Raw genomic sequence first — 48279 nt, forward strand, 5'->3', positions numbered from 1 at the left:
CAAAACCCGCACCCACTACGACGAAGCGACCGCCTGGTCACACCACGCCCACGCCCCTGCCGCTTGACCTCAAACGACATGGGGTGTCTGAACACCGACTTCGACGCCGTGACGGCCGGCCTCGCTCTGCCCTGGAGCTCCGGCGGCACCGAAGGTGCCGTGAACCGCATCAAGAAGATCAAGAGGCAGCTCTACGGACGGACGGGATTCGAACTGCTCCGCAAGATGATCCTGCTCCGGTAGCTCTCCAAGCCTCCGAATCCCGCGCCAAGACCGAGGACTGACCGCACCCAGAGAGCTTGGCCAGGGCGTGTCGGCACCGACGGAGATAATGTGGCTGTGGACCTGAGAGCGGAGCTGTTGCCCCCGCCCGTGAGCCAGCAGCGGCTGGACGAGCTGTGCGCGGAGGCTGAGCAGATCGCTGAGCTGCTGGTCGCCCGCTCAGAGGTGGCGGGCGAGGCTATCGAGGCGTTCAACGCGATGACCGGTCACGCCTACGTGGCTCTCGACTTCGCTGAGTTCGACGGAAGCAGGAGCCTGGAGGAGTTCGCGAGGGAGGCGGCCCGGCCGGCTCGCCCTGTGGTTGCGGACATCACCCGGGATGAGCTCGTTGAGATCGTTCGCAGACTCCTGACTGCCTCTGCGGAGAGCGGCTACTACCTGCGGCTCCTGGAGGCGAACGTGTCGCATCCCCGGGTGAGTGACCTGGTCTTCCATCCCTCGGACATCCTCCAGGACCCGTCTGCGGAGCAGATTGTCGACGAGGCTCTGAGGTACCGGCCGATCGTGCTCTGAGCGAATCGAACGACACCGTCACCCTCCGCGACCGCTCCTCAAGGTCTGTGCCGGAACCGAGTGTCGACAGCGATTGTTCGGCACTTCGGGAGGCACCGAATCCGCGCCGTGTTCGATGGCCGATGCTCGAGGCAGGAGGCAGCGCGGGGTCTGTATCGCTCGGTGGCTGCAGCCCCCCGTCAGCAAGGGCGCCGGCCGATTCGGGATCTGCCCCAGGGGCGGGCGTGGGCGGTCTCAGTTTTTGCGGTAGGGGGTGATGGCGTCTTCACCGAAGGACGCGGCGAGTGCCTGTGTGATCAGGTCGGGCAGTTTGGTGTGTCCGTCGTCTTGGGTCCAGCGTGTCAGCGCCGTGTGCATCGCGGCCATGCATGCGCTGGTCGCCGCCTGGGCGCGGAATACGGCCTCGGGATCGGTTGCGTCGTCCCCGAGGGCGTCGACGATGGCCTGTTGCAGCGCGTACTGGCTGTCCAGGTGCCGGGCCCGCAGCGCAGGCGTGGAGACCATGAGGTGGAGGCAGTCCAGCAGGAACCGTTGGTTTGCCCCTGGTTCGTCCTCGTTGCCGCTGGTCAAGGCTGTGGCCGCGTCGATGAGCGCGCCGCCGACGCGGCGCACCAGGGGTTGCGTCGCGGGCGACGCGGCGACCTGTTCGGCGATGAGTTGGGCGGGCTGGTCGATGAGGACGAGGTCCTCCTTGGTGGGGAAGTGCCGGTAGACGGTCATGGCCGAGACGCCGGCGGCCTCGGCGACGTCGGCCACCGTCACCGCGTCGTAGCCGTGGTCGGTGAACAGCCGCACCGCGTGCGCCTGGACCAGGCGCCGTGTCTGGGATCGCCGTCGTTCCCGCAGGGTTGGTTGCCGCTCACTCATGTGTTAGACACTACCATCACGTTAGTGACTAACATTTAGATGGGGTGAAGGCATGGGTGATCTGACGGGCAGAACGGCTTTGGTGACGGGCGCGTCGCGGGGCATCGGGCAGGCGATCGCCGCTCGGCTCGCGGCCGAAGGGGCCACGGTCATCGTGCACTTCGGCACGGATGAGAGCGGGGCGGCTGCGACGGTCGATGCGATGGAACGCGCCGGTGGGACCGCCTTCTTTGTCCGGGCCGAACTGGGCGTGGACGGTGACGTCGAGACACTTTTCGCCGGCGTGGAGGCCGGCTTGGCCGGCCGGCCGCTGGACATCCTGGTCAACAACGCGGCGGCCGCACCGGCCGGCCCGCTCGGCGTGACGACCCGGGCAGAGTTCGACCACTTGTTCGCGGTGAACGTGCGAGCGCCGTACTTCATCATCGAGCGGGCGCTGCCTCTGCTGAGCGAGGGCGCCCGGATCGTCTCGGTGTCGTCGGTGGCGACCCGGATGGCCAACTCGGCCCAGACATCCTTCGCCATGACGAAGGGCGCGATCGAGACGATGACCAAAACCATCGCCGTCCAGCTCGGCTCCCGAAGGATCACGGTGAACGCGGTCGCTCCTGGGGCCACCAGGACGGCGACCAACGGAGCCGTCTTCGACACGCCGGGCCTCACCGAACAGATATCCGGTATGACGGCACTCGGCCGGCTGGGCGGGCCCGACGACGTAGCCGATGTGGTCGCCTTCCTCGCCTCCGACGCCGCCCGCTGGGTCACTGGTCAGATCATCGACGCGAGTGGTGGCCTGTTCCTCGGCCCACGCGTCTGACCAATGAGGGTGAGGGCGTTTCTTTCGGATCGGTGATGAGAGCGGGGGCGCCTGGCGAGCCAGTGCCCAGGTGCTCTGGAGGATGGCTGGTGGCCGCACGTGCTCGACAGGGCCCTACGATGCCTGGCGTGGATACCTCGGGGGACGGGTTGCGCTGCGGGCTCTGCGGGCAGGTGGTGAATGCCCGGCATGAGCAGCACCACGAGGAATCGGCGGGCAGGCGTGTGGAGTACGTGGTGATCGAAGTGCGCGGCGCGTGTGCCCACTATCAAGCTGCCGATGCCCCCTCTCGAACCCGCAAGACCGGTGCCGCCGGACTGGCGGAGGCGCTGGGGATCGGCCTCGCAGATCTCCCCGGCCGCCATTACACCTGCTGGGAGACGCCTGCGGAGTACGGTGTCATCCGCAGTGGCTTCGAGTTGGCCTGACACGCAACGGCACCGGACCATTGCCGGCGGATCATCTGATTCGTTGGTTGATGTGCGTCGTTGACCGACGCGCAGTGGGCGCGAATCAAGCCGTTACTTCCCGATCGGGCGCCGAAGAGAGGTGGCCGATGGCGGGATCACCGTGAGGTGATCGATGCGATCGCCCGGAAGTTCCCGACAGGATCGCAGTGGATCCACCTCCCCGAGAGGTACGGCAACGGGCGAGGGGCCTACAACCGGCTGCGGATGTGGGCCATCGACGGCACCTGGGAGCGGGTGTTCACCGCGCTGGTCGCGCAGGCCGACGCCGACGAAGACCTCAACTGGGCTGTCTCTGTGGACTCCGCCATCGTGCGCGCACACCGGCATGCGGCCGGGGCCCGCAAATAAGAGGGGCCCCAGCAGGCGAACCGGCAGACGACGCCATCGGATGGTCCCGCGGCGGACTGACCACGAAGATCCACCTTGCCTGCGATGCCCACTGCCGGCCACTGGCCTTCATTCTCACCGCCGGTCAGGCTGGCGACGCACCCGCCTTCGCACACGTCATGGCCCGGCTTCGCGTTCCTCGACGGCCAGGACGGCCCCGCACCAGGCCGGACGTGGCGCTCTGGTGTCTGCGGGCTTTCACCCGTCCGGGGTGCGGGATCCTGCGGCCGCGTCGGACGCTTCTGGCACCGCCTTCCTTCTTGGCGGTGACGGTCTGTTCGGACCGGCAGTGCGACTGTGAGTAAAGGGGGAGTAGCCCGGTAACGGGTACTGCCTGGCTTCCAAATTCTCGCTACCCCTGTCAAGAGAATCAGCCGGTTGCCCCTCTCCAGTCATGTACGGCCAACTGCTTCGACCGCGAGGCGCTGGAGGCCGCAGACTAGAAGGAGGTATCGGTGGAGGTCGCCAGCGTCGTTCTGCTGTTGATCGTGATCCTCGCTCCCGGCTGCAAGAAGCTACTGAACACCGTGGCCTACCGAATCAGGGCCGCGGGCGAGGCGGAAGTCATCCGCGCCAAGCGCGGCGAACCCAAGGCATCCAAGGCCTTGAACACGAGGCGGAGGCGTCATGGATGACCAGCAGGCGCTCCGCTCCAGGACGTTGCAGTCCTTGTACGAGGAATCCCGGGGGCAAATGATCGGGTTCGCCCGCAACCAGCTGAACGCCTGGTGCATCCCGGTGTCCCGCGTGGACCCGGAGGACCTAGTACAGACCGCATTCGCCAACGTGCTGGCGACCAAGGGCCTGATCGAGCAGCCCCGGCCGTATATGTACCAGGTACTGCGTCGCGAAATCGTCCACGCCGCGAACCGCTTCCGTGACGCAGCCAAGCACGAGGCCAGCGTGCTGGAGATGCGATCGGTCGAGGAAGCCCCGGCCGCGGACTTCAGCGACATGGTGGCGCACCGCATGATGATTTATGAGGCACTTCACGAACTGCCTCAGCAGCAGCGTGTCGCGGTGTGGGCGACAAAGGCCCTGCGGCAGTCTCAGGCGGAGACTGCCGAGGACATGGGCAGGAGTCCTGGCACTGTCGCCACCCACGTCGCGCGCGCCGTGACCGTCCTGAAGGTAAGTCTCGCGGCGGCTTCGGTCGCACTGGTCGCCTTTGTCCTGAGTGGCACGGGTGCTGTGATGCGGGCCATCGCCGCCCACGGTGGCCGAAGGCCGGAGGACCCTCCGATTCCTGGTGCTGAAAGCGTCGACACTCTGTTGATCTTGGGGCTCGTGGTCGTTGCCCTGGCCAGCGCACTGCTTGCCATAGCCCTCGGGAAGCACCGGATCATTCGGGTAGGTGATGCTCGACGGCCGCGTTGGAGGGCCTTGCCCGATGTTCTCGATCCGCAGGTCAGAGAGTTCGTCAGCCAGCTGCGGCGGCTCGTGGACCGCAGCGGTCTGAGTATCGCCGCGGTGGCCGACCGCACGGGTTACAGCAAGACGTCCTGGGAGCGTTATCTCAACGGTCGGCTGTTCGCGCCCAAGGGTGCGACCGTCGCCCTGGCCCAGGTCACCGGCACCCATCCCGTTCATCTGACGACGATGTGGGAGCTTGCCGAGCGTGGCTGGAGCCGCTCGGAGGTGCGCCACGACATGACGAAGACCATCCAGATCTCCCAGAAGCGCGTCGCACCCAGCAAGATCCCCGGCGGATCCGCCGACGGCCTCATCGGTTCGCGGGTTGACGGCCCCGGCGACGATTGGCGGGCCGACCGCCGGGACGAGCCGCACTCGGGCCTGATCCGGGCCGCCCCTTACCGCCCTTCCGGCGGACGGATGCTTGGGCTTGCCTCGCTCCTCCTCCCCGGAGAGAAGCGGGACGAGTGGCTGGAGGAGCAGCAGGTATACCTGGTCGACATGCTGACGCGCCGGCAGCGCTGGGCGTGGGTGACCACGCAGCTCATCGCCATGCCGAAGTTCGCGTACACAGTACGTACCGCAAGCAAGAAGGGGGTGGTGTGATGACCCCACCGCCCCCGCGCCCGACACCGAACCGTTTGTCCGCACGGACTGTCATGCCTGCCGCGCCCAACGCCCCCTGAGCCACCGGTGCCCACTTTGTGACTGCCTGCTGGTCCCTCGGGCGTTCGGGGCGGGTGGTCAGGGGCCTCCGCCCACCGATCAAGCGGGCCTTCTTCCTGTCGGCGTTTCGCGGCGTTCGGTGACCCGGCCGCCCGGGCCTACTACGACAAGAAGATCGCCTAGGGCAAGCACCACACCCAGGCCCTGCTCTGCCTCGCCAGACGCCGAGCTGACGTCCTCTTCGCCATGCTCCGCGACAGCACCTTCTGCGAACTGCGGCTGTCAGCCCCAGTCACCTGACCTGCGGGTCTGCAAGGAGAACGACTCGATCAGCCTCGACGTCGAAGCCGAGCACCGGCTGACCGTACTCACCCTCCGGGTCCATGAGCACCGGCTTGCCCAACCGCCGCCCGATCTCCCGAAGGAAGCCGCAGAGCACATCAAGTCGGTCCTGGCCCTGCAACTCCCGCAGGTCGACGTCGAAGTCGACTTCGTCGGCGGCGTGGAAACTGAAGATCGCCAACACATCGGCGGTCGGCCAGACCCGCAGGTCCGGGCACTCGTCATCCGCCGCACGGGACAGCACGACCTCCGCCCGGGGCACCGGAAGCACCGTCTCCTCCTCGGAGTACTGGCACTTCCAGCCCTTCTCCGCGACAAGGTCGAGGACCGCCTGCCAGTCCTCCACCGAGGCATTCGGGACACGCGCGTCCGGCAACGACCCCATCAAGTCCAGGTCGAAGAAGCACTTCACGTCATCCCACAGCAGGTCGCTCACCCCGCCATGCTGCCCGGGCCGCCGACCCAACGCACCCCCGCTTCCTTCGTCGGCTGTCGGCGTACACGTCGAAGTACCCAAGGGCTGTCCCGCAAATGCTCTACGAGCTGCCTCGGGCGTGGTTGGACGTTGTTGTGAGGGACGCTCGTCTATCCGGTGAGAACGAGGTTGTGCAGGCGGGCGATGCCGAGCATGGCCTGGTGGACTCCGTCGCCTTTGAGGCGGCAGTCGCGGAGGATCTTCCAGGTCTTCATGCGTGCGAAGACGTGCTCGACGCGGGCGCGGACCTGCTTGTGGGACTTGTTGTGTGCTTCCTTCCAGTCCGGAAGGTCTTCGCCTTTGCGTCGGCGGTGGGGCATGACGAGCCCGGTGCCGGGATAGCCGCCGTCGGCTATCGTGAGTGTTCTGCCGACGGCGGCTTTGGCGCCGGATTCCTCCCACGCCTTGCAGTCGTTGCGGTTGCCGGGCAGGGGCTGGCCCACCACGACGACTAGGCGGGTGTCGGCATCGATGACGACCTGGTGGTTGGTCGAGTACCGGTAGTTCTTGGACTGCTCCGCCACCGTGTGGTCCCGGGTCGGGACCAGGGTGCCGTCCACGATGAGCACGGTGTCCTTGGAGAACCGCTTGCGGGGTTGGAGCGCGAGCATCGGTCCGAGGTGGTCGATGATGCGGTCCGCTGCCGATTTGGACACCCCGAAGAGCGGGGCGAGCTGGCGCATCGTCAAGTTGGTGCGCCAGTACGCTGTGACCAGCAGAGCCCGGTGCTCCAGGGGGAGGCTCCACGGCCGGCCCCTGCGGACCGCATCCGCACCCTCGCGCCGCAGTACGGTCACCAGCTTGCCGAACAGGCGAGGACTCAGCCCGGTGAACGGGGCTATCCAGAACGGCTCCGACGCCGTGATCACACCAGCCACGTCAAGATCATCTCACCCGTGACCAGTAGATAACAGGAAGCCTCTGTTGAGGCTACTGCGGACGCGTTCCAGCAGGCTGTCAGAGATTCCCGGGATCGTCTGGCAGGACCGGGGCGCCGGTCAGTAGGCGCAGAGGACCAAGATGCCGGCCTCGCCCTTGCCAAGGCTGGAGAACAACTCTTGGAGGGAAGCCGGGCCCTCGTGGTCGATGAGGAGCACCGCCTGCTTGGTGCCGTTTCGTTCGGAGGGGACGAAGTCGGTCACGATCTCGCGGCGCAGCAGGGTTACCCGGTCGCTATCCGCAGCATCTGGGGAGAGACCGGCTAGGTGCTCGCGCCAGGCGTCCTGGCGATCGGCCAGATCGTCGGCGAGTACCTGCCGGGAGGCTGTGACGCTAACCGCGAGCCGGTCGCCCTTGCGCGTATAGCGGGCCGACATGTCGTGCGGCAGCAGGTAAAACACGCCCTCCTCACCCTCGTGCCCCCTGTTCCCCAGCATGTTAACCATGCGCTCACCGGGGTCCTGGGACGTGAAGTCGACGCTGAGGAGCACCCCGACGTCGTCCGGCCCGAATGGAGGAACCGCAGTGATCCACATGCATGCCGAGTCGTCCATGCCGGGCATCCAAGCACACGGCACGGACAGACCCAGCACGGGTCGGGCCCGAGTTCGGGCCACATCAGTGGCCGGTCGCAACTGATGTGGCCAGGTCGGACATGGGCTCACACGGCCCACGGTCAATCTGGTCGGTTCGCACGACACAGATTATTTGTGGGACAGCCCTTAGCTGGGGGAAGTTATCGGCGCAATACGGTAGGGCTTTCCTCTCGTCCCCCCACTGTTGGGTCACCTTGAGATGGCATCCCGCCTACGCCCTGGCGGCCGCTGTCTCCGCCCTCTTCGCCCTGGTCGTGGTCACCTCGGCCCAGGCCGACGCAGCGGCCTCCTCCTCGTTCGTCAAGACGATGTACTTCTCGAACCAGGCGACGCTCTACTGCCCTGACGGCTGGGTGGCCACGGGCGGCGGCGTGGGAGCGGACAATCCCGCCACCACGCACGTGGGCCGCACCGAGCCGGTGCAGAACTCCGCCCGCACGCCCATCGGCTGGAAGGGCGACCTGAAGACATCGAGCGGTGCCGGAGGCTCCGGCACGCTCCACGTCATCTGCGCAGTCTGACCCACCGCGAACCCGTTTTGCACCAGCGGCGCCACGACCATCGTGGCGCCGCTGCCTGCGATGAGTGGCCGGCGGACGCTGCCGGACGCCGCACGCCGGCCCCGAACCTGGTCCTGTGCCCCAAGGACTCGTGCCGGCACAGATGTGCCAGCACTCCGTCCCCTTTGAGTACTGGCGCGAGTGCGTTCGTCACCCGGCGGCCGCATTCCACGTCCAAAGGGTGTGGCTCATGCCCGGTGGATCGCGTGCCCCAGATACGTCACCACCGGGTTGCCGTCCGGGTCGAGGATCATGTCGACCAGTTCCGGCAGTTGCTCGTCGGTGAGCGTGCCGCGCCGGCGCCCGCGGGTCGCGCGCATCAGGCTGCGTGCGTTGCGGGGCTTGAACGCCGAGACGTCCTTTGTGGACAGCCCTGCCCGGTCGAGGGCCTGGGCGAGCTGTGCCGGGCGGCGCAGCCGGTGTGCGGCGTAGCGGCCGTGGGGCATGATCCGTGTGCCCGGGAAGGCTTGGAAGGCGCCGAGGTAGATGAGGCGGGACAAGGGGGTGCGGTTCACCGTGTCGTAGACGAAGGCCCCGTCGGGACGCAGTACGCGCGCCGCCTGTGCGAGGACCGCGTCCAGCCGTTCGGTGATCTCGAGGGTGTCGGCGCAGTACACCAGGTCGAAGGAGCCGTTCGGCCAGTCGAGTTCCTCCGGGGGCGTCGTCAGGTAGGTGATGCCCAGGCCGTCGTCCGCGTCCAGCGCGAGCGCCGTCGCGGCAGGGGACGCGTCGGCGGCGACGACCTCGAAACCGAGCCGGGCCAGGCCGCGGGCCAGAAGGCCGCGCCCGCTGCCGACGACGAGCGCCCGGCTGCCGGCCGCCGCGAGGCTCGGTTCCGACAGCACCTGGCGCAGGTACTCCAGCCGTACGGACTGAAAGGTCAGAGCCCGGATGTGGCGGCCGTCGACGGCCGCGGGCCCGGCCGAGTCGAGTTCAATGTGTGGGGTGGTGGGCATGGCAGGCTCCCTCGACGCTCCGGGTCAAGTTCCCTGAGGGAACCTAACATCGGCGAGTTCCCTGAGGAAACCCGCCGGTCATACGATGGGAGCGTGACACGTACCCCCCTCGCCGGCGTCGCGTGCTCGATCGCCCGCGCGACCGACCTGTTCGGCGACGCCTGGACGGCCCTGATCATGCGCGACGTCCTCGTCGGCATCCGCCGCTTCGACGAGCTGGCGCAGGACCTCGGCCTGTCCCGCAAAACCCTCGCCGCGCGGCTGGCCCGCCTGGTCGAGGAGGGCGTACTGACGCGCGAGCGGTACCAGACCAGCCCGCCGCGCGAGGAATACGTGGCCACGGAGAAGGGCCGGGAGTTCTACCCCGTCCTGCTGGCGCTGATGGCCTGGGGCGACAAATGGCACGCAGGGCCCGCCGGGCCGCCCGCCAAAATCCGCCACGACGCCTGCGGACACCTGGCCACGCCGGTGGTGGCCTGCGACGCTTGCCGGGAGCCACTCACGGTAGCCGGCACGACGCAACTGCCTGGCCCCGGCGGGCGGGTGGGGCCGGGCACGCAGTTGCTGGGACCGCTGATCGCTGCGCGGGGAGAGGGGGTTCCAGAGCCGGTCGCGGCTCCGGACGCCGTCCGATCAGCTCCTTCATGATCTCGTTGTCGGCGGCTGCTGGAGGCGGATGATGCGCTGGCGCCGGAGACCCGCCACCGGGTTCTGACGAATCTGGGCGCTCGCCCGCCAAAACCCTCCACGACCCGGCGCTGGCCTCGCCTGTTGGACGACGTACGGATGGTTCAGGGCTGGTACTCGCGGTGCGGGGTGGCCAGGTTCCACAGCAGGTCCCGCACCCGGACACATTCAGCGACCACGCCAACAGTTTCGACGAGCTCGGAGCCGAGCACACGGCCGTCGCTGTCGAAGTGCCCCACGGCCAGCAGGTGGCCATCGAACAGCCACCAGTCATGGCCGGCGACCGGGAAGACCAACTCGTCGGGCAGGAAGTGGCGGGGCAGCCACCGGATCTGCTCGCCGGCGTCCTCGTTGTGGGCGGTGGCGGCGTGTTCCCACTGGATGTAGGGCGAGTGCGGTTGGGTGACCACCCGCACGCTACGGACCCTCTTGCCCTGCCCGGTGACGTGCTGGATGAGCTGTGTCCACGGCTGCATGTACGCGTAGTCGACCGGTTCTTGCCGCAGCCAGCTCTCGTAGGGCCCGTCCTCATCCGCAACGGAGTAGTCGTCCCTCAGCTCCAGATGGAAGGCGTCCCTCGTGAAGGTCCCAAAGAGCCGGTTGCGCTGGGCGCTGGAGATCAACTCCACGCGGTTCCTCCACCAGGGCGGTGATCGCGGCCTTGGGGACTTCGACCACGGTCTCCTCGCTCAACCTGCCTGACGAGGTCGCCCAGGCATGGAAGCAACGCGTCCGGGTCCTGCCCGACGGGCGACCGCGCCGCACCGCCCACGCTGTGTTCCTGGCCGTCCGCTCCTTCTACCTGGACCTCTCGCAGTGGTCGATGGAGGACCCTGCCCGCTGGGCACCCTGCCCGATCAGCGAGGCCGACATCCGCGGCTACATCAAGGAGACCCGGCACCGGCAGGCGCGGATGCAGCAGCGCACCCGCACCCTGGTCCCCGTCCTGCCGCAGCTCGTCCGCGCTGCCGAGGCCCGGCTGCAACGTGCCACGCTGCTGCTGCAGGCAGCCCGCTCCGCGAAGCCTGGTGAGGAGTTCACCGTTGAGGGCTCGCAGTATCGACGCACCGGCAGGGACGGCAGCCATTGGCGTCCCACCGCGCTGTTCCTAGCCCCCGTCGGTGAACCGGGGCCGCGGTTCGATGCCGAATGCGAGGAGAACAACGCGTTCTGGACCTGGGCGAGCATCGAGGTTCTGCGACGCACCGGGGCCAGGATCGAGGAACTGCTGGAGCTCACCGGCCTGAGTCTGCGTCAGTACCAGGCGCCGACTGGGGAGACGGTGCCGCTGCTGCAGATCAGCCCGTCCAAGACCGACCGTGAGCGCGTCATCCCCGCCGACCCGGACCTGGTCGCGGTGCTCGCCCGGATCATTGCCGTATCAAGGGCACCGGCGAGCGAGTGCCGCTGCTGACCCGGTACGACGGCTACGAGCGGGTCTTCGGCCCACCGATGCCGCACCTGTTCCAATGTCCTTCCCAGCACCGGCTGCAGGTCATCTCCCCCAACCGGATCCGCGAGTTCCTCACCGAGCATGCGCTGCAGGCCGGCATCGTCGACGTCGACAGGACACCGCTGAGGTTCACGCCGCACGACTTCCGCAGAATCTTCTCGACAGAGACGGTCAACGGCGGCCTGCCGATCCACATTGCCGCGAAGCTCCTTGGCCATCTCGATCTGAACACCACTCAGGCTTACGTCGCTGTCTATCCCGAGGAAGTGATCCGCCACTACAGGCAGTTCGTCGACCAGCGCCGAACGCACCGTCCCAGCGAGGAGTACCGCGAGCCCAGCGACACCGAGTGGCAGGACTTCCGTGACCACTTCAGCCTGCGCAAGGTCGCACTCGGCACCTGCGACCGGCCCTATGGGACCCCTTGCCAGCATGAAAACGCCTGTGTCAGGTGCCCCATGCTCCGGCTGGACCTGGCCCAGGAGCCCCGGCTGCTGGAGATCGAGACCAACACCCGCCAGCGCCTGGGAGAGGCCCAGCGGATGCAATGGCTCGGCGAGGTCGCCGGCCTGGAGGAGAGCCTGCGGCACATCGCCGACAAGAAGCAGCAGGCCGAACGTCTGCGAGCCCAAGTCGGCCGAGGTGAGGACGGGGTCGCTGCCCTTGGTTAGGTCCTCACGCCTCCGCGATGATCTCAGCCTTGAGCCGGTCATATTCGGCGACCGCGTCCGGCAGGTGATCGAAGAAGCCCTCCCAGAAACCGGGTCGCTGCCACTCCTGGGGCGCCAGGGTCAGCCTGCCGTCGTTCAGTGCGGTGACCCAACAGGTCGGCATCCGATCGGACACGATCTCGAACATGGCCGCGTCCCACAGCCCAGGGGAGTCGATCTCGTCCCGCCTCGCACTGCGGTCAGGAAGGCGGAACAGGACGCTGGGCCGGGCGCCGGACACTTCGAGGACCGGGTACTCCTCGCCGATCCGCACACCTGGATGCCCGCTCACTACCGTCGAGGTCCCGGGCTGGATGATTTTGACGCATCGGACGATCACCGCTGCAGCCTATGCAGTTCCCCACCCCGCCGACTCCCGGCCTGCGGACGACGCCGAGTTCAGCACGACGGGGACCGGTGCCACCCGGTGAAGTGCGGGGCAGCCAGCAACACCACACGGTCAGCCTCGACATCGAAGCCGAGCACCGGGTGCCCGGGGTCAGTCTCCGGCGCGAGCACTACAGATTTGTCCAAGGAACGTCCGATCGCCCGCAGGAAGCCGCACAACACGTTCAGTTGCACCTGGCCCTGGAGCTCCCGAAGGTCAACGTCGAAGTCGATCGAGTCGGCCGCACAGGGGCGAAAGATTGCCATTACTCCCGGTACTGGCCAGATCCTCAACATCACACTGGTCTCACCGCCCCGAGCCAACATCACCTCGGCCCGCGGAAGCCGCACCACGGCACCGTCTTCGGAGTACTCGCACGCCCAACCCCGCGAGCGCACCAAGTCGAGCACCGCCTGCCAGTTATCGACGGAGGTGCCATCGATACTCACGTCCGGCAGCGAACCCATCAAATCGGGGTCGAAGAAGTTCTTGACGTCATCCCACAGCAGGTCAGGCACCAAGTCATGGTGCCCTCTCACCGGGTGGGCCGCAGCTCGATTTCGTCGGAGCCGTCGAAGCTCACGGCGGTCACTGTCGGCGTACCCGCCAACATGCTCAACCAATACACGGGAACGTGCCTACCAAAGGGGTGCGCGGGAGCTGAAGAGCACGTTCGGCCGCCCAGTCTCAAGGGATGATGATGACCTTGCCGCGGGTCCGGTCGGCCTCACTGAGGCGGTGGACGTCTGCGAGGTCGGTCAGCGGGCGTGACTCGCTGACGTCGATGGCGACCGCACCCGCCTCGACGAGTTCCACCAGCGCGGCCAGATGCGCTACATCGTTTCGGGCGACGATGTGCATCGCAGTGACCCCGGCATCGGCAGGCGACTTGACCGGGGTCGCGATCGAGACAATACGCCCGCCCGGCCGGACCAGAGGCGCCAGAGCCGCGGCGTCCGGCGGGCTCAACGGGACCAGATTGAGCAGAGTGTCCACCGGGCCGTCGAGCGACGCGCCCACCGGCCCTGCGGTGTAGTCGATCACCCGGTCCGCGCCCTGCCTCCGGACCACCTCGGCGCTTCGAGCACCGGCCGTGGCGATCACCTCGGCTCCGGCATACTTCGCAAGCTGCGTCACGAAGCCGCCGATGCCACCGCCCGCGCCGTTGACCAGCACCCGCTGACCAGCGGCCACTTTCCCATGCTCGAAGACCGCCTGCCATGCCGTCAGGCCGGCCAAGGGAAGAGCCGCAGCGTTCGCGAGAGGGACAGCGTCCGGCACCGCGACCAGCACGGCGACGGGCGCCCGTACGTATTCCGCGGCACCTCCGCTGTCGAGCCACCCAATGACCCGGTCGCCGACGGCGAACCCCTGCGCCCCCGCGCCGATCTCGGCCACGGTGCCGGCGACGTCCCAGCCGAGCGTGTACGGCAGGTCCACAGGAAGGAACGCCTGCAGCATCCCGGCGCGCAACGCGGCCTCGGTGGGATTGAACGAGGTCCCGGCGACACGGACGAGTACTTCTCCGAAGGCGGGTCGAGGGCGCGGAACGGTGTCGTAGCGGATCACGGACGCATCGCCGAATTCATGGATACGCGCGGTCTTCATCATCGTCATGCCGCGAATCTACGACCGCACGCAGAGACGATCCATGCGCCAGAGCGCCCGGTTCATGCGTGAACGTCTCGCACGCGTACGCTCACCGTATGGATGTACTCAGCGACGTGGTCGCGGTGACGCGCACTGGCCGCCCCCGCTCGGCGCACGTGCGGTGGCATGCCCCGTGGAGACAGGAGTTCGCCTCCGTCCCAGGGTCGGCGGGCTTCCAGGTGGTCCTGCAGGGTTCCTGCTGGCTGCTGCCGCCGGAGACGGAGCCCGTCCAACTGGGCGCGGGCGACGTGGTGTTCCTTCCCCACGGCCGCGGCCACACCCTGGCGGACAGCCCCAAAACCCCGGTGACGGCCCCTGTCTGCGGCCCCGCCGACCACCAACTGTCCGGCACCTACGTCTCCGACAGTGTCGACCGGAGCGGAGAGGACGGCCCGGTCACCGTAGTGCTCTGCGGGGCCTACCAACTCGACCTGTCCCGCACTCACCCGCTGTTGCTGACCCTCCCGGATCTGATCCACCTCCCGGCACAACGAGACCGCCATCCGGAACTGAACTCGGCCGTCGAGCTACTGGCCGCAGAGGTGGAGAACGCACGTCTGGGCACTGACGCAGCCGTCCCCGCGCTGCTGGACGTGCTGTTGCTCTACATCCTGCGCATCTGGTTCAACGGACAGTCCTCCCTGGGCAACACCACCGGATGGGCTGCCGCACTCAACGACCGCCCGGTCACCGCCGCCCTCCACGCCATCCACCGAGACCCGGCTTCGCCGTGGACCGTGGCGAAACTCGCGGCAGAAGCCGGGCTCTCCCGGGCTCCGTTCGCCAGGCGCTTCGCCCTGCTGATCGGTCAACCGCCCCTCAGCTACCTGACCTGGTGGCGGATGACCACGGCGGCGCACCTGCTGCGGACATCGGACGCACCCTTGAGATCCATCGCCACCCAAGTGGGCTACACATCCGAGTTCGCCTTCGCCAACGCGTTCAAACGAACGCACGGAACGGCACCCGGAACGTACCGACGGAAGAACTGAATCCGGTACGGCAACCCGGGCACGTTCAGTTGTACGTGACTGGGGACATGCAGGTGTACGCCGACAGTCACACCCCATCAGAGAATCCGAAGCACACCGCGAATACCGAAGTGCAGAGAAGGGTCTTCGCTTCCTGCGGCCAGGAAGCCTTCTTCGAAGGGCATGTGCACGCGCTTCGCACGCTGGGCGGTGTCCCTCGAAGCAAGATCCGTTACGACAACCTGAAGTCGGCCGTGGCCCAGGTGCTGGGGCTGAACCGGGCCCGGGTGGAGACCGACCGGTGGATCGCCTTCCGCTCGCACTTCAACATCGAAAGCTTCTACTGCCGCCCTGGCCTCGAAGGCGCCCATGAGAAGGGCGGGGCCGAAGGGATGATCGGCTACTTCCGCCGCAACCACTTCACACCAGTCCCGGAAGTCGACTCCCTCGCTGAGTTGAACGAGATGGTCGACCAGTGGGACCTGCACGACGGGCACCGCAGGATCGGTTCACGGCCGCGGACCGTCGACGAGTACTTCGCCGTCGAGCAGCCGATGTTGATGCCGCTGCCGGAAGAGCCGTTCGAGACGGGCCGGCTGTTCACGCCACGGGTCGACCGCTACAGCCAGATCGCCGTCCGCACCAACCGCTACTCGGTCCCGACCCGCTTGATCGGCAAGCGGGTGCGAGTCGTCCTGCACGCCTCTCACCTGGTGGTTTATGACAGGAACGTTGAGGTGGCGCGCCACGAGAGGCTGATCGCGAAGGGTAGCTGCCGCCTGGACCTGGACCACTACCTCGAAGCCCTCATCCGCAAGCCCGGCGCCTTCCCTGGTGCCACGGCTCTGGAACAGGCCCGGTCCGCGGGCAAGTTCACCCCGGTCCACGACGCCTGGTGGGCCCAGGCCCGCAAGGTTCACGGCGAGCGGGACGGCACCCGGGCGTTGATCGAGGTCCTGCTGCTGAACCGGCACCTCGCCCACGAGCACGTGGTCGCGGGCCTGGCCACCGCACTGCGAGCCGGTGCCCTGACCGCCGACGCGGTCGCCCTGGAGGCCCGCAAGGCCGCCCAGGTAGAGGACGAGCCAACCCTTGGTGCCTCCATCCCGGCGGTTCCTGGGCAGACGCCGGCCACTGTCACGTCGCTGCACGAGTGGCGGCTCGCGCACCTCCCGCCGGACACCAGGCCGCTGCCGTCGGTGACCCCCTATGACCAACTGCTCCGACGCCGCCGCACCAGCGGCAGTGACCACCGTGAGGGAGAAGCCCAGTGACCCTGCCCCGCCAGCGAGGCTTGACCGAGCAGGCCGCCGACGCCGCGATCGACACTGCCTGCCGCCTGCTGCGGCTGCCCTCGATCCGCAACGAGTTCAACGAGATCGCCGACAGAGCGGTCAAGGACCAGATGACCTACCGCGGCTTCCTCGCCGAACTGCTGATGACCGAGTGCGACGACCGGGCACGCCGCCGTTCAGAACGGCGCATCAAGGCAGCCGGCTTTCCACTTCGACGCCAACCCGAACATCGACGCCGCCACGATCCACACGTTGGCCAGCTGCGAATGGATCAAGAAGAGCCAGCCCCTCTGCCTGATCGGCGACTCCGGAACAGGCAAGTCCCACATGCTCATCGCCCTGGGCACCGAGGCAGCCATGAAGGGCTACCGCGTCCGCTACACGCTCGCCACGAAGCTGGTGAACGAGCTCGTCGAGGCCGCCGACGAGAAGCAGCTGAACAAGACCATCGCCCGCTACGGCCGAGTCGATCTTTTGTGCATCGACGAACTCGGATACATGGAACTGGACCGTCACGGCGCCGAGTTGCTGTTCCAGGTCCTGACCGAGCGCGAGGAGAAGAACAGCGTCGCCATCGCCTCCAACGAGTCGTTCGGCGGCTGGACGAAGACGTTCACCGACCCCCGTCTCTGCGCGGCCATCGTCGACCGCCTCACCTTCAACGGCACCATCATCGAAACCGGCACCGACTCCTACCGCCTCGCCAGCACCCGAGCCCGAGCCGAACATGCCGAGGCGGGCTGAAGGCGAGGCAACCCAGCCGCTCAAGCCGAAAGGGAATCTACTCCGCTGTTCTGATAACACCAGGTAAGCAATGTCACCTGGCGGCCCTTGGCCTCGCGCGTGATGGGGTCGTCGTCGGTGAGCTGGAAGCCAGTTGCGCGAGCGACAGCCACGCTCGGAGAGTTCGCCGTTTCAATGCGCAGCAGCACTCGCCTTGCGACCAGCTGGCGACAGGCGTAGTCAGCCATCAACCTGACAGCTCGTGAGGCCAGGCCCTGCCGCCGATGTTGGCTGCCGATGCCATAAGCGAGCTCGACGTCCCGCGCGTCGAGCTCGCTGCGAAAGAGGAGGACCTCACCGCGCGGCTGCTCACCATCGATAGTGATCACCAATTGCGCCTTCTTGCGCCCTTCCTCGCGGCCTTCGCGAGCCTTGATCAGGTACTCACGCGCCGCCCTGGAGTCAAACGGAGAGGGCACCGGAGTCCATCGGTCGATCTCGGGATCGTCATAGAGCTCGACCAACGCGGACAGGTCGGACTCGGCCCACTCTCTCAGCAGTATCCCGTCTCCTGATAACCGAATGCTTGGCGGCAGAACGATCTCACGTTGGCTGGACATGTGCCCGATCTTGCCCTGCCAGGGAGCCGAACTCCAGAGCCAGAAAGCTCCCTGGCCCGGTTTCGCCGTCCACGCCTCAGTTGCGTCAGACAACGCACGGACACTCTGGCCACCGACACACGACACCGTCCATGCCGTCAAAACTCGTGAACAACACGGGCTCGATAACCACCCATCCGCTGTCCAAACTCGTCAACAAACGCCGTCACTAGAAGTGAACGAAGTCAACATGGCGATGCACAACGACTGGTGGGCTTCGGGCTGGGACCACGTCCTGCCCCGTCAGGGCTTCCCACTGACGATGCTGATCGGCACCGCGAGCCAGCCCGGCTTCACGGGCTCCCTGGACGGCCTCTTGCAGGAGATCTTCGACGGCCACTGGGACATGATCGGCGGCAATCTTGACGGTGCTCTCACGTTCTCGTGGCCTGACGAGGAGTGGGACTACGAGGAGGCGCCGGAGGGACGCGAAGCGTGTGAGGCGAACCGCTGGGAGAAGTTCGGCGCCATGCTCACGGCTGCCGGCTTCCCGGTGCCCGCGACCGTGCGGGACCTGTCCGAGCTCTACCTGACCTGGGGTCTGGCGAGCCGCGAGGAGACGCCGAACGGTACTCGTTGGTCGATGCCCACCGTGCTGCCGCTGCCCGGTGACCTGCTGCCTCTGGACGCCGAACTCACCAAGCGGCTCGACCGGATTCGCTGGACGATGCGCACCGGCCCGCTCGTCGATGGGCTCATCAATCACCTGATCGACGATCTGGGCGAGCCGCAGGAGATCCTCACCTCCTTCGACCGTCTGGCGGTCGCCACCGGCCGCGATGCCGACGATGTCCGCCTCGCCGTCGTGGAGTTCGTGGAGGCCGGTGACGCCCGGGTGCAGCGCGGGCAGGAGCAGGCCGACCCGGCAAGGCTGGAGGCGCACCAGCGCTTCCGCCTGGTCATGGACTGGGACCACTTCCACGAAACCCGGATGCACCTGAGCGTCGGGGCCGACGACGCATGACCGAGAGCGTGCCAGGCACGGTGGGAACGCAGGACACACGCCTGGCACGCAGGGCCTGACTCAGTGGGTCGAACTCAGCCGTTCATCTCGCCCGTCGTGGCGAGACAGCACGAGGCCCCGGGCGACAACTTGGGTGGGGCCACGACTCATCGGTGAAGCCAGCTGTGTCTGCCTGGTCCCCGCAGTGCACGGCGGCCTTCGCCCTGATCCTGTGTTCCAGGTCTGGAAACACATGGAGCCGGTACGAAGGCCGCAGACGTGTATGTGCTGCCGCTCAGCGGGACGGGTTCGCCTGAGCTCGCCCCGCAGAACCGACGCTGCGGAGAGCGGCCGTCTAGGAGGTGGGCACCGCTCAGGAGGTGAGCAGCGCGAGGTCCACCGTGTTGGCCATGGCCTGCATGCCCGCGCTGTTGGGGTGCACATGGTCGCCGCCGTCGTAGGCGGGGAGCAATCGCGCCGGGTTGGCCGGGTCTCGGAGCGCCGCGTCGAAGTCGATCACCGCGTCGAACGCGCCGCTGGTGCGGATCCACTGGTTGACCTGGGCTCGGATGGCGGCCTTGTCGGTGGACAGCACGGAGGTCGGTAGGATCGTCCCACCGAGGATCCGGACACCGGCCTGGTGCGCCTGGTCGATCATGGTCTGGTAGCCGGCGATGATCTGGTCGGCGGTGACGCTGGTGTTGCCGATGTCGTTGATGCCCTCCAGCACGATGGCGTTCTTCACGCCCGGCTGGGTCAGGACGTCGTGGGAGAACCGGTTCACGGCCGCGATGCCCTGCGGCGCGGACGGGCTGTCGGTGACCACGCGGTTGCCGCCGATGCCCGCGTTGACCACGCCGAGGCGCTGGCCGCCGGACTCGGCCTGCAGCCGCCGGGCGAGGTAGTCGGGCCAGCGCTGGTTGGCGTTGGAGGCGGTGCTGGAGGCGTCGGTGATGGAGTCGCCGATGGCCACGACGGTTCCCTTGGCCGTGGGTGACACGACGTCGAGTCCGGCGACGTAGAACCAGCGGGCCGTGGTGGTGGTGAAGTTCGTCGCGGCCTCCTCGGCCGCGTGGTTGCCGGTGCCCGCGGCGGACAGGTAGGAGGTCTGGTGGGCGTCGTAGTGGTAGGTCGAGGCGCCGGTGGTGCCCGGGAGATGGACGCTCACCAGCAGGTTCTGCTCCGCGACGACCGGCATCGGGATGACGTCGCTGGTCATTTCCTGCCCCGCGGGGATGGTGGGCGTGGCCGACCGGCCGAAGGTGACGGTGTGCGTGGTGCCCGCGACCGCGGTGGCGCCGCTGGACTGGACGGCCACCGTGACGGCACCGACCGAGAGTGCGGTCGTGCTGCGCAGGTTGGACAGCCGGATGCGCAGCCCCGCGCCGGAGGTGTTGTTGTGGACGACCATCCGGATGGTCTGCGAGGTGAAGGTCTGGCCGCCGCTGACCATGCTCGGGCCCCAGGCGGCGGAGCGCAGGCGCTCGGTCAGGCTCCACTTCTGGTTGGCCGTGTTCTTACAGGTCCACTGGATGAGCGCGCGGTCCTCCGCGGTGGAGCCGCCGGAGACGTCCAGGCACAGGCCGCTGCGGGCGGAGACGATCGCCGAGCCGCTGAAGGTCCAGCGCTGGCTGTTGGCGCCGGTGCAGGTCCCCTGGACGATCGCGGCCCACGTGTTCATGGAGCCGTTCTGGATGTCCATGCACTTGCCGCTGTTGATGTTGACCAGCGAGAAGGTGCCGTCGCCGTGGTCGACCGCCTCCCACAGCTGGCCGGGGCCGCCGGAGACCGTCTTCTGCACGACCGCCGCGCCGTTGGCCAGGGAGTCCGACAGCACGGCGGCGTTCTTGCCGCTGTGCGCCGCTGTCAGCGCGTAGACGTGGCCGCCCTGCGGCGCGCCCGCGGCCGAGGCGTCTGCCGCCGGGACCAGGGCGAGTCCGACAGCGGCCAGACAGGTGGCGGATGCCGTGGCCGTGAGTCTGGCGGCGAGTCTTCGGGAGGTGTGCATGTGCGGCCCTTCTTCGCTGGGTGGGGACGTGCGGCTCTTCCGCGTGGAGAGGAGGCGACTGTCACCGAGGTCGCCGCGCTTGTCGAGTGCCTTGAGCGCCGGGCTGACGAGGCAGGACTCGTCCTCGGGGTTGATCTCGTGCAGCGGCCAGGCGCCGTACAGGTGCTGGTGGATGTGCCGGTGGGCACCTGCGATCCCTGGAGTGGTCCAGTCCACTACGCAAACTCCTTTGTCTGCTGAGGGCTATACGGAATGGGGGAGTTGGGATGTGTGGGGAGTCATTGGCAGGCGAGCGGACAACGTTCCAGGTCCGCACCAGCCCGTGAGGTGATCCCCCGTAGGGGACGTGCCCCGGCGGCCCGCTCGGTGGCGGGGTCGCCGGGGCATGCGGTCAGGAGAGAGTCCAGGTCTCGCGGTTGACGCTCGCGCTGCCGCCGAACTCTTGGTCCACCGCCGCTCCCTGGGTGGTCGAGCCCGCGACGCCGATGTGCAGGCCGCTGCCGATGCCCACCAGCATGTAGTAGCTGCCGGTCAGGTCGAGAGCCCCCTGCTGGCGCGTCTGGCCGTTGCAGGTCCACTGGTGCAACTGGACGCCGACGGTGGTCGACTTGTCGGGGATGTCCAGGCACAGGCCGCTCCTGACGCTTCTGAGGGTGAAGGTGTTGTCCGCCACCCGGGTGAGGGTTCACTGCTGGTTGGTACCGCCGGCGGACGGCCACTGGGTGATCTTGGCGCCGGTCGCCGTGGACCCGCTCGACACGTCCATCAGCATGGACTCCAACGGCGCCCTTCTCTGTGCGGGCCCCGGTGGCTCAGTACCAGACGGAGAACGTGGCGTCGGCCCGGCCGCGCGAGCGGTGGAGATCGTCAGCTGACGGAGAACTGGCTGAAGGTCGCGGTGCCGGTACTTCCGGCGTGGGCCGTGGAGAACATGCCCGCGTCCAGGGTGCTGTTCGCTCCGTTCAGTGTCGCGGTTCCGACTGTGGTCCAGGTGGTGCCGTTGGCGGAGTAGGAGCCGGTGACCGATGTGCCGCTTCTGACCAGGCGGAGCCAGACCGGGGCGGCGGTGGCGCTTCCGGTCTTGATGGTGTTGGTGTCGAGGTAGCCGTCACCGTTGGAGTCAACCGACAGGGCGATTCCGTTGCCGGGGGTGGTGGCCAGGACGAGGTACCCGGCGGAGGAGCCGGCGGAGGCGATGTTGTTGCGCAGCATCAGGCCGGCTTTGGCCCAGCTGCTGGGTTTGTCCTGACTGGTGACGCGGACGGTGACGGTCGAGGACGTTCCGGCAGCCCCGCTCTGGTAGGCGGCGGAGTACTCGTCGTCGTATGCCGTGCCGGAGCGCCATATGTCGATGCCCGCGTTGGTCAGGGAGGTGACTTGGCTGCTTTGGCTGACGGCGGCCGGTATCGAACTGTATGCCTTGTAGGGAGAGGTGACGATCCGCAGGTTGCTGAAGGTCGCGCTGCCGGCGGCGGTGCTGTGGGCCGTGTGGATGACACCGGCGTCCTGGGTGGCCGCCATGGACGGCAGGGTCACCGTCGAGCCGACCTGGGTGAACGCGGATCCGTCGGTGGAGTAGGAGGCGGACACCTGGGTGGCGGTGCGGGTGAGCCGCAGCCAGACCGGTGCCTTGACGTTGGCGGCGGTGTTCGTGAGCTGGTCGAGGTAGCCGTCGGCGTTGGAGTCCCGCTGGAAGCTGACGCCGTTGCTCGGGGTCACCACCACGGCCGCGTATCCGGGGGAGGAGCCGTCGTTCGTGAGGTCGTTGCGCAGGACGACGCCGGCCTTGGCCCAGCCGTTGGTGTTGTCCAGGTTGTCGACCCGGGCGGTCACCGACGTGCCGTCGACGGCTGCCCCGTTTCGGAAGACGGTGCCGTATTCGTCGTCGTGCTGTCCGCCGGCGCCCCAGATGTCCTTGCCCGCGTCGGTGATCGTGAAGTGGCCGCCGCGCTGGCCGGTGTCGGCGGGGGTGGAGGAGTAGGCGGTGTAGGGGGAGCTGACGGGGTCGGTGGTCAGCGGACGGTACAGGGGCTGGATGCCGGCGTTGTCCATGACCGTCTTGGCGGCCGACGGCCAGTTGCCGTCGCTGACGACGACGGTACCGCTCACCACGTTGCCGCGGCCGTCGGTGTTGCTGATGATCGAGGAACTGTTGCTCGTCCAGTTGTCCTTCAGGGTCAGTGCACCGGTGTTGTTGACCGAAGTGCTGTTCTGTTGGGCCCAGCGGCCGGTGTTGCGGAAGACGTTGTTGGTGTCCGTGAAGTTCCGGGAGCCCTCGTCGTGGTAGAAGCCGAAGAAACCGTTGTTGTTGTGGCAGTAGTTGCGCTCGAAGGTGCTGCCCGGTGACGCCGACAGGGTGTAGAGGCAGCCGCCGTCGGTCATCTGCTGCATGATGTCGTGGATGTAGTTGTCGGTGACGTGGTTGTTCGCGGCGGTGGTCGCGGTCGTGTAGGTGGGCTGGTAGCTGTACAGGCCCCGGTTGACGTAGTCTTGGCTGCCGCCGACGTCGTTGGTGCCCCAGCCGTAGCCGATGGTCAGGCCGGAGTAGGGCAGGTTGTACACCTCGTTGTGCGAGACGGTCGCGCCGTTCACGTAGGTGACGAGGATGGCCGACATGTCGCGGTATTCCAGCGCCACGTCGTGGATGAGGTTGTTGTTCAGCGTGATGTTCTTGTTGGTCATCCGGCTGTCACTGGGGTGGTGCGCGTCCGCCTGCAGGCCGCCGACCATGATGCCGCCGCCCGCGTCCTGGGTGAAGACGTTGCCGGTCGCGGTGATGGTGTCGGCGCCGAGTCCCACGCCGGTGGTGTGGGCGTTGGCGTCGTTGCCGATGCCGAGGCCGCTCTGTCCGAGCTGGGTGAACCGGTTGCCGGTGAAGGTGATGTGGTCGGCGGCGGAGACCTGGACGGCGGAGGGCATCTGGTCCCAGTGGGGGCGTGTCGCCTCGAAGAGCGGGCAGCCGCTCTGGCAAGAGGTCAGCGCGTCCGACGGTCGGTCCCAGGTACCGGAGATGTACGCGCCGGTCTGCTGGCTGGCGTAGCCGTGGGCGGTGGGGTCCAGCCAGCTGGTGCCTGAGAACTGCAGTCCTGAGAAGGCGAGGTGGGTGGCGGGGGAGGAGTACGTCCCTCCGACGCCGATGAGCGACTCCAGCTTCGGCACCTCGACGTCGGCCTCACTCATGTCCTGCCCGGTGAGCGGCTTGTAGTACAGGGTGCCGGTAGCGGTGTCGAGGTACCACTCACCGGCCGTGTCGAGGAACTCGTAGGCGTTCTCGATGTAGAGGGGGCCGGACCGGTAGGGGTTGGTCAGGGTGTCGTAGCCGAACGTGTTGTTGTTCCACGAGGGCTGGTCCATCGTGATGGTGCCGCTGCTGATGCCGGTCACCGGGGCGTAGCGGTCGGTGAAGGATCCGATGCCGTGGATCTCGGTCCGGCCGGGCTGCGCGAGGCTGTTGAGGTAGCTCAGCGAGCTGCTGGTGAACGTGTAACCGCTGGTGGTCGCGGTCAGGTCCGAGCGGGTGAGCGCGGTGCGGGCCCTGGTCGCCAGGACACCGTCGACGGACAACTGGCGCGTGTCGAAGCCGGTGCCGACGTTGCTCTTCCAGATGTTCTTGGCCGAGTCCTGCACCGCCCAGCCGGTGGCCTTCTGTGCTCCGGTGATGACCGGGTGGGCGCCGAGCGCAGCCTTCCAGGTCACCGTGAAGCCGCCTGTGCCGGAGTCGGCGGAGGTGAAGCTGAGCGGTGCCGTCAGCCGGTAGGTGCCGTCGGCGAGCTCGACGGTGATGTCGGCCGTCATGGAGCTGTTCAGCGCCCGCACGTTGGTCTTGGCCTGAGTGATGGAGCACGGCTGGCTCGCGGAGCACGTGGTGCCGGAGCCGCTCGGCGAGACATACAGCGTCGTGCCGGCCGCGAAGGCGGGCCCGGCCTGGACGAGGACCGTGGCCGTCGAGGCGGCGAGTACGGCTGCTGTGGCCAGCCATGATCTGAGCCGGCGGGGAACCGAGGGACGAATGCGGGTTGTTCGCACGTGACACCTTCCGGGTGGTTCAGGGAGCCTGCGGTGCCCGTCTCGGGCAGGAAGAGCCCAGAGGCACAGGAGGGGAAGGGAAATTTGGCTGTAACATTAGACGTCATATGAATTTCGTCAATAGATCCCGCGCACGGACTTGACCGGAGTCCGCCGGAGTCGCCCCGGGCATGCGAACGCCCCCGGCCTGATCGGCTCGGGGGCGGGGTCGGTGCGGGTGCTCTCAGGAGGCGGGCCGGCTCAGGAGCCGAAGGGCTCAGGAGGAAGCGGGGGAGCTCACGTTCGGCAGGCGGCGGCGGCTCCACGCGGTCTGGATATGTGCCGCCATGGCCCGCGCGGCCCCGTCGGGGTCCCGGGCCAGCAGACACTCGGCGACTTCGCGGTGCTCCTCGTTGGCCCGCTCGCACGCGGTCGCGTCCGGTGTGCCGTTGTACAGGAACGTCGTACGCGCCTGGGCGTGCAGAATCCGGATGATGGAACGGCCGAGCCTGTTGTGGGACGCCTGAAGGATCCGGTCATGGAAGGCCACATCCGTCTCGATGAAGCGTGCCGGGACGGCGGTCTCCTCGTCGAGCCGGGCGAGCAGCAGCCCGATGGCCCGCAGGTCGTCGTCGGTGGCCAGCTCCGCCGCCTGGGCCGTCATCTGGGCCTCAAGCGTCGACCGGATGTCGACCAACTGGTCGAGAACGACGAGCTGGTCGTCGTGCCGGACGGTCGCGGCGAGCACCACGGGGTCGAGCAGGTTCCATTCCTCGGGCGGGGTGACGCTGGTGCCGTAGCCCTGCCGGGCGAGGACCAACCCTTTGGCCTCAAGGGACTTGACCGCCTCACGGATGGTGATGCGGCTGACACCGAACGTCTCGCAGAGCTCGGGTTCCACCGGCAGGGTCGAGCCCGGAGGAATGACGCCCGACACGATCGAGTCGGTCAGGCTCTCCATGACGGCCTGCGCCAGCCGGGCCGGACGCTTGGGCCAGGGCTTGAGAACGGGCGGCTCGCCTGCTCTGCCGGCGCTGTCCTTGGCCATGCGTGTCCCCCTTGCTGATGCGGATGACGGCGAGTCTACTGCTCGGGACTTCTTGACAGCATTCGTATGACGACTTATGTTACACGAAAATTTCGCAGCAGTACTTCCCGCTCCAAGGGGTGCAAGCCGTGCGCATTACCGAAGTCGAGTGCCATCCGGTCCGGGTGCCGGGAGCCAGTCCGCCCTTCGTCTGGCGGGACGGACTCCTCGGCAGCCCGTCCGAGGGCGAGGCCTCGGTGCTGCGCATCCGCACGGACGAAGGCGTCGAGGGAGTCGCGATGGCCCCCCGCCGGGGCAGCGGGGTCATCCTGGCGGACCTGCTCGACCGCGTGCTGCGCAAGGAGCTGGTGGGGCAGGATCCCCTCCAGCGGGAATGGCTCTGGCACCGCATGTGGGAGCTGGACCGCACGGAAGAGCTACCGCTCTACCTGCTCGGTCTGGTCGACACAGCACTGTGGGACCTGGCCGGACGGCTCGCCGACCGGCCCACCTGGCAGCTGCTAGGCGGATACCGCACCTCGATACCCGCCTACGCCTCCACCGTCACCTACTCCTCGGTCGAGGAGTACCTGGACATCGCCGACCAGGCCCTGGAGCTCGGCTACCCCGCCATCAAGCTCCACGCCTGGGGTGACGCCCGCCGCGACGCCCGCCTGTCGGTGGCACTGCGCGAACACGTCGGGGACGACATCCCGCTGATGTTCGACGGGTCGGCGGGCTTCGACCTCCCCGACGCCATCCACCTCGGGCACGCCCTCTCGGACGCCGGCTACCTCTGGTACGAGGAGCCGATGAGGGAGTTCAGCATCACCGCGTACAAACGTCTCGCCGACGCGGTGGCCGTTCCCCTCCTCGTGGCCGAGACCTCCGACGGGGCACACATGAACTCGGCCGACTTCATCCAGGCCGGCGCCGCCACCTTCGGAGTCCGCGCCTCCACCCAGCTGCGCGGCGGCTTCACCGGCGCGATGCGCACCGCCCACCTCGCCGACGCCTATCGGCTGCGCGCCGAGGTGCACGGACCGGAGATCCCCAACCGGCACCTGTGCATGGCCATCTCGAACACCACCTACTACGAGTCCCTGGTCATGGGCAACCCCATCAGCCGCGAAAGTGGCATCGACGCCCAGGGTCTCGTCCACGCACCGACCGGTCCGGGCGTCGCCCTCCCCGCAGGCCTGGACTACCCCACCGTCCTTCAGAAATTCGTCGACAAGGAGACCGTCACCCCACCCCGGGCCTGATGTCCGGAACCCCAGACCCGACCGCCTGTCCCGAACACCCCGAGCACCACGAGCACCACGAACGCGGCGCCACTCACCGCTGTGCGCCATTTCCCACGATCCGAGGTCAGTCATGAACAACGACGTTCCGGTTTCCTCCCGCCGCCCGCTCAGACACACAGCCGTCGCCGCCCTGGGCGCCGTCTCCCTGCTCGCCCTCGCCGCCTGCGGCAGTGCGGACCCCACCCCCGCGGCATCCTCCTCCCCGGCGGCCTTCAAGCCCGTGACCCAGGAGAAGGACAGTGAGATCACTGTCTGGGCCGACGCCGGCCGCGTGCCCGGCGTGGAGGCCTACCAGAAGGCGCACCCGGACGTGAAGATCAAGATCGTCACGTACAGCGGCGACGCCAACGGCGCCAACGACCTGCAGACCAAGGTCCAGCTGTTCGACCGGACCGGCAGCGGCTGGCCCGACGTGGCCTTCAGCGCCAACGTCAACGACGGCAGCTGGGCCGCCCAGGGCAAGACGCCCTACGCCGCGCCCCTCGACAAGGGCCTGGTCCCGGCGTCGACCCTGAACGGCTTCGCGTCCGGCGCCCTGAACCCCTGCACGTTCAGCGGCGGCACCTACTGCCTGCGCAACGACCTTGCCCAGAACGTGCTCTGGTACAACAAGAAGCTCATGGACAAGTGGGGCTACACCGCCCCGACCACCTGGGAGGAGTACCAGGCGCTCGGCGAGAAGGTCGCCAAGGAGCACCCCGGATACCTGGTCGGAACCGCCGGGGACGCCTGGACCCCTGAGGTGTACTTCTGGGCGAGCCAGTGCACCGCCAGCACCACCACCGGTGCCAGGAAGGTCACGGTGGACCTCCAGGACGCCAAGTGCACCCGGATGGCCAAGCTGCTCGACACCCTGATCGCCAAGGGCTCGGTCTCCAAGGACACCGTCTTCAGCGCCGGGTTCATCAAGAACCAGGCGGCCAAGGTCCTCATGCTCCCCGGCCCGTCCTGGTACGGACAGGTGCTCTTCAACTCCACGTTCAAGATCCCCAAGGGGCAGATCGCCGCCGCCGCACCGCTGAAGTTCGAGGGCGACGACAAGAACTACACCGGCAACGTCGGCGGTGGCCTGTGGTTCGTCTCCTCCCACAGCAAGAACCTCAAGGCCTCCTCCGACCTGGTCACCTGGATGACGACCTCGAACGACTACCAGGCCACCGCGGGCACCTACCCCGCGTACAAGCCCGCGGCCACCAAGTGGCTCGTCGGCCAGCTGGACACCGGCTACTTCGCGGGCGACATCGGGCCCGCCTTCGAGGAAGCCGCGGAACTGATCTGGCCCGGCTGGTCCGCCACCCAGTACAGCCAGGAGGCGATCTACTCCTCCACCGTGATCCCGGCCCTGAACTCGGGCAAGACACTCACCGACACCCTGGGCACCTGGCAGACGGCCATCACCGACAAGGCCAAGTCCCTCGGATACACCGTCAACTAGCGAAGCGGACCGATGACCACCCACCTCGCACCGGAGCGGAGCGGCCGCCGCGGCCGCTCGGCCCGCAACCCGGCCGGACGCGCCGGATACGTCTTCGTCTCCGGCTACGTCCTCCTCCTGCTCGCCTTCGGCGTCCTGCCCACCGGTTACGCGGTGTGGCTGGCACTGTCCAACTCCCAGAACCAGCTCGTCGGGATCGGCAACTTCACCCGGACGTTCACCGACTACCGCTTCGGACCGGCCTTCCTCCACATCGGCCTGTACCTGGTGATCTGGCTGGCCAGCCTGATGATCCTGGTGGTGCTGCTCTCCCTGATGCTGCACGGCCGTATGCGCAGGGCCTCCACCACCCTGCGGTTCCTGTTCTACCTGCCGGGCGCCCTCGCCGGGGTGGCGAGCGTACTGCTCTTCCTGATCCTCCTCGACCCGGCCGCCAGCCCCGTCGGCTGGCTGCTCAAGGCCTTCGGCTGGGAAACCCTCGCCCAGGTCAACGCGCCCGGCCACCTCCCCGTACTCTTCACCGTCATCGCCTTCTGGACCGGGGCCGGCGGGTGGATCGTGGTCATGTACGGCGCGCTCAATAGCATCCCGGACGAGATCCTGGAGGCCGCTCGCATCGACGGCGCCAGTACGCTCCAGATCGCCCTGCGCATCCAGATCCCGATGATCACCAAGTGGATCGCGTACATGCTGATCCTGGCCTTCGCGGCCGGTACCCAGCTCTTCGTCGAGCCACAACTGGTCTCCCTCGCCAGCTGGGGCATGATCCCCGACAGCTGGTCACCGAACCAGCTCTCCTACCAGTACGCCTTCCAGTCAGGGGACTTCAACGGCGCGGCGGCGCTCTCCGTCGACCTCCTCATCCTGGGCCTCGCCTGCGCGGCGCTCGTCGTCTTCCGTACCGGCCTGTTCGACAGGGACGAAGAATGACCACGGCCCCCACGACCCCGGCTCCCACGACCAGAGCCCGCCGAACCCCGCCGCGCCACAGCGCCGGCGACCGCACCAGCCCGAGGAAGCCCATGCGCCAGACGCGCCGCCCACGCTCACTGGCCGCCCGGCTGGCCTGGCTCATCGTCATGGGCCTGGCCGTACTGTTCTTCTGCGTGCCGGTGGTGTGGCTGCTGCTGGCCACGACCAAGACCGACGGCCAGATCGTCCGGGACAACCCGTTCTCCTTCGGCTCCCTCACCGCCATCGCCGACGCCTGGAAGCACCTCTACGCCTTCCAGGACGGCGCCATCCTCACCTGGCTGCGGAACTCGGCGCTCTACACCTTCGGCGCACTTGCCATCACCCTCGTGACATCGATCCCCGCCGGGTACGCACTGGCTCTCACCCGGTTCATCGGGCGACGGATGCTGCTGACCATCACCATGCTCGTGATGCTCATGCCGACGGCCGCGATGGTGCTGCCCCTGTACCTGGGCATGAACGCCGTGCACCTGGACGGCACGATCTGGTCGGTGATCCTGCCCTTCTCCTTCTTCCCGTTCGGGGTCTACCTCACCTACATCTACTTCTCCTCCAACGTCCCCTCCGACCTGCTGTCCGCCGCGCGGATCGACGGCTGCTCGGAGTGGCAGGTCTTCCGGCTCATCGCGATGCCGCTGGCCAAGCCCGTGATCGCCCTGGTCGGCTTCTTCAACTTCGTCGGCAACTGGAACAACTTCTTCCTGCCGTTCGTGATGCTGCCCGACAGCTCCCAGTACCCGGCGCAGGTGGGACTGAACAACCTGCTCTCCGCCTCGCCGCTGTTCAACACCTCCAGCGGCGCGGGCAACCAGATCATGCGGCCCGAACTGGCCCTGGCGACCCTCGTCACCATCGTCCCGGTCCTGATCGTCTTCCTCTTCTCCCAGCGCGCTCTTGTGGCCGGCATGCTCGCCGGCGCGACCAAGGAGTGAGGCCCGGATGACCCAGGTGAAACGCCTTGCCCAGACGATCCGCCTGCGGCCCGAGCACCGTGAGCTGTATCTGCGGCTGCACTCCGCGGTCTGGCCGGGCGTCGAGGCCGCGCTGCGGGCCGCGAACATCCGCAACTACAGCATCTTCCTGCGCGAGGACACGCTGTTCGGCTACTTCGAGTACCACGGCGACGACTTCGAGGCCGACATGGCCACGATCGGCGCCGACCCCACCACCCAGGCCTGGTGGAAGCTCACCGACCCCTGCCAGGAGTCCTGGGCCGATGCCGGCACCGGGGGCAACTGGTCCGACCTGACCGAGATCTGGCATCTGCAACCGTCGCAAGGAAACACCCAGTGAAACTTCTACGAGTCGGCGCGCCCGGCGAGGAACTGCCCGCCGTCCGCACGGAGGACGGCCGGCTGCTCAACCTGTCCTCCGTGACCTCCGACATCGACGGTGCCTTCCTGGCCTCCGAGGACGGTGTCGAGCGGGCCCGTGCGGCGATCGCGGCGGGAAGTCTGCCCGAGCTGGACCCGGACGGTCTGCGGATCGGTGCCCCTCTCGCCCGCCCCGGCAAGATCGTCTGCGTCGGGCTGAACTACCGCGACCACGCCGCCGAGACAGGCGCGGCGATCCCCCCGCGGCCGGTGGTGTTCATGAAGGACCCGGGCACGATGGTCGGGCCGTACGACGAGGCGCTGATCCCCCGCGGCTCCATGAAGACCGACTGGGAGGTCGAGCTGGCGGTCGTCATCGGACGGCGGGCCCGCTACCTCGACGGTCCTGAGGCCGCGCGGGCCGTGATCGCGGGGTACGCGATCAGCCACGACGTCTCCGAGCGCGAGTTCCAACTGGAGTACTCCTCACAGTGGGACCTGGGCAAGTCCTGCGAGACGTTCAACCCGCTCGGACCCTGGCTGGTGACCGCCGACGAGGTGGGCGATCCGCAGGATCTCGGACTGCGTCTGAGCGTCAACGGCGTGAAGCGGCAGGACGGCCACACCAGCGACATGATCTTCACGGTCGGCCACATCGTGTCGTACCTGAGCCAGTACATGGTCCTGGAGCCGGGCGACGTGATCAACACCGGCACTCCCGCGGGCGTGGCCCTCGGCCTGCCCGGCACCCCCTATCTCCGCCCCGGCGACACCGTCGAGCTCTCCGTCGACGGTCTCGGCGCCCAGCGCCAGACCTTCGGCCAAGCGTGAAAGGCGCCCCCGTGAGCAAGTCGAGCAACCTGAACAGCTTGAGCGGCCTGTCGGGGCTCAAGGCCGTCGTCACCGGCGGCGCGTCCGGCATCGGGCTGGCCACGGCCCGGATGCTGGCCGACCACGGCGCCACGGTGGCCGTCCTCGACCTCGAACCCTCCGGCGCCCCCGAGCCGCTGATCGCCATCAAGGCCGACCTCGGCGACGACACCTCGGTACGTGCCGCCGTGGAGGCCGCTGCCGGGCAGCTCGGTGGCCTGGACATCCTGGTCAACAACGCGGGCATCGGCGCCGTAGGGACCGTCGAGGACAACCCGGACGCGGAGTGGCACCGCGTCCTCGACGTCAACGTCCTCGGGACGGTGCGCACCACGCGGGCCGCCCTGCCCTATCTGCGGCGCTCGTCACACGCGGCGGTCGTCAACACCTGCTCCATCGCGGCCACCGCGGGCCTCCCCCAGCGCGCCCTGTACTCCGCCAGCAAGGGCGCCGTGCTGTCACTGACCCTGGCAATGGCCGCGGACCACGTCCGTGAGGGCATCCGCGTCAACTGCGTCAACCCCGGCACCGCCGACACCCCCTGGGTGACCCGGCTCCTGGACGCCGCCGAGGACCCGGAAGCTGAACGCGCCGCCCTCGACGCCCGCCAGCCCCTGGGCCGCCTGGTCACGGCGGACGAGGTGGCGGCGGGCGTGGTCTACCTGGCGAGCCCCGCCGCGGCCTCCGTCACCGGCATCGCCCTCGCCGTCGACGGCGGCATGCAGGGACTCCGACTGCGCCCGGCGGCCGGCTCATGAGAGCAACCACCTTGGGCGGCACCGGTGTCAGGGTCACCGAGCTGTCGTTCGGGGCCGCCGCCATCGGCAACCTCTTCCGCCCGGTCACCGACGAGGCCGCGGTCGCCACGGTGGAGGCGGCCTGGGACGCGGGCGTACGCACCTTCGACACCGCCCCGCACTACGGACTCGGGCTGTCCGAGCGCCGCCTGGGTGCCGCGCTGCGCGGACGCGACCGCGACACGTACACCGTCTCCACCAAGGTCGGGCGACTGCTCGAACCCGACCCGGAGGGTGGCCGCGGCGACGATCTCGCCAACGGCTTCGCCGTGCCCGACACTCACCGCCGAGTCTGGGACTTCAGCTCCGACGGAGTCCTGCGCTCCCTGGAAGCGAGCCTGGACCGCCTCGGCCTGGACCGGGTGGACATCGCCCTGCTGCACGACCCGGACCACCACGCCGAGCAGGCCCTCACCGAGGCCTACCCGGCGCTGGAACAACTGCGCGCCGAAGGCGTCGTCAAGGCGATCGGCATCGGTGTGAACCAGTGCGCGCTCCCCGCCCGCTTCCTGCGCGAGACCGACATCGACGTGGTGCTGCTCGCCGGCCGCTACACCCTGCTGGAGCAGGAGGGACTCGCGGAGCTACTGCCGGAGGCCGCCGCCCGCGGCAGGAGTGTCATGGTCGGCGGGGTGTTCAACTCGGGTCTGCTCACCGACCCCAAGCCCGGGGCCACGTACGACTACGCGCCCACCCCACCACATGTCCTCGCCCGGGCCCTGCGCATGAAGGCGGTCACCGAACGCCACGGCGTCCCGCTGCGCGCAGCCGCTCTGCGCTTCCCGCTCGGCCATCCGGCGGCCGCGAGCGTACTGTCCGGAGCGCGTTCGGCCGACGAGGTCCGCGACACGGTGGACCAACTGCGGCGAACGGTACCGGCCGCACTCTGGGACGAACTGCGCACCGAGGGGCTGCTGCCGCCGCACGTCCCCGTCCCCGCCGCCACACCAGTCGAAGAAGCCGATCGGCCGAAGGACGAGTCAAGGACTCGTGGGGGTGACCGCCATGAACCTGAAGGCGAACACCGCTGAGGGCGTCATCGACTCACACCACCACGTGTGGGACCTCTCCGTCCGCGACCAGGACTGGATCACCGGACCGGAACTCGCCCCGCTGCGCCGCGACTTTACTCTCGCCGACCTGGAGCCGGAGGCCCAAGCGGCCGGCGTCACCGCGACGGTCCTGGTCCAGACGATCGACGTGCCGGAGGAAACGCCCGAGTTCCTGGCGTTGGCCCGGGACAGCGACCTGGTGGCCGGCGTCGTGGGCTGGACCGACCTGACCTCCCCGGATGTCGCCCGCGCACTCGCGGCGCTGCGGGAGAGGCCGGGTGGCGAGTACCTGGTGGGCATCCGACACCAGGTGCAGGGCGAGTCCGACCCTCGCTGGCTGATGCGGCCGGACGTACTGCGTGGGCTGGCCGCGGTGGCCGAGGCAGGGCTCGTGTACGACCTGGTCGTCCGGCCCCACCAGCTCCCGGCCGCGCATGAGACCGCCCGACTGCTTCCCGGCCTCACCTTCGTACTCGATCACGCGGGCAAGCCCCCCATCGCCTCGGGCGAGCTGCGGCCATGGGCGGACGCGGTGCGCCTCCTGGCCTCGCTGCCCAACACCGTCTGCAAGCTCTCCGGCATGGTGACCGAGGCCGACTGGGGCAAGTGGAACGTGGAGGACCTCCAGCCGTACGCGGACACAGTGCTGGACGCCTTCGGACCGCGGCGGCTGATGTTCGGCTCCGACTGGCCCGTCTGCCGGCTGGCCGCCACCTACGTCGAAGTCATCTCCGCCGCACGGAAGTTGACGGCCGCACTCCAACCCGCCGAACGCCGCGAGGTCTTCACCGGAACCGCCCTGCGGACCTACGGCCTGACCGTCACCGGCTCCCCGGCCGCTCAGGAAGCACCATGCGCATAGCTCTGTTCATCACCTGTTTCAACGACATGATGTTCCCCCGCACCGGCCGCGCGGTGACCGAACTGCTGGAACGGCTCGGCCACACCGTGGAGTTCCCGCAGGGCCAGACCTGCTGCGGCCAGATGCACTTCAACACCGGCTACCGCCCCGAGACCCTGCCCATGGTGCGCCGTTTCGCGGAGGTCTTCGCGGGCTACGACGCCGTGGTCACCCCTTCCGGCTCCTGCGCGGGCATGGTGCGCGACCACCACCGGGTGGTGGCCGGCCAGTTGGGGGACCCCGCGCTCACCGAGGCGGTCGAGCGGGTCGTGCCGACGGTGTACGAGCTGTCGGAACTCCTCGTTGACGTCCTCGGGGTCACCGATGTCGGCGCCCACTTCCCGCACCGGGTCACCTATCACCCGACCTGCCACTCGCTGCGCATGCTGCGTGTCGGCGACCGGCCGCTCAGGCTGCTGCGCGCGGTGAAGGGCATCGACCTGGTCGAACTGCCCGACGCAGAGTCCTGCTGCGGCTTCGGCGGCACCTTCGCGCTGAAGAACGCGGACGTGTCCAACGCGATGCTGGCCGACAAGATGCGCCATGTCCTGGACACCGGCGCCGAGTACCTGTGCGCGGGCGACAACTCCTGCCTCACCCACGTCGGCGGCGGCCTGTCCCGGCTGCGTACCGGCGTCGGCACAATGCACCTGGCCGAGATCCTGGCCTCCACGGAAGGGAACGCACGGTGACTGCTGCCGACAACGTTGTATGGCTGGGCACCCCGCCCTTCCCCGAGGCGGCGCGCGCCGCGCTCGCCGACACCCGGCTGCGTGCGAACCTGCGCCGGGCCACCAGCACCATCCGGGACAGGCGGCTGGCGGTCACCGCCGAGCTCGATGACTGGGAGGACCTGCGGGATACGGCGGCAGCCGTCAAGCGCCGCACCCTGCGTCACCTCGACCGCCATCTCCTGCGGCTGGAGGAGACGGTGACCGCCGCCGGCGGCACGGTCCACTGGGCGGCGGACGCGGCCGAGGCGAACCGCATCGTCACGCGGCTGGTCCAGGCGACCGGCGAGAGCGAGATCGTCAAGGTCAAGTCGATGGCGACCCAGGAGATCGGCCTCAACGAGGCGCTCGCCGAAGCGGGCATCCGCGCCTACGAGACCGATCTCGCCGAACTGATCGTGCAGCTGGACGGCGACCGGCCCTCGCACATCCTGGTGCCGGCCATCCACCGGGGCCGCTCCGAGATCCGCCAGATCTTCCAGCGGCAGATGGGGAAGTGGGGCCGGCCCGCTCCCGAAGGGCTCACCGACGACCCACACGACCTGGCCGAAGCGGCCCGGCTCCACCTGCGGGAGAAATTCCTGCGGGCCAAGGTGGCGGTCTCCGGAGCCAACTTCGCCGCCGCCGACACCGGAACGGTCGTGGTCGTGGAGTCCGAGGGCAACGGGCGGATGTGCCTGACCCTGCCGGAGACCCTGATCACCGTCATGTGCATAGAGAAGGTCCTGCCCTCCTTCTCCGACCTGGACGTCTTCCTCCAACTACTGCCCCGCTCGTCCACGGGCGAGCGGATGAACCCGTACACCTCGCTGTGGACCGGCGTCACCGAGGGCGACGGGCCGCAGGACTTCCACCTGGTCCTCCTCGACAACGGCCGCACCGCGACCCTGGCCGACGAGGTGGGCCGCCAGGCGCTGTCCTGCATCCGCTGCTCGGCCTGCCTGAACGTCTGCCCGGTGTACGAGCGCACCGGCGGCCACGCCTACGGCTCGGTGTACCCCGGCCCGATCGGCGCGGTACTCACCCCACAGCTCGTGGGCGTGGAGAACGCGGCCTCGCTGCCCTTCGCCTCCACCCTGTGCGGGGCGTGCTACGACGCCTGCCCGGTCAAGATCGACATTCCGGAGGTGCTCGTCCATCTGCGGGCAAAGGCCGTGGAGGCCAAGCGCCGGGACCGGCTGCTACCCACCCCGGAGGCGCTCGCCATGAAGGCCGTAGGCGTAGTGCTGTCCTCCCCGAGACGGCTGGCAGCAGCCCAGCGACTCGCCGCTCTCGCCGCCCGGCTGGTGGCCCGCGACGGCCGGATCGGCGTCCTGCCCGGCCCCTTCGCTCGCTGGTCCGGCACCCGTGACACCCCCGTACCGGCGCGCGAGTCCTTGCGCGCCTGGTGGCGACGGACGAGAGAAGAAGGCCGTACGACGAGGAAGGAGAGGGGCCGATGAGTGGCCGCGACACCGTACTCGGCGCGATCCGGAGCGCACTGGCCGACGTACCGGGCGCCGAGGCCCCCGACGACGACCCCGTCCCGCACGATCCGCGCTCCCAGCACGCGGGGCTGGACGTCGTCGAGCTGTTCATCGAACGCGCCGCCGACTACCGCGCCACCGTCGTCCGCGTTCCGCCGTCCGACGCCGTCGCCGCCGTGGGCCGTGCGCTGGCGCGCACCGGAGCGAAATCCCTTGTGGTGCCCCCGGGTTTCCCCGAAGACCTGGTACCCGAAGGCCCCTGGTCCCGACTGGAGGACATCCCGCCACTGACGGTCCGACAGCTCGACGCGGCGAACGCCGTGCTCACCACCGTCGCCGCGGCGATCGCCCTCACCGGCACAGTCGTCCTCGACAGCGGGCCCGGGCAGGGACGTCGTGCGCTGACCCTGCTGCCGGACCAGCATGTCTGCGTGGTCAGGGCGAGCCAGATCGCCGCTGATGTACCCGAGGCATTGAGCCTGCTCCACCCGCACCGGCCGCTGACCCTGATCTCCGGCCCCTCAGCCACCAGCGACATCGAACTGGACCGGGTTGAGGGCGTGCACGGACCGCGAACGCTCGACATCGTCGTGGTCACGGACGGGTAGGTCTCGGATACGGGACTGTCCAGGGACGCCGTGTCCCAGCACCGGATGCACCCGCGCCTGACGGCGCGCTCCGGCGGTTGATCACCGGGCAGACGCTCAGCACCTGGGAGAAAGTCGACGCGGTTCTTCGTGCACTGTGCAAGCTGAAAAAGCGGTGCGCCAGGACGGCGAACCGCTGACCCCGGCACAGGCGACGCTCGACTTCAGCCGACCCGACGACAGCGGGGCCGGACAGAATCACCCCTGCCCGGCCCCGTGTGAGTGGGCGGTGCTGTTCGGGGGAGGGAGAGGGGGGAGGTGGTTCAGGTTGGCGGTGAAGCGGGGGCCTCGGCCTTCGGCATGTTCGGGCGAGGCGACCAGCAGGTGGACGAAGCCGTAGATCATCGCCAAGATCCGGGAGCGAGTAGGGACACGCGGAACACGTGACACGACGTGCCCGAGGCCTACCCGTCCGACAATCGAGAGGGTGCTCCGTGAGACTGGCGAAGACGGCCGAGTTCAGGCTGCCGGACAAGGTGGGCGGTCCGATACGGGCAGGGTCGTGTCTGGTATCCGGTGTCGGAGTGTTCTACGCAGTCGTGTGGTGGGACGGCGGTGCCCGGTACGCGTTGGTGTCGATCGCCGATCAGGTGGTTCAGACGGTGCTGCTCGACGAGTTGGGTGACCCGTTCGACGCTTATGACGCCCCGGCGCCGGTGCTGCTCGACGACGGCGCATTCGGCGTGATCGCCGATGCCGGCACGCTGCGGATGTACGGAACCGATCTGCGGTTGCGGCGTGAGATAACGATCGCCGGCGACGACGTGCTGCATCGCTTCGCCAAACACGGGCAGCGGCCGCGGGTGACCGGCCACGCAAGCCGAGGAGCACTCGCGGCCGAACACGTGGTCGTGCTCGATGAGCCGATCGCGGTCGGCAACCCGCGATACCTCGCGTTCCTGCGCATCGGCGAGACGAGCGCGTCATGGACGCGGATCGGGACTCTCGGCCCGGACGGGTTTCCGGTCGACCGATTCGGCGACGACGAACTGAACCAGAGCCCCGACGTATCGGTCGACGGTTGCATCATCGGTGATGCGGTCGGCCACGGCGGCAGCATGCTGGTCTGCGTCGAAGGCTCGGACGCCTCGAGCGTGCGCAAGTACGGGGCCGACTTCTTCACCATCACCCGTGTCACGCCGGACGGGACGGTCACCGAGCCGCTCTATCAACAATCGGGATGGAAGCGCCTGCCGGGTAAGCACGCCATCAACGGCAAGGTCACGTCCTCGGGGCGCTACGTGCTGCTCACACCGGTGTTCGCGACCGGCGAATGGAAGGGCAGACAGCGCCTGTTCGATCTCTGGACGGGCGAAGTGCTCGAACCCGTCCTGCCCCGCGGTGCAGCCAAGATGCGGATCGTCGACCATGCTGGAACAACCTTCTGGCTCAGCGACGACGCGCAGCGAATCCTGTGCGCCGAAGTCGAGGGCCCACACGGATAGGTCGCCACGAACAGATCGCTCGGTGGTGGCGGGGTCCATGTGATTCACGCCATGGCCTCGGATCGCCACCCCGAACGCGGTCACCGTCAGGGTCATTGCGTTCTCGGGTAAGTGCTGGTCACGGCGGTGATCAGGTCGTGTGAGAGGCGGTTGGCTTGCCCGCGAGCGCGCGGACGTCGTCGGTGACGGCGCGGGCGGCCCCGGCGAGCAGCAGTCCGACCTGTTGGTAGTCGTCGGGCCGCAGAGTGTCGGGATCGGACCACGCCAGCACGGCGCGGGCGACACGCTCGTGTGTGGTGCGATCGAGCGGCAGTTCCGCGTCGATGCGTCCTTCGGGGTCGTACAGCACGGTGTGGCCGTTCATGACACAGACGCCTTCGCATGGGCGGGGGAGGCGAGTTCCCGCAGTTGGGCGGCGAGCCGGTCGGGCGCAACGAGTGCCGGCGGTGTGTCGCCGCGCGGGTGGCTGACCCAGTCGGCGGCGAGCGTGCCGTCCTGCGGCGTGCTCGGGGTGAGTAGTTGGTGCCCGCTGGAGAGCACCCGGACGCTGGGGATGTCCGCGAAGGTGCCTGCGGAGTCGGCCGGCACCGCGACGTACAGCCGGTCGCAGTAGTCTGGGCGCGTGACGCACCAATGGAGCGTGCAGTGGGGGGATGTGTGAGCTTCGAGGAACAAGTCGTTCGGGCCCTGGACAGGGAACGGGCCGACCGGTGCACCACTGTCCCCACGAGGCTGATCCTGCGGTATGGCGGTGGCTGGCTACTCCGTTCGTCCGTGGCAGACCAGGGTGTGTCAATTTAATGACGCTCCCAGGCGTCCAGCCATGTGGCCCCCGGTGGTGGGATGAAGTAGTAGCCGCCTCCGATGGTGAGGGTGTACTTGGCCATAGCTTCACCCTGCAGCCGATGCTGCACCGCCTCGAAGCCCTTTTCTAGGTCGTGTTGGAAGCAGGAGAAGAGCAGTCCGTGGTCGGTGCCGTCTCGCTGGTAGTTGTAGCCGCGCCGGACGATCGGAGGGGGCTGGTGGCGGTCCGGGACGGCCCGGCGGACGTGTGCGTCCAGCGGTGTGATCTTGCCCTGGGGGTCGGCGGCGAAGACAGGTTGTTCGTTTGTAGGGGTGCCGTCCAGCCATCGGCCGTCTCTGCGCCGGCCGATGATGCGCTCCTGTTCGTCGACGGTGTCGCGGTCCCAGAAGTTGGTGGCGAGCCGGATGATCCGTATGACCTGGTAGCTGCCGCCCACGGCCCAGGACGGCTCTTTCCAGCCTGCTCTGATGATGGCACGCTCAGCGGCTTCAGCCGCACTGGCGGGGTTGCCGTAGCCTTCGGTGAACTGGAACGGGTTGCGCGACAGCCCTCTGCCGTCCTCGGTACGGTTTGCTGACCTGTGCCCGGTCAGCCGCCAGCGCACCTTCCATTGGTTGAGCGTGCGCAGTGCCTGCTCCGCCGCTTCCTGGGCTGCCGTGGCCGAGGTCCCGGTGACCTGCAGCAGCAAGTCGCCATGCGAGCACGTGGGATCCAGCACATCACCGGGGAACGATGGCATCTGCTTCAAGTGCCGCGGTGGGCTCACCGTATGAGGAAGCCCGCTTGCTCCCAGGGCCAGCCAGGAGATGGTCCTGCTCTGGTTGCTTGCCGTGATGGCGCGATGGGCGGCGCGCAGCGCGTTGGCACGCTGTTCCTGACCAGCGGCGAGGTCGAGGGAGACGACCTCGGCGTACGGCAAGGGTGCCGCTCCGCGCAGATGAGCCGGCAGTCTCTTCGGCGAGGAAGACCAGTGGAACGCGGTGGCGCCGATGGCCGACAGCGCGCCGGCCCCGACGGCAGTGGCAGCAGTGGCGCGCAGGATGTCCCGTCTGCTGCGCCGGATCACAGAGCCGCTCCCCGGAGTTGGCCGGGCCATGAGCCAGTGGGTCGTGGCCCCGCAGGTGTAGGTCCGAAAACCTGGCGGCATCTGAGCCGCTGGGAGGCGGCGCGGGCTCGTTGGAGGCTGCGGATCATGAAGTCTCCTTGGGCCACTCGCGGCCGGCTTGGCGTATGAGACGTTCGGCCGTGGTGGCGTCAGCGAGGAACGGGTGCACGCGCTGGAGGTAGTCGGCCTGTCCGTGGAGGGACTTCCGCAGCTGTTTCAGGTTCCGGGCGCTGTAGGAGATGCCGCCGCGTTTCTCCACGACTCCAGCGGCGATGGCCAGTGCCTCGATGTCCGCCGTGAGTCTGACGGTATCCGTTTCGATTTTGGCACTGCACTCCACGGTTGCGTCGGAGTCGTCGAGGCGGATCCGGTATTCGATGCCCGTGCTCTTGTAGGTGGCGCGTGGCATCACCCGTTCGGTTTCCTCGGGGCCGGTCAGACCCAGAGCGACTGCGACGGGAGCGCAGACTGTCCTGACCTCGGCGAAGAAGTCCTTTGTTGATACCACGGGGCCTCCTGACCTCGTTTTCATTCGCTGGTCTAGGGGCGGACTCTGACGACTTCCCAGTAGCCGTCCATCTTGCGCCAGCCGTATCCCTTGTCCTGGAGGTATTTCAGCTCTCGCTGGTAGACGTCGCCCTTGAGGTACTGGGGCCGGGTGAGGTCGGTTACCAAGCGGATGGGCCTGCCGCTGGCCAGCGCGTCATCGATGAAGCGCTTGTTGCGGGTCCAGTTCCAACTGCCGACTCCCTTCGCGCCTTGCTGGCCTCTCTTTCCGTTCATGGTGCCGCGGAGGTTGAGGACGTCGGCGTCGAGGCCGGGGTTGTCGTTGACGTAGTCGTCGATGTCGCCTCTACGGCCGAGGAGGCAGGTGGAGTTGTGGACGAGGAGGTCCTGGCTGCCTGCGGCGATGTAGTAGGTGTGGAGGTCGTCGACGGTGAGGTTGTAGACCGAGGTTGGCCGGGTGTGGTGGTCGAGGGCGGTGATCTGGACCCAGGTTCCGGCGCTTGTCTGCAGCCACTGGCCGGCGGTGAGGTCGCCGGCGTTGATCCACTGGTGGAGGTCGGGGACCCAGAAGGGATGACCGTCGGTAGCGGTGATGGTGGCGGTTTGGGTTGCGGCTGTGCTGTCGGTGTCGACGGTGAGGTCGACGAGGTGTTTGTCACCGCTGCCGGTGATTAACGCGGTGACTTTGCGGGGGCCGGGTTCGGCGTCGGTGGCGAGGACGCTGTCGCCGATCTGGACGTCCTGGATGGGTTTGCGGGTGCCGTCGGCCATCACGACGGGGGTGTCGGCGGTGAAGCTGTTGCAGTTCGTCGCCCGTGTTCCGGCCTTGGCACCGAGGCCGGCGCCGAGCATGCCGCTGAGGCAGCCTAGGGCGGCGGCCTGGCCGACCTGGCCCCAGTTGACTTTGCGGCCGGACAGGCGCTGGGTGAGCCAGTCCAGGCCGCCGTCCATGAGGCCGCCGACGACGCAGCCGGCGATCAGGGGGTTGTTGCCGGTGGGGTCGCTGTAGGTGGTGGGGGAGGACAGGGCGTACTGGTAGAGGTTGGTGCCGCCGGCCTGGCCGATGGGGTCCTGGGAGATGAAGCGGCTGGTCTGCGGGTCGTAGTAGCGGTCGCGGTAGTACAGCAGGCCGGTGTTGTCGTTCTCGCGGCCGGTGAAGGTGTACGGGTTCGACGAGGCCGCGCCGGAGGCGGTGGGTGTGCCGCCCGGGTCGTAGGCGTAGCTGGTGGCGATGGTGCCGTCCGGGTTCGCCAGGCCGACCACGGTGCCCAGAACGTCGGTGAGATAGACCTGCGTCGTGCCGTTCTCAGTGCGAGTGAGGAACTCATCCAGGCCGGATGTGGCCACGGTTGCGGCCGTGGCGCCTGAACTGGTCTGCTCCACCAGAGGGTTGAAGGCGTCCGTCAGGTATCGGCTTGTCGCGCTGCCGACCGTCTTGGAGAAGCGGTCGCCGAGCGGGCCGTAGCCGAACGAGGACGTAGTCGTCCCTCTCGTCAGGCCGGTCAGTTCGCCTCGCGCGTTCCAGGTGTAGGTGTAGTCGCCGGCTGGCTGACCTTTCGGTCTCGCGGTGTTGGCGTCGGCGACCGGGCTCTGGGATCGGCGCCCGCGCTGCCCGCGTGGCGCGCGGACAGCCGCGGGGGCGTTCCGGGCTATTCGGCTGGTGGGTTGGGGGTGATGCTGAGTTCCTTCAGGATCTTGTTGACGAGGTCGGGGGTCCGCGGGCGGTGTGGCGGGGTCGGCGGGCCACGGGAGATCGACGAGAACGGTGTGGGTGAGCGCCGGGCCGGGCCAGTTGAGGCTGCGGGGCGGGTCGGTGTCGATCAGGAGGGGCCGCGGTGTTTCCGGGCGGGCCACCATGCGGGCCAGGGCGGGCGCGTCGGTGACGGTTTTACCGTTCCCGCCCGGCCTAGCTTCGTAGGTGACAACCGACTCCAGTTGTAGGCGGGTTCTGACTCCACCTGCCGGGGGCACAAGACCTTGACTGTTTCCCTGACGTGTGCAGCCGCTGGCACCCGCACTGCACGAACGCCGCGTCTGAGCAGCCTCCCCGGACGCCGGACAGGAAACGCCTCGGACTGGCCGCGGCCCCGCCGTGGACGGTCGGCGCCGAAGTCACGCCCTGTGATCAGACCCCGTGGAGGTCTCCGGGAGTCGGTGACTGTGACGACCGGGTCCGAGTCCGGCCGGATGAAGATCTTGGTGTCCGGGGGCGGGGTGAGTCGTTCTTGCTGGTGGCGGTCGCCCGGACTGTCCTTTACCGAGGGATCTCCTGTTGATGACTCAGCCTGTCCGTGTTGTGTTTCGCTCTGCCTCACGTGACGCGCCCGCTGCCGGCAAAGGACTCCGGGTGGCGCTGTACCAGGGCCAGGGCCCGGTCGGCAGCCGACAGGCGGTGGAGCAGAACCTGGAGCGTCTGGTCGAGGTGACCGCGCTGGCGGCGGACTACGGCTGTCAGGTGGTGGTCTTCCCGGAGAAGTACACCACCGGCTACGCGATCGGCCCCGAGCAGTGTCGTGAGCTGGCCGAGCACCGTGAGGGCCCTTCGGTCGAGCGTGCGCGGCTGGCGGCCAAGGAGAACGCCCTGGCCGTGGTCCTGCCCTATCCCGAACGCGACGGGGACGCGTTCTACGACTCGATCAGCATCATCGCTGCGGATGGGCTGGTGGCGGCGAACTACCGCAAGACCCACCTGTACGGGGCCGCCGAGCGGCGTAACTACTCCTTCGGGCAGGACCTGCCGCCCGTCGTCAGCCTGAACGGCATCGGGGTGGGCGTGCTCAACTGCTACGAGTGCGAGTTCCCGCCGCTCTACCAGTACCTGGCCGGGCACGGGGCCCAGGTCGTGCTCGGGCCCACCGCCGCCGACGGGCACTTCCGCCTGGCCGACGGCACCATGAGCCAGGTTCCCTACCAGGACGCCACCCGCCACATCATCCCGGCCATGGCGGGCATCTGGCGCCTGTTCATCGCCTACGCCAACCGCCGCGGCTGGGAACAGGTCCCTGCCGGCGCCTGGCAGTACCAGGGCAACTCCGGCATCTGGGCCCCCGACGGCGAGCCCTTGATCGCCGCCACCGCCGAAGACCGCAACCACGACTGCCTGCTCATCGCCGACTGCCTCCCCGCCGCCGTACCTCCCTTCAGCCCTGAAGGCCACCACCCCACCGACAATCGCCTTGCCCTCAACCTCACCCTGCAACCCGCCCGCTGAGACCCCCACCGTCGACACCGCCAAGCAGACGGTGCCCGGCCACGCCGCCTCCGGTCCTACACAGCGTCACCAATGCCGGCCGGATACCACCCACTCGCTGGCCGCCGGTGGGTACATCCACCTGGCCACTGTCAGGTCCCGAGCATGCCCGGGACCTCTCGCTCGCGTTCTCGTGAGCGCTGCGGACCGTTGGTTGGACCCCAGCGGGATCAGACCCCACCTCCGACTGGAGTCAGAACTGACCTACCAGTGGAGTCGAAACCCACCTACAAAGCCAACCGCGCCTGATTCGAACGTTTCCGGCGACCCAACTGATCCGCAACCTGCCACGCCACCGCGCCGACGCCTCGCCGCGGCACGATTATGGCTGCGCGCCCACGCCAGGCATGTCCTGGTCGTCGCCGTCGCGGCAGCCGTCGCAGGCGGAGTCGCCCCCCGTCATCACAAGCGGGTTATGGGAGAAGTGGTTCACCGAACCACAGCCCGGGTGCCCTGGAGCAGGGTGTGACGGCAAGAACCCGCAGAAGGAAGGGTGTGTGGCCGACGCGGTGAGCTGGCAGCCCAAGGGCGCCAACCCGGTGGCTCTGCAGGTCCGTTACAGCAAGCACTGCCAAGCAGTGTGGGGACGGATCGTCAAGGGAGAGAAGGGCGACGTGGTGACGCTCCAGGTTCGCGGTGGATCCGCGCAGGGCGCTCTGGTCCGTTTCGGCAGCGATCAGTTCACCCCCATGGCATCTGTGGGCGCGTCCTTCCACGCCAAGGCATGTGCCGTGCCGACGTCGGAACTCTCGCGCGCCGGACAGTGGACCAAGTACTGCACAGCCGCGACGGACCGGACACCGTGGACGGAGTGACCACAAGACAAGCGCCGGGCGACTCAGCCTCTTGGCCACGGGGCGCGCCCCGTGCCATGGGAAGACCTGAGCACGACCTGCCAGCAATGTCGGCGGGCGTCGAGCCGGGCGTCGGCGTGTCAGGTGCCCGCGTTCGGCGAGGTAGCTCAGGCACTCCAGAACTCGGCTACGCCTTCCCCTGCACATCCGAGTATTGGTACGGCGAGCTGCTTCCCGAGATCCCCGAACACGTCCGCGCGGGCCGCCTCACGGGTCTGTGCGAGCTCGCTGTCACCCCCGCCCGGCAGTCCCAGGGCATCGGCTCCCGCCTCCACACAGAGCTGCTCAAGGCCATCAATCCCGACTACGCCTCGCTGCTGGTCCGCCCGGACAACGCCGGCGGCTGAGGCCTGTACGACCGCCTCACCGAACCCGCCCCGGCCGCCCCGTAGTTTGCCGGGGGTGCAGACGGCTGCCCCCGCTCACGCGGCCGGGTTAGTGCTCAGATCGGGCCGCTCGGTGTCAGTACCCCTCATTACGCTTGTGTCAGTACGTCGTGAAGGGGACGAAATGGCTGGCACCAAGATCGATCAGCGTGCGATCGAGAAGCACGTGAAGGAGATCAACAAGGCTTACGAGCGGGCCTTCAAGAAGTACCCGATCACTGTGCCCTTGGGCGGCAGGAGTTTCACCGCCTCCGCCGGAGCCACCGGCCTGGGCGTGGGCATCGAGCAGGACCCACAGCTGGTCCGCTACTTGATCTGGCTCGGCCAGCTGCCTGATGGCCAGTTCGGAGAACAAGCCGACTACGCCGACCACTCCGGCACGCCTCTGGAAGACGTTGCGGTCCTGGCCGCCGAGCTGGAGCGTGACGGCCTGATCGACACCATGGGCTCCTTCGGCGCACCCGACTCCTACAGGATCACCAGCGACGGACGCGTAGAGCTGCGCCGACTCTCTCAACTGCGCAGCGCACCCGCCGCCCGGCACCGCTACGCCACCGACGGCTTCCTGCGCTGGCTCTACGCCACCGCGCACGACCAGCGCCCCACCGACCCGGCCGCCTTCCTGGGCACCACTGCGGCGTACTTCGCCGGCAGCGCCCTGTCGGAAACCGAACTCGACTACGCGCTGGCGCGCCTGACCAACCCCGGACTCGTCGTCGCCGACGCCGGCACTCAGCCCGAAACCGTCGCCATCACCCTTGATGGCATCGACTGCGTACTTTCTGGAGCGACCGTGAGTGACGGCGACCTGGTCCGCGTCGCCCTGATGGAAGCACGCCCTGCGGGCCTGCACACCTGCCAGCTCATGGCCGTCACCCGCCTGACCCGCTCGCAGATCGGCCGCGGCATCCGGCACGTCCGCGACGTCGTCGCCGCGGAGAATCTGACGCCGATCACCTGGACCCGCCGCGACGGGTTCATGTTCTCCGACGACCCCGCGGACTGGATCGAGTACGACAAGCGGCAGTTCCGGCAGATCCTCGGCCGACTCACCCGGGTGATCACGGGCACGCTCGATCCTCACCTGGCCCGCTACCTCGACGATGAATGGGCCCAGCTCGCCACCGCCCAGCTCACCGGCGTCCGCGCCACCCTCGCGCAGCTCTCCAAGTAACCCCCGCCGCCGATCACCCTGCCGAGCCCGCCATGCCCGCTGCCTCCCGTCGCCGCCGCTACCCGTCCGACACCTCCGTCGCCGAATGGGCACTCCTGGAGCCCCTGCTGCCCATCCCGGCCTGCCGGACCAAGACCGGCGGGCATCCGGAGAAGTGGCCGCGGCGGGAGATCGTCGACGGCATCCGCTACATCGTCGACAACGGCGCGAAGTGGCGGGCTCTGCCTGCGGATTTTCCCCCGTGGGAGACGGTTTACGGGTTCTTCTGGAGGTGGAACCGGGCCGGAGTCGTCACCTACATCCGTGACCAGCTCCGCCGCCGGATCCGTACCGGCAAGGGCCGCTGCCCCCACCCCGTGACGCTGATCGTGGACTCCCAGTCGGTCAAGGGCGCCTCCACCGTCGGCCGGAACAGCCGCGGCTACGACGCCGCGAAGAAGATCAACGGCCGCAAAAGACATATCACCGTGGACACGCTCGGTCTGCCGGTGATGATCACGGTGACGCCCGCCGACATCCAGGACCGCGACGCCGCCCGCGACGTGTTCTGGCGCTTGCGCCTCACCCAGCCGCAGATCACCCAGGTCTGGGCCGACCGCGGCTACGCCGGCGAACTCGTGGACTGGGCCCGCGAACGCCTCTGGCTCAGCCTGCGTATCGTCTCCCGGCCCAAAGGCGTCAAGGGTTTCGTCGTGCTGCCCCGCCGCTGGAAAGTCGAGCGCACGATCGGCTGGTGCATGAACGCCCGCCGCAACGCACGCGACTACGAACGCCTGCCCCAGCACTCCGAAGCACACCTGAACTGGGCACTCATCACCATGATGACCCGGCGCCTGACCCGCAAGAGCCCCCGCACCAGCCACTGGACGAAGAAGACGCCCTGATCATGCGATGTCAGCAATCGCGGACAGGTTCAAGGAACTCGAGCCGATTGCCCAGCTTGTCGAATGCATAGAAGCGATCGTGGCCAGGAAAGTTGTCATCCCAGGTGACGCTCACTCCTTTGTCTTCCAACCGCTTGGCGAGCGCCTGGAGCGAGGTCACAAGGATCCCCGGATGCGCCTTCCTGTTCGGGCGGAAGTCCTCTTCAACCCCCAAGTGGACCTCCAGGCCACCACCTCGGAACCAGCACCCACCACGAGCCGCCAACACCGGCGGCTTCTCGAGCTCTGTCATGCCGAGAACGTCTCCCCAGAACTCGCGGCAGATGTCCTCAGCACCTGGAGGGATCGCAAGCTGCACGTGATGCAGGCCGTCCAAGGAGTATCCGAGCGTTCCCAGAGCCACAACTTCTCCTCCACCAATGAATCTTGACGTCAAGATAATGAGAGCTGAGCGGTCCTGGTGAGGGCGCGGACTCGGCTGTCCGTTCTCAAGGAAGTCAGTCGACCTCGATCTGCTGTACAGGGGGGACTAACTTCGTTGAGACGGCCATCCTGGCCGCGTTCTCGTGTGGC

50 protein-coding genes and 5 pseudogenes are annotated in these 48279 nt (G+C 68.1%); 35 read left to right on the top strand and 20 right to left on the bottom strand.

Annotation, left to right across the window (positions count from 1 at the left end; all coding sequences use genetic code 11):
- Positions 1 to 63 precede the first annotated feature (63 nt).
- Both ACZ5VD_RS42385 and ACZ5VD_RS42390 read left to right on the top strand, forming a co-directional pair.
- Positions 64 to 243 carry a hypothetical protein gene (locus ACZ5VD_RS42385; RefSeq protein ID WP_468685868.1) on the top strand — a complete coding sequence of 60 codons (180 nt, stop codon included), beginning with the start codon at positions 64 to 66 and terminating at the stop codon, positions 241 to 243.
- A gap of 90 nt (positions 244 to 333) precedes the next feature.
- Positions 334 to 795: a hypothetical protein gene (locus tag ACZ5VD_RS42390; RefSeq protein ID WP_468685805.1), complete on the top strand. Its 462-nt coding sequence runs from the start codon at positions 334 to 336 to the stop codon at positions 793 to 795.
- Positions 796 to 1029: 234 nt separating this feature from the next.
- Here the strand turns inward: ACZ5VD_RS42390 and ACZ5VD_RS42395 are convergent, their stop codons facing one another.
- A complete protein-coding gene (locus ACZ5VD_RS42395) occupies positions 1030 to 1662 on the bottom strand; it encodes a TetR/AcrR family transcriptional regulator (RefSeq protein WP_468685806.1) in 633 nt (210 codons plus the stop codon).
- A 52-nt stretch (positions 1663 to 1714) separates the two neighbouring features.
- Between ACZ5VD_RS42395 and ACZ5VD_RS42400 the strand changes: the two genes are divergently transcribed.
- From ACZ5VD_RS42400 to ACZ5VD_RS42430, 7 genes and pseudogenes are all read left to right on the top strand, one after another.
- A complete protein-coding gene (locus ACZ5VD_RS42400; RefSeq protein WP_468685807.1) occupies positions 1715 to 2479 on the top strand; it encodes an SDR family NAD(P)-dependent oxidoreductase in 765 nt (254 codons plus the stop codon).
- 128 nt (positions 2480 to 2607) lie between these two features.
- Positions 2608 to 2907: a hypothetical protein gene (locus ACZ5VD_RS42405; protein ID WP_468685808.1), complete on the top strand. Its 300-nt coding sequence runs from the start codon at positions 2608 to 2610 to the stop codon at positions 2905 to 2907.
- A 60-nt stretch (positions 2908 to 2967) separates the two neighbouring features.
- A pseudogene (locus tag ACZ5VD_RS42410) lies at positions 2968 to 3518 on the top strand (IS5 family transposase); the annotation flags it as partial.
- Positions 3519 to 3791: 273 nt separating this feature from the next.
- Positions 3792 to 3971, top strand: coding sequence for a hypothetical protein (locus tag ACZ5VD_RS42415; RefSeq protein WP_468685809.1), 180 nt, complete (start codon positions 3792 to 3794; stop codon positions 3969 to 3971).
- A pseudogene (locus ACZ5VD_RS42420) lies at positions 3964 to 4458 on the top strand (RNA polymerase sigma factor); the annotation flags it as partial. The gene ACZ5VD_RS42415 and the pseudogene ACZ5VD_RS42420, both read left to right, overlap by 8 nt.
- 222 nt (positions 4459 to 4680) lie before the next feature.
- Positions 4681 to 5025: pseudogene (locus ACZ5VD_RS42425) on the top strand (helix-turn-helix domain-containing protein); the annotation flags it as partial.
- A 452-nt stretch (positions 5026 to 5477) separates the two neighbouring features.
- Positions 5478 to 5715: pseudogene (locus ACZ5VD_RS42430) on the top strand (IS110 family transposase); the annotation flags it as partial.
- Here ACZ5VD_RS42430 and ACZ5VD_RS42435 read toward each other — a convergent pair.
- From ACZ5VD_RS42435 to ACZ5VD_RS42445, 3 genes are all read right to left on the bottom strand, one after another.
- Positions 5708 to 6193 carry a hypothetical protein gene (locus ACZ5VD_RS42435; protein WP_468685810.1) on the bottom strand — a complete coding sequence of 162 codons (486 nt, stop codon included), beginning with the start codon at positions 6191 to 6193 and terminating at the stop codon, positions 5708 to 5710. The pseudogene ACZ5VD_RS42430 and the gene ACZ5VD_RS42435 sit on opposite strands and share 8 nt — an antisense overlap.
- 149 nt (positions 6194 to 6342) lie before the next feature.
- Complete coding sequence (locus tag ACZ5VD_RS42440) at positions 6343 to 7110, bottom strand: transposase (protein ID WP_468685812.1); 768 nt, start codon at positions 7108 to 7110, stop codon at positions 6343 to 6345.
- A gap of 120 nt (positions 7111 to 7230) precedes the next feature.
- Entirely contained in the window at positions 7231 to 7725 is a 495-nt protein-coding gene (locus ACZ5VD_RS42445; RefSeq protein ID WP_468685814.1) for a hypothetical protein, read from the bottom strand.
- 236 nt (positions 7726 to 7961) lie between these two features.
- Here ACZ5VD_RS42445 and ACZ5VD_RS42450 point away from each other — a divergent pair, with 236 nt between their 5' ends.
- Entirely contained in the window at positions 7962 to 8288 is a 327-nt protein-coding gene (locus ACZ5VD_RS42450) for a hypothetical protein (protein ID WP_468685816.1), read from the top strand.
- 227 nt (positions 8289 to 8515) lie between these two features.
- Here ACZ5VD_RS42450 and ACZ5VD_RS42455 read toward each other — a convergent pair whose 3' ends face one another.
- The gene (locus ACZ5VD_RS42455; protein WP_468685817.1) at positions 8516 to 9283 is read right to left on the bottom strand and encodes a class I SAM-dependent methyltransferase; all 768 of its coding nucleotides are present in this window, start codon (positions 9281 to 9283) and stop codon (positions 8516 to 8518) included.
- A gap of 93 nt (positions 9284 to 9376) precedes the next feature.
- Between ACZ5VD_RS42455 and ACZ5VD_RS42460 the strand changes: the two genes are divergently transcribed.
- Positions 9377 to 9931, top strand: a complete 555-nt coding sequence (locus tag ACZ5VD_RS42460) for a winged helix-turn-helix transcriptional regulator (protein WP_468685818.1) — start codon at positions 9377 to 9379, stop codon at positions 9929 to 9931.
- 143 nt (positions 9932 to 10074) lie between these two features.
- Here ACZ5VD_RS42460 and ACZ5VD_RS42465 read toward each other — a convergent pair whose 3' ends face one another.
- Positions 10075 to 10599, bottom strand: coding sequence for a DUF6879 family protein (locus ACZ5VD_RS42465; RefSeq protein WP_468685820.1), 525 nt, complete (start codon positions 10597 to 10599; stop codon positions 10075 to 10077).
- A 32-nt stretch (positions 10600 to 10631) separates the two neighbouring features.
- On the opposite strand from ACZ5VD_RS42465, the gene ACZ5VD_RS42470 reads away from it, so the two are divergent.
- Together ACZ5VD_RS42470 and ACZ5VD_RS42475 are read left to right on the top strand one after the other, a co-directional pair.
- On the top strand, positions 10632 to 11384 hold the full coding sequence (locus ACZ5VD_RS42470; protein WP_468685822.1) for a hypothetical protein: 753 nt from the start codon (positions 10632 to 10634) through the stop codon (positions 11382 to 11384).
- Entirely contained in the window at positions 11372 to 12094 is a 723-nt protein-coding gene (locus ACZ5VD_RS42475) for a tyrosine-type recombinase/integrase (RefSeq protein ID WP_468685823.1), read from the top strand. The genes ACZ5VD_RS42470 and ACZ5VD_RS42475 overlap by 13 nt, the downstream gene beginning before the upstream one ends.
- Positions 12095 to 12098: 4 nt before the next feature.
- On the opposite strand, the gene ACZ5VD_RS42480 is transcribed toward ACZ5VD_RS42475, so the two are convergent.
- From ACZ5VD_RS42480 to ACZ5VD_RS42490, 3 genes are all read right to left on the bottom strand, one after another.
- Positions 12099 to 12473 carry a hypothetical protein gene (locus ACZ5VD_RS42480; protein ID WP_468685825.1) on the bottom strand — a complete coding sequence of 125 codons (375 nt, stop codon included), beginning with the start codon at positions 12471 to 12473 and terminating at the stop codon, positions 12099 to 12101.
- A gap of 59 nt (positions 12474 to 12532) precedes the next feature.
- Complete coding sequence (locus ACZ5VD_RS42485) at positions 12533 to 13039, bottom strand: hypothetical protein (protein ID WP_468685826.1); 507 nt, start codon at positions 13037 to 13039, stop codon at positions 12533 to 12535.
- Between the two features lie 169 nt (positions 13040 to 13208).
- Positions 13209 to 14138, bottom strand: a complete 930-nt coding sequence (locus tag ACZ5VD_RS42490) for an NADP-dependent oxidoreductase (RefSeq protein WP_468685828.1) — start codon at positions 14136 to 14138, stop codon at positions 13209 to 13211.
- Positions 14139 to 14227: 89 nt separating this feature from the next.
- Here ACZ5VD_RS42490 and ACZ5VD_RS42495 point away from each other — a divergent pair, with 89 nt between their 5' ends.
- The 3 genes and pseudogenes from ACZ5VD_RS42495 (at position 14228) to istB (ending at position 17181) form a co-directional block, all read left to right on the top strand.
- Positions 14228 to 15163, top strand: a complete 936-nt coding sequence (locus ACZ5VD_RS42495) for an AraC family transcriptional regulator (protein ID WP_468685830.1) — start codon at positions 14228 to 14230, stop codon at positions 15161 to 15163.
- A gap of 110 nt (positions 15164 to 15273) precedes the next feature.
- Complete coding sequence (locus ACZ5VD_RS42500; RefSeq protein WP_468685832.1) at positions 15274 to 16416, top strand: Mu transposase domain-containing protein; 1143 nt, start codon at positions 15274 to 15276, stop codon at positions 16414 to 16416.
- Positions 16413 to 17181 (top strand): annotated as a pseudogene (gene istB, locus ACZ5VD_RS42505) (IS21-like element helper ATPase IstB). The gene ACZ5VD_RS42500 and the pseudogene istB overlap by 4 nt, the downstream one beginning before the upstream one ends.
- A gap of 20 nt (positions 17182 to 17201) precedes the next feature.
- On the opposite strand, the gene ACZ5VD_RS42510 reads toward istB, so the two are convergent.
- Positions 17202 to 17780, bottom strand: a complete 579-nt coding sequence (locus ACZ5VD_RS42510; RefSeq protein WP_468685833.1) for a GNAT family N-acetyltransferase — start codon at positions 17778 to 17780, stop codon at positions 17202 to 17204.
- Positions 17781 to 18009: 229 nt separating this feature from the next.
- On the opposite strand from ACZ5VD_RS42510, the gene ACZ5VD_RS42515 reads away from it, so the two are divergent.
- On the top strand, positions 18010 to 18783 hold the full coding sequence (locus ACZ5VD_RS42515) for a DUF6042 family protein (protein ID WP_468555102.1): 774 nt from the start codon (positions 18010 to 18012) through the stop codon (positions 18781 to 18783).
- Between the two features lie 352 nt (positions 18784 to 19135).
- Here the strand turns inward: ACZ5VD_RS42515 and ACZ5VD_RS42520 are convergent, their stop codons facing one another.
- The 4 genes from ACZ5VD_RS42520 to ACZ5VD_RS42535 form a co-directional block, all read right to left on the bottom strand.
- Complete coding sequence (locus ACZ5VD_RS42520) at positions 19136 to 20986, bottom strand: GDSL-type esterase/lipase family protein (protein ID WP_468685835.1); 1851 nt, start codon at positions 20984 to 20986, stop codon at positions 19136 to 19138.
- A gap of 175 nt (positions 20987 to 21161) precedes the next feature.
- Positions 21162 to 21443 (bottom strand): RICIN domain-containing protein, encoded by a 282-nt coding sequence (locus ACZ5VD_RS42525; protein ID WP_468685836.1) that lies wholly within the window; start codon positions 21441 to 21443, stop codon positions 21162 to 21164.
- Between the two features lie 194 nt (positions 21444 to 21637).
- Positions 21638 to 24796 (bottom strand): DUF1349 domain-containing protein, encoded by a 3159-nt coding sequence (locus ACZ5VD_RS42530; protein ID WP_468555105.1) that lies wholly within the window; start codon positions 24794 to 24796, stop codon positions 21638 to 21640.
- Between the two features lie 256 nt (positions 24797 to 25052).
- Positions 25053 to 25823 (bottom strand): FadR/GntR family transcriptional regulator, encoded by a 771-nt coding sequence (locus ACZ5VD_RS42535; RefSeq protein ID WP_164416958.1) that lies wholly within the window; start codon positions 25821 to 25823, stop codon positions 25053 to 25055.
- Positions 25824 to 25951: 128 nt separating this feature from the next.
- Here ACZ5VD_RS42535 and ACZ5VD_RS42540 point away from each other — a divergent pair, with 128 nt between their 5' ends.
- The 13 genes from ACZ5VD_RS42540 to ACZ5VD_RS42600 all read left to right on the top strand — a co-directional run bounded on the left by ACZ5VD_RS42540 (position 25952) and on the right by ACZ5VD_RS42600 (position 38741).
- Positions 25952 to 27067 (top strand): enolase C-terminal domain-like protein, encoded by a 1116-nt coding sequence (locus ACZ5VD_RS42540; RefSeq protein ID WP_468685838.1) that lies wholly within the window; start codon positions 25952 to 25954, stop codon positions 27065 to 27067.
- A 112-nt stretch (positions 27068 to 27179) separates the two neighbouring features.
- Positions 27180 to 28544 (top strand): ABC transporter substrate-binding protein, encoded by a 1365-nt coding sequence (locus tag ACZ5VD_RS42545; protein ID WP_468685840.1) that lies wholly within the window; start codon positions 27180 to 27182, stop codon positions 28542 to 28544.
- A gap of 12 nt (positions 28545 to 28556) precedes the next feature.
- Complete coding sequence (locus ACZ5VD_RS42550; protein ID WP_468685841.1) at positions 28557 to 29474, top strand: carbohydrate ABC transporter permease; 918 nt, start codon at positions 28557 to 28559, stop codon at positions 29472 to 29474.
- Positions 29475 to 29566: 92 nt separating this feature from the next.
- The gene (locus ACZ5VD_RS42555; RefSeq protein WP_468685843.1) at positions 29567 to 30451 is read left to right on the top strand and encodes a carbohydrate ABC transporter permease; all 885 of its coding nucleotides are present in this window, start codon (positions 29567 to 29569) and stop codon (positions 30449 to 30451) included.
- 16 nt (positions 30452 to 30467) lie between these two features.
- A complete protein-coding gene (locus ACZ5VD_RS42560) occupies positions 30468 to 30812 on the top strand; it encodes an L-rhamnose mutarotase (protein WP_343240173.1) in 345 nt (114 codons plus the stop codon).
- On the top strand, positions 30809 to 31663 hold the full coding sequence (locus ACZ5VD_RS42565; RefSeq protein WP_468685844.1) for a fumarylacetoacetate hydrolase family protein: 855 nt from the start codon (positions 30809 to 30811) through the stop codon (positions 31661 to 31663). Before ACZ5VD_RS42560 ends, ACZ5VD_RS42565 begins: the two co-directional genes overlap by 4 nt.
- Before the next feature lie 38 nt (positions 31664 to 31701).
- Positions 31702 to 32460: an SDR family NAD(P)-dependent oxidoreductase gene (locus ACZ5VD_RS42570; protein ID WP_468555122.1), complete on the top strand. Its 759-nt coding sequence runs from the start codon at positions 31702 to 31704 to the stop codon at positions 32458 to 32460.
- Positions 32457 to 33530: an aldo/keto reductase gene (locus ACZ5VD_RS42575; protein ID WP_468555111.1), complete on the top strand. Its 1074-nt coding sequence runs from the start codon at positions 32457 to 32459 to the stop codon at positions 33528 to 33530. Before ACZ5VD_RS42570 ends, ACZ5VD_RS42575 begins: the two co-directional genes overlap by 4 nt.
- Positions 33505 to 34413, top strand: a complete 909-nt coding sequence (locus tag ACZ5VD_RS42580; protein WP_468685866.1) for an amidohydrolase family protein — start codon at positions 33505 to 33507, stop codon at positions 34411 to 34413. The genes ACZ5VD_RS42575 and ACZ5VD_RS42580 overlap by 26 nt, the downstream gene beginning before the upstream one ends.
- The gene (locus ACZ5VD_RS42585; protein ID WP_468555112.1) at positions 34404 to 35144 is read left to right on the top strand and encodes a (Fe-S)-binding protein; all 741 of its coding nucleotides are present in this window, start codon (positions 34404 to 34406) and stop codon (positions 35142 to 35144) included. Before ACZ5VD_RS42580 ends, ACZ5VD_RS42585 begins: the two co-directional genes overlap by 10 nt.
- Positions 35141 to 36625 (top strand): LutB/LldF family L-lactate oxidation iron-sulfur protein, encoded by a 1485-nt coding sequence (locus ACZ5VD_RS42590; protein ID WP_468685846.1) that lies wholly within the window; start codon positions 35141 to 35143, stop codon positions 36623 to 36625. The genes ACZ5VD_RS42585 and ACZ5VD_RS42590 overlap by 4 nt, the downstream gene beginning before the upstream one ends.
- On the top strand, positions 36622 to 37257 hold the full coding sequence (locus ACZ5VD_RS42595; RefSeq protein WP_468555114.1) for a LutC/YkgG family protein: 636 nt from the start codon (positions 36622 to 36624) through the stop codon (positions 37255 to 37257). The genes ACZ5VD_RS42590 and ACZ5VD_RS42595 overlap by 4 nt, the downstream gene beginning before the upstream one ends.
- A 473-nt stretch (positions 37258 to 37730) precedes the next feature.
- On the top strand, positions 37731 to 38741 hold the full coding sequence (locus ACZ5VD_RS42600; protein ID WP_468685848.1) for a hypothetical protein: 1011 nt from the start codon (positions 37731 to 37733) through the stop codon (positions 38739 to 38741).
- Positions 38742 to 38871: 130 nt separating this feature from the next.
- On the opposite strand, the gene ACZ5VD_RS42605 is transcribed toward ACZ5VD_RS42600, so the two are convergent.
- The 5 genes from ACZ5VD_RS42605 to ACZ5VD_RS42625 form a co-directional block, all read right to left on the bottom strand.
- Entirely contained in the window at positions 38872 to 39105 is a 234-nt protein-coding gene (locus ACZ5VD_RS42605; protein ID WP_468685851.1) for a hypothetical protein, read from the bottom strand.
- The gene (locus ACZ5VD_RS42610) at positions 39102 to 39329 is read right to left on the bottom strand and encodes a hypothetical protein (RefSeq protein WP_468555117.1); all 228 of its coding nucleotides are present in this window, start codon (positions 39327 to 39329) and stop codon (positions 39102 to 39104) included. Before ACZ5VD_RS42610 ends, ACZ5VD_RS42605 begins: the two co-directional genes overlap by 4 nt.
- Positions 39330 to 39538: 209 nt before the next feature.
- On the bottom strand, positions 39539 to 40612 hold the full coding sequence (locus ACZ5VD_RS42615) for a Dyp-type peroxidase (RefSeq protein WP_468685852.1): 1074 nt from the start codon (positions 40610 to 40612) through the stop codon (positions 39539 to 39541).
- A 124-nt stretch (positions 40613 to 40736) separates the two neighbouring features.
- Positions 40737 to 41159, bottom strand: coding sequence for a hypothetical protein (locus ACZ5VD_RS42620; RefSeq protein WP_468555119.1), 423 nt, complete (start codon positions 41157 to 41159; stop codon positions 40737 to 40739).
- A 32-nt stretch (positions 41160 to 41191) separates the two neighbouring features.
- A complete protein-coding gene (locus ACZ5VD_RS42625) occupies positions 41192 to 42505 on the bottom strand; it encodes an RHS repeat-associated core domain-containing protein (protein ID WP_468685854.1) in 1314 nt (437 codons plus the stop codon).
- A 1000-nt stretch (positions 42506 to 43505) separates the two neighbouring features.
- On the opposite strand from ACZ5VD_RS42625, the gene ACZ5VD_RS42630 reads away from it, so the two are divergent.
- From ACZ5VD_RS42630 to ACZ5VD_RS42650, 5 genes are all read left to right on the top strand, one after another.
- Positions 43506 to 44369: a nitrilase-related carbon-nitrogen hydrolase gene (locus ACZ5VD_RS42630; RefSeq protein WP_468685857.1), complete on the top strand. Its 864-nt coding sequence runs from the start codon at positions 43506 to 43508 to the stop codon at positions 44367 to 44369.
- Between the two features lie 386 nt (positions 44370 to 44755).
- On the top strand, positions 44756 to 45223 hold the full coding sequence (locus tag ACZ5VD_RS42635; protein WP_468685859.1) for a DUF2690 domain-containing protein: 468 nt from the start codon (positions 44756 to 44758) through the stop codon (positions 45221 to 45223).
- Between the two features lie 56 nt (positions 45224 to 45279).
- Positions 45280 to 45609: an N-acetyltransferase gene (locus ACZ5VD_RS42640; RefSeq protein WP_468685860.1), complete on the top strand. Its 330-nt coding sequence runs from the start codon at positions 45280 to 45282 to the stop codon at positions 45607 to 45609.
- Positions 45610 to 45772: 163 nt separating this feature from the next.
- Positions 45773 to 46822, top strand: a complete 1050-nt coding sequence (locus ACZ5VD_RS42645; protein WP_468685862.1) for a hypothetical protein — start codon at positions 45773 to 45775, stop codon at positions 46820 to 46822.
- 32 nt (positions 46823 to 46854) lie between these two features.
- Positions 46855 to 47706 (top strand): IS5 family transposase, encoded by an 852-nt coding sequence (locus tag ACZ5VD_RS42650; RefSeq protein WP_468685864.1) that lies wholly within the window; start codon positions 46855 to 46857, stop codon positions 47704 to 47706.
- A gap of 10 nt (positions 47707 to 47716) precedes the next feature.
- Here the strand turns inward: ACZ5VD_RS42650 and ACZ5VD_RS42655 are convergent, their stop codons facing one another.
- Entirely contained in the window at positions 47717 to 48109 is a 393-nt protein-coding gene (locus ACZ5VD_RS42655; protein ID WP_030788457.1) for a VOC family protein, read from the bottom strand.
- Positions 48110 to 48279: the final 170 nt, after the last annotated feature.

It is taken from the genome of Streptomyces sp. NPDC032822, from assembly GCF_055578825.1.

What these genes read in the sequence shown, in the direction of transcription:
- ACZ5VD_RS42535 (WP_164416958.1), bottom strand. Translation starts at nt 25,823, where the DNA reads ATGGCCAAGGACAGCGCCGGCAGAGCAGGCGAGCCGCCCGTTCTCAAG.
- ACZ5VD_RS42395 (WP_468685806.1), bottom strand. Translation starts at nt 1,662, where the DNA reads ATGAGTGAGCGGCAACCAACCCTGCGGGAACGACGGCGATCCCAGACA.
- ACZ5VD_RS42515 (WP_468555102.1), top strand. Translation starts at nt 18,010, where the DNA reads ATGGCGATGCACAACGACTGGTGGGCTTCGGGCTGGGACCACGTCCTG.
- ACZ5VD_RS42510 (WP_468685833.1), bottom strand. Translation starts at nt 17,780, where the DNA reads ATGTCCAGCCAACGTGAGATCGTTCTGCCGCCAAGCATTCGGTTATCA.
- ACZ5VD_RS42635 (WP_468685859.1), top strand. Translation starts at nt 44,756, where the DNA reads ATGTCCTGGTCGTCGCCGTCGCGGCAGCCGTCGCAGGCGGAGTCGCCC.
- ACZ5VD_RS42650 (WP_468685864.1), top strand. Translation starts at nt 46,855, where the DNA reads ATGCCCGCTGCCTCCCGTCGCCGCCGCTACCCGTCCGACACCTCCGTC.
- ACZ5VD_RS42495 (WP_468685830.1), top strand. Translation starts at nt 14,228, where the DNA reads ATGGATGTACTCAGCGACGTGGTCGCGGTGACGCGCACTGGCCGCCCC.
- ACZ5VD_RS42580 (WP_468685866.1), top strand. Translation starts at nt 33,505, where the DNA reads ATGAACCTGAAGGCGAACACCGCTGAGGGCGTCATCGACTCACACCAC.
- ACZ5VD_RS42445 (WP_468685814.1), bottom strand. Translation starts at nt 7,725, where the DNA reads ATGGACGACTCGGCATGCATGTGGATCACTGCGGTTCCTCCATTCGGG.
- ACZ5VD_RS42605 (WP_468685851.1), bottom strand. Translation starts at nt 39,105, where the DNA reads ATGAACGGCCACACCGTGCTGTACGACCCCGAAGGACGCATCGACGCG.
- ACZ5VD_RS42545 (WP_468685840.1), top strand. Translation starts at nt 27,180, where the DNA reads ATGAACAACGACGTTCCGGTTTCCTCCCGCCGCCCGCTCAGACACACA.
- ACZ5VD_RS42555 (WP_468685843.1), top strand. Translation starts at nt 29,567, where the DNA reads ATGCGCCAGACGCGCCGCCCACGCTCACTGGCCGCCCGGCTGGCCTGG.
- ACZ5VD_RS42550 (WP_468685841.1), top strand. Translation starts at nt 28,557, where the DNA reads ATGACCACCCACCTCGCACCGGAGCGGAGCGGCCGCCGCGGCCGCTCG.
- ACZ5VD_RS42575 (WP_468555111.1), top strand. Translation starts at nt 32,457, where the DNA reads ATGAGAGCAACCACCTTGGGCGGCACCGGTGTCAGGGTCACCGAGCTG.
- ACZ5VD_RS42595 (WP_468555114.1), top strand. Translation starts at nt 36,622, where the DNA reads ATGAGTGGCCGCGACACCGTACTCGGCGCGATCCGGAGCGCACTGGCC.
- ACZ5VD_RS42490 (WP_468685828.1), bottom strand. Translation starts at nt 14,138, where the DNA reads ATGACGATGATGAAGACCGCGCGTATCCATGAATTCGGCGATGCGTCC.
- ACZ5VD_RS42645 (WP_468685862.1), top strand. Translation starts at nt 45,773, where the DNA reads ATGGCTGGCACCAAGATCGATCAGCGTGCGATCGAGAAGCACGTGAAG.
- ACZ5VD_RS42640 (WP_468685860.1), top strand. Translation starts at nt 45,280, where the DNA reads ATGGGAAGACCTGAGCACGACCTGCCAGCAATGTCGGCGGGCGTCGAG.
- ACZ5VD_RS42455 (WP_468685817.1), bottom strand. Translation starts at nt 9,283, where the DNA reads ATGCCCACCACCCCACACATTGAACTCGACTCGGCCGGGCCCGCGGCC.
- ACZ5VD_RS42400 (WP_468685807.1), top strand. Translation starts at nt 1,715, where the DNA reads ATGGGTGATCTGACGGGCAGAACGGCTTTGGTGACGGGCGCGTCGCGG.
- ACZ5VD_RS42585 (WP_468555112.1), top strand. Translation starts at nt 34,404, where the DNA reads ATGCGCATAGCTCTGTTCATCACCTGTTTCAACGACATGATGTTCCCC.